The sequence below is a fragment of the Micromonospora sp. RHAY321 genome, assembly GCF_023896955.1.
Classification (GTDB): domain Bacteria; phylum Actinomycetota; class Actinomycetes; order Mycobacteriales; family Micromonosporaceae; genus Micromonospora.
The window spans coordinates 1-57,671 of the sequence record NZ_JAMHIW010000007.1 but is presented as its reverse complement, the minus strand read 5'-3'; the positions used below and the strand labels follow the sequence as shown (position 1 = coordinate 57,671).

Below are 57,671 nucleotides of genomic sequence, written 5' to 3'. Positions count from 1 at the left end.
CGGTCTGCTCCACGGTCCCGGCCGACGACGTACCCCGATCCGCGTTGCTGATCGGCGCCGCGCCCGGCGGCGGCCGGCCGCTGGGCGACGACGCGCTGCTGCTGCGTGACCCCGACGGCGGGCTGCACCTGGTCTGGCATCAGCGGCGCTACCTGATCCGCGATCCCAGTCGGGTGCTGGCGGCGCTGGCCACCACCCGGGCCCGGGCGGTGCCGGTGGCACCCGCCCTGCTCAACTCGCTGCCCGCGGGCGTCGACCTGGCCCCGCTCGCCCTGCCCGGCCTGGGCCGGCCCGCCACGCGGGTGCCGGGCGCCACGATCGGGCAGGTCTACCTGGTGCGCAACTCCGGCGGTGGCCGGCAGTACGCGGTGGCGCTCGACGAGGGGCTGGCCGGGATCACCGAGTTGCAGGCCGGGCTGTTGCTGGCCAGCACCGGTCAGGGTGAGCCGGAGGCGATGACGCTGGGCCGCTTCGCCGCGCTGCCCACGGTGCCCGACCTGACCCCCAGTGGTCCGACCGCCCCGCCGCCGGTCCCGCCCCGGCTCGCGGCCGGCGACGACGGGGCGCTCTGTGCCCGGGTCGGCGACGACGGCGGCGCCGGCGAGGTGCGGTGGGGCGTACGGCTGCCGGACCTGGCCGCCGTGCCGCGCACGCCGCCGGCCGGCGGCGCCGTGCTGGCCGACCATGTGATGGTGGAGCCGGGTCGCGGCGCGGTGGTCGAGGCCGCCGCGGCGCCCGGCGCGTCCGGCGGTGCGATCTCCGTGATCACCGACCTGGGCCGGCGGTACGTGGTGGCCGACCGCGACGTGCTCGCGATGCTCGGCTACCGCGACGTGCGCCCACAGCGGCTGCCAGCCGGCCTGGTCAGCCTGGTGCCGGCCGGTGCGACCCTGGACCCGGCCGCCGCGCGGGCCGTCGCCGCCCCCGCCTGAGGGCGGCCGCCGGGTCGGGTCTCAGGCGGCCAGGCGACGCAGGATGGTGACCGCGAAGTCCGCGTCGTCGCGCCACGGGCGCAGGTCCCAGGTGGCGAAGCGGTGCTCCAGGCGTAGCCCGGCGGCGACGGCGTCGGCGTCGAACGCGGTCAGCGGGTAACCGCGGTCTGTGCCGAAGCCCACCGCCAGCACACCGTCGGGACGCAGGTGCCCGGCGACTCGGCGCAGCACCTCCGGCTCGGTGCCGGCGGCGACGAAGGCGAGCACGTTGCCGGCCAGCACCGCGGCGTCGAACGGTTCGGTCTCACCGGCTGCGGGCAGGTCCAGCTCGGCCAGGTCGGCGACCAGCCAGCGCGGGCCGGGATGGTCGGCGCTGGCGGCGGCCACCAACGCCGGGTCGGCGTCGACCCCGACCACGGTGTGCCCACGCTGGGCCAACGCGGCACCGACCCGGCCGGTGCCGCTGCCGGCGTCGAGGATCCGCGAGCCGGGCGGGACCAGGGCGTCCACCAGCCGGGCCTCGCCGGCGAGGTCGGCGCCCTCGGCCGCGAGCTTCCGGAACCGGTCGATGTACCACTGCGAGTGCTCCGGACCGGTGTCGGTCGCCCAGCGGGTCGGGTTGGCCATGGGGCCACCGTAACCGGGCCGGCGCGGGCGCCGCGGGCGACCCGGGGAGCGGGATCAGGGCACGCGGGCCACGGTGACGAACTCGTTGTAGGTGAAAAGCCGCCCCAGAGACCGGGGGAACGGGAACGAGAACTGCCGGGTGACGGTCAGGCCCAGCTCCCGGCAGGTTTGCGCCGCCTCGGCGAAGCCGACGAAGCGGACATGCGAGGCGTCGCTGGCGTACCCGCGTTCCTGCGGGGTGATGAACACGGCGGTGCCGCCGGAGCGCACGTACGGCAGGTAGGAGGCGACGACCTCCCGTGCCTGGTCGGCGGGCAGGTGCTCCAGCAGGTGCGCCGCGAGCAACGAGTCGAACGCGCCGGGGCGTGCGTGCGGGCTGTGGGGAAACTCCTCCACGGTGTACGCCTCGAAGCCGGCGGCCCGGGTGTGCTCCACCGAGGTGCGGTTGTGGTCGACCCCGACGCCGTTGCCGTCCAGGTTGGCCAGGTTACGGCCGAGACCGGAGCCGACGTCGAGGGTGCGCCCCAACCGCAGCCGGCGCAGGTTCCACCGGTAGGGCGCCTGCACGTCGAGCAGCCGCTTCCAGCGGGCGCCGCCCAGTCGCCGCAGCCGCTCGGTGTAGTCCTCGCCGGCGGTGTCTCTCGGCGGGGTCGGCCGGCTGTTCCTCATCGCGGGCCCCTTCGACTGGGTGGATGCGGACCCGTCGATGGTACGGACGCCGGACGCGGAGAGCGGCGTCCTCGGCTGGGATTTCCACCAACCGAGGACGCCGGCCGACTCAGCCCTTCTCGGCGCCGCTCGTCAGCCCTTCGGTGAGCAGCCGCTCGCTGGCGAAGAAGAGGATCACGATGGGCAGCGTGAGGACGACCGACCCGGCCATCAGCACCGTCTTGGGCACCTCCACCCCGTCGGCGAGCAGGGACAGCCCCAGCGACACCGTCCACCGGTCGGGCTTGTCGACCAGGAACAGCAGGGCGAAGAGGAACTCGTTCCAGGCGATCATGAAATCGTAGAGCGCCACGGCCATGATCGACGGCATGGCGAGGGGCAGGCTGACCCGGCGGATGATGCCGAGCCGACCGGCGCCGTCGATGGCTGCGGACTCCTCCAGGCTGACCGGGATCGTCTCGAAGTAGTTCTTCAGCATGTAGACCGAGACCGGCAGTGTCTGCGAGATGTAGACGAGCACCAGGCCGAACAGTGAGCCGCGCAGCCCGGCCCGGGTGAAGACCACGAACAGCGGGATCGCGATGACGATCGACGGGAACAGGTAGACGGCCAGGAACAGGAAGTCGACCTGCCGGCGGCCGAAGAACCGCAGCCGGGCCACCGCGTACGCGCCGGGGATCGCCACCACCAGGGTGAGCAGGGTCGCCGCGACGGCGACCAGGCCGCTGTTGCGGATGAAGGTGAGGAAACCCTGACCGCCGTCGTCGGTGGCCTTGAGCACCTCGGCGTACGTGGACACGGTCAGCTCGCCGAAGCCGACGACCAGCGAGCCCGGGTCGAGCAGCAGCCGCTCGATGGGTCGCACCGAGAGCATCAGCATGTAGTAGAAGGGGAAGACGGTGACCACCAGGAACACGGCGATCACCAGACGGCGCAGCCAGCGCAGGCTCACCGTCTCGACGACGTCCCGGTCCATCAGCCGGCCCTCCGTCCGAAGAAGCGCAGATAGATCAGCACGAACACGATGAGCACCACGGCCAGCACGACCGCCTGCGCGGCGGCCGCGCCGATGTCGGTGCGGGCGGTGAGGAACTCGTACACCCGCACGCTGACCACCTCGGTGCCGGCGGCGCCGCCGGTGAGCAGGTAGACGTCGTCGAACTTGTTGAACGTCATGATGAAGCGCAGCACGCCCAGCAGGGCGATCACCGGCAGCAACTGCGGTAGCAGGATGTGCCGGAACCGCTGGGTGGGGGTGGCGCCGTCGACCCGGGCGGCCTCCTCCAGCTCGCCGGGCACCGCCTGGAGCCGGGCCAGCAGGAACAGGAACGCGAACGGGAAGTACCGCCACGCCTCGAACACGATCACCGTGGCCAGAGCGGTGGACTCCTGGGACAGGAACGGCACGGGCGCGTCCCAGCCGAGCAGCCGCTGGCCCCAGTCGTTGACGATGCCGAGCTGCGGGTCGAGCATCACCTGCCAGACGAAGGTCACCGCGACCACCGGTGCCACGTACGGCAGGAGCATGGACGCCCGGACCAGGGTGCGGCCGCGGAACGGCCGGCGGACCACCAGGGCGGCGACCAGCCCCAGCAGGATCGACCCGACGGTGCCGCCGAGGCTGTAGACCAGGGTGGTCCACAGCGTGTCGGCGAAGCCCGGGGTGTGCAGCACCCGGTCGACGTTGTCCATGGTGAACTCGCCGAACAGGCCGGTCTTGCGCAGGGTGGCGAGCCGGACCCGCTGGAAGGCGAGCACCACGGTCCAGACGATCGGGATGCCGATGACCGCGATGGTGACGAGCAGGGTCGGTGCGACCAGCGCCAGCCCGGCGCGGGATTCGCGGCGGCGCAGGGTCAGTGGTCGGCGGCGGACCGGCGCGGGCCGCTCCCGGGTGGGGGAGCGGCCGGTGCCGGGTGCCGTGGTGGTCAATTCACCCCTGCCTTGATCGCCTCGACGTCCTTCTTGGCCCGGCCGGCGGCCGCCGCCGCGTCGGACTTGCCGGCGAGGACGTCGTTCAACGCCTTGGGCACGGGCAACTCGCCGAGCATGGCGCCGACCAGCTTTCCCTGCCCCTGCGTCAGCCCCCAGCGCTGGAAGGTGTCCGGGCTGCGGCGCAGCGTGGCCAGCACCTCGTCGCCGTACACCTCGGCCAGTGGCTTCTTGGCGTCCACGCCGGCCTGGCTGGTGTTCCAGCCGGTGAGGTACGCCTCGGGCTCGGCCTGGGTCCCCTTGCGCACCGGGAAGCGGCCCTCGGGGGACATGCCGAACCAGCGCGGGTAGCCGTCGCCGAGCATGAACTCCACGAAGGACTTCGCCGGATCGGTCGCGGCGCCGTCCAGCACCGCCCACGAGCTGATCTCGCCGTACTGGGCCGGCTCGGTGCCGTTCGGGCCCTTGATCGCGGTGACGAACCCGCTGTTCTTCGCGAGGAACATCGGGTCGGCCTGGCACTGCGGGCAGGTCGGCTTGGCGTCGTTGCGCAGCCCGGCCAGCTCGTCGAGGATGAACGGCGACCAGACCACCATGGCCGCCTTGCCGGCGAAGTAGGTGGCGCGGGTGGTGTCGACGTCCTGGGCGCCCTTCACGGAGCTGTTGCGGATCAGGTCGCCGTAGAAGCGGAACGCCTCGACGCACTGCGGCGAGTCCAGGGTGACCGCGCCGCCGTCGTCGGTGAGCTGGCAGCCGTTGGCGAGCGCCAGGTGCTCGAAGGTCTGCTGGGTGAACACGTCGCTGGGGGAGGTCGCCGCGGCGATCCCGGCGACGCCGCCGGTGTTCAGCCTGGCCGCGGCGGCGGTGATCCGTTCGTACGTGTCGGGGGTGGGCAGGCCGGCGGCGGCGAACAGGTCCTTGCGGTAGACGAGCAGTTGCCCCCACCCGTCGCTGGGCACGGAGAGCTGCTTGCCATCGTCGGAGGTGAGCTCCAGCGCGCGGGGGGAGAAGGTCTGCCGGCCGAGCTTGTCGACGATCTCGGTGTTGGCCGAGGCGTGCAGCAGCTCGTTGCCGGCGAGCGTACGGATGCCGGCCAGGGAGACCGAGCCGACCACGTCGGGCAGGTCGCCGGCGGCGGCGTTGGCGGAGATCAGTGACGGGAACTGGTCCTCGTTGACGGTGACCAGGTCGACCTGGATCCCGGTTTTCGCGGTGAAGTCGGCGATGATGGCCTTGGTGGCGGTGACCCGGTCGGCCACGTCTTCCAGGCTCCACACGGTGATCTTGTTGTTGCTGCTGTCGGATTCGTCGTCGCCGCAGGCCAGCAGGGTGGACGCGGTAAGTGCCATGATCAGGGTGGTGGCGAGTATCCGCCTCGGAGGTGCTGACATCGGTGGCACTCCTCTCGAAGGGTACATCACGGATTCAACACCTTCGATTGATCAATGACAAGACATATGCCGATTTTTTGCCTATCCTGGAGCCCAGTGCTACCGGGGTGTGACTCATGGGCAATTGGGTTGTCTCTCTCGCCGGGCCTCGACGGATCAGCCTCGAGCCCTGCCCGCCAGATCCGCTCGGTCCCGGCCAGGTTCGAATCCGCACCTGCTACTCCGGCATCTCGGCCGGCACCGAGTTGACCCTCTACCGGGGCAGCAATCCACGACTCAGCAAGGACTGGGACGACGCGGCCCGGATGTTCGTGCCCCGCCGGACCCCGGTGCCCTACCCGCTGATCGGCTTCGGCTACGAGGAGGTCGGCGAGGTCGTCGAGGTGGCCCCGGAGGTCACCGACCGGCAGCCGGGGCAGATGGTGTGGGGCATCTGGGGGCACCGCGCCGAGGCCGTGCTGGCCGCCCAGGCGGTCCGCCCGCTGGCCGCCGGCCTGGACCCGCTCGCCGCGGTCTTCGCCCGGCCCGGCGCCATCGCGCTGACCGCCGTCCTCGCCGGCGACCTGCACCTCGGCGACTGGGTCGGCGTCTTCGGGCAGGGCGTCATCGGGCTGCTCGCCACCCGGCTCGCGGTGCTCTCCGGCGCCCGGGTCGTGGCGGTCGACCCGGTGCCCGACCGGTTGGAGCACGCGGCCCGCTACGGCGCACGGTCCGTAGTGGACGCCCGCGCCGAGTCCGCCGCCGCCGTCCTTCGCCAGGCCACCGGGGGCCGGGGCGCGGATGTCTGCCTGGAGCTGTCCGGGGCGTACCCGGCGCTGCACGAGGCCATCCGGTCCACCGCACACGCCGGCCGGGTCGTGGCCGCCGGCTTCTACCAGGGCCAGGCCGACGGGCTCGGCCTCGGTGAAGAGTTCCACCACAACCGCATCCAGCTGGTGGCCGCCCAGATCTCCGGGCCCACCCCCGCGCCGAGCATGGCCGGCCGGTGGACCGGAGACCGGGTCGCGCAGACCTTCATGGAGCTGGTGGCTGAGCGCAGCGTCGACCCGTTGCCGCTGGTCAGCCACATCGTCGACGCCAGCGACGTCGCCGACGCCCTCGCGCTGCTCGACCGCGGCGCCGGTGACGTCCTCCAAGTGGTGTTGAGGTTCTAGATGACCACCATCGCGCTGGCCTGCCAGGAACAGCTCCTGCCGGGCACCGACCTGATCCAGAAGTACGCTCTCGCCACCGCCCTCGGCTACCAGGGCATCGAGCTGCGCGGGCGCGGTGACCTCGCGTTCGCCCGCCGGCTGCCCGAACTGCGCCGGGCCCGCGCCGCCGGGGTGGTGATGCCCACCGTCTGCGTCGAGATGGACCACTTCATCGGCGACTTCGACCCCGGCCGGTCCGCCGACGCCGTCCGCAACCTGCGCTCCCAGCTGTCGGTGATCGCCGAGCTGGGCGGCGTCGGGGCGATGACCCCGGCGGCCTGGGGGATGTTCTCCCGGCGGCTGCCGCCGTTCGAACCGCCGCGGCAGCCGACCGGCGACCGGCGGGTGCTCCTCGACGCCCTCGGCGAGCTGGGCGAGCACGCCAGGGCCGAGGGGGTCACCCTCTTCCTGGAACCCCTCAACCGGTACGAGGACCACATGGTCAACCGGCTCGACGAGGCGGTCGCGCTCTGCGCGGCCGTCGGGCTGCCGTCGGTCCGCGTCGTCGCCGACACGTTCCACATGAACATCGAAGAGGACGACATGCACCGGGCGCTGCGTGCCGCCGCGCCCTACCTCGGGCACGTGCAGGTCAGCGACTCGAACCGGTACCAGCCGGGCGCCGGGCACCTGGACTGGCCGGCGCTGGTGCGGACCCTGCTGGAGCTGGACTACCGGGGCTGGCTGGCGCTGGAGTGCCGGCTGCGCGGCGACCCGGTCCGCGCGCTTCAGCAGGCCGCCACGGTGCTGCGGCACGCGCTGCCCCGGCGGGCCGCGGCATGACCGCCGCCCCGGCCCGGACCGGCGGGCCGGCCGACCTCGCCGGGCTGCGCCGGCTCGCGGTCGCCACGCTCGACGCCAACTGGGAACACGACCACACCGTGCCGTCCCGCACGCTCTACCCACACCAGTGGAGCTGGGACTCCGCGTTCATCGCGGTCGGGCTCGCCCAGGCCCGTCCCGAGCGGGCCTGGCGCGAGCTGGCCAGCCTGTTCCGGGCGCAGTGGGCCGACGGTCGGGTGCCGCACATCGTGTTCAACCCGGCGATACGGGTCGGCGCGTACTTCCCGGGGCCGGAACTGTGGTGCTCGGCGAGCGCCGAGGGCGCGCCGGCCGTCGACACCTCCGGCCTGGTCCAGCCGCCGGTGCACGCGCTCGCCGCGTGGCTGGCGTACCGGCGGGCACCCGACCCGACCGGCCTGGCCGCGCTGCGCCGGCTCTATCCCGCACTGGTCGCCCAGCAGCGCTACCTCGCCGACCGGCGCGACCTGACCGGCGACGGGCTGGTCTGCATCGTGCACCCGTGGGAGTCCGGTCTGGACAACAGCCCGGCCTGGGACGAGCCGATGGCCGTGGTCCCGGCCGAGGCGGCGGTGATGCGCGCGTACCGCCGGCACGACACCGCGCACGCCGACGCCGCGCACCGCCCGACGGACCTGGACTACGCGCGCTACCTGGCGATCGTCGCCGCCTACCGGGAGCGCGCCTACTCCGACCGGGACCTGGCCGACGGGCATCCGTTCCTGGTGGAGTGCCCGTTGTTCAACGCGGCGTTCGGGGCCGCCGAACACGCGCTGGCCCGGATCGCCGGGCTGGTCGGCGCCGACCCGGGGCCGCACCGCGCCCGCGCGGCACGGATCACCGAGGCCGTGGTGCGCCGCCTGTACGACCCGACCACCGGCACGTTCGCTCCCCGTGACCTGCGCGCCGACCGGCTGATCCCGGCCCGTACGGTGCTCGGGCTGGCGCCGCTGATCCTGCCCGACCTGCCGGCCCGGCAGGTCGACGCGCTGGTCGTCGAGGCCCGCTCGGCGCGCTTCGGGGTGGCCCGCCGGATGGTGCGGCCGCTGCCCAGCCACGACCGGACCGCGCCGGATTTCGAGCCGCTGCGCTACTGGCGCGGGCCGAGCTGGCTCAACGTCGGTTGGTTGGTGCGGCGCGGGCTGCTCGCGCACGGGCACTCCGACCTGGCCGCCGGCCTGCGTCGGTCGATGATCGGGCTGGTGGCCGGGGCCGGCTGCCACGAGTACTTCCACCCGGACACCGGTGCCGGGCTCGGCTCGCCGGCGTTCGGCTGGACCGCCGCGCTGCTGCTCGACCTGCTGGCCGAGGAGCCGCCCGACACGGACTGAGCGACAGGGCTCCGGCGCAGCCGGTGGTAGCGTGCCCGTCCCACGGTCGGGAGGGGTGGCGTGTCCGAGATCGACAAGGTGGCCTGGATCCTCATCGAGGACGGGCTGGTGCTGAGCACCCGGTCCCGGGGCAAGGACGTGTGGTACCTGCCGGGAGGCAAGCGGGAGCCGGGGGAGACCGACCTGGACACCCTGCGCCGGGAGGTCGAGGAGGAGTTGAGCGTCGCCGTCGACGTGCGCGGAGCGGCGCATTTGGGCACGTTCACCGCACCGGCGCACGGCCACACGGCCGGCACTACCGTTCGGATGACCTGTTACCAGGCGGGATACTCCGGGCGGCTCCGGCCGGCAAACGAGATCGCCGAGACGGCCTGGTTCGCGTACGCCGACAGGCACCGCACCTCCGCGGTCGACCACCTCGTCTTCGACCATCTGCGGGCGGCGGGCCTGCTGCGCTGACCCGCGTCGCCGTTTGTGGCGACCGCGCCCGGGTAAGCGCGGGTCCCGTGGTGGACAGGAGGGCGGCGTGCGGTTCCCCCGCTTCATCGACGCGGTGTCCCGGCGTTCCGGGCTGCCGACCGAGCAGGCCGCCGTGGTGGCGCGTGCCGTGCTGCAGACGATGGCCGAACGGGTGACCGGCTGTCCGACGGCCGACCTCGCCGGCCACCTCCCCGACGACCTGAGCGGTTATGTGGGTGGACCGGATCGCGCCGCGGCCGGGCCGCCGCCGGCCGCCGGGCCGGCCGAGTTCCTGCGCCTGGTGGGGGAGCGGGCTGGGGTCGACGAGGTGACTGCCCGGGCCGGCACCGCCGCGGTCTTCGCGACCCTGCGCGAGGCGGTCACGGTGCGGGAGTTCCGGGAGATGGTGGCGGGGTTGCCCCGGGATCCGGACGGTGGGGTCGCGCCCGTTCCCCCGTCTGTCACGGACTGAACAGTTCGGCGTCGCTATTCGGACAAGGTGCTATCGAAAGGGAAATTCCTCGGCGCAAACTAAATGCGACCGGAAGAATGGTTGTCAGTAGTTGCATTAGGCGAAAAATACCCGTCGCGCCAGGGGGATGATCGGACGATGTTCGCCGTCCCTTGTCGGAGCCTTTGATCGCCCCTTCGGGTCGACTCTAGTCGATGATCTATCGCAGCAGGCATCGAGCCATATGCTCCTTCCATTGTGAAGTCCTGGGGGGGATGATGATCATGGCTGTCGATTGCTGCGCGTCCGTCTGTTGTGGAGCGGTGTGCGCGTCCTGAGATGGGAAACTCGACGCTGATCCACCGCTTCGGCGATGCCGCCGCCGCTCACCCCGACCAACCCGCCGTGCTCGGCGACACCGGCCCGCTCGACTACGCCGGGCTCGCCGCCCTGGCCGGTGGGCACGCCGAGCTGCTGGCCTCCGCCGGCGTACGGCCCGGTGACCGGGTCGGTCTGCTGACCGCGCACGGCGCCGGCACCATCGCCGCCATCCTCGGCACACTCGCCTCCGGCGCCGCCTACGTGCCACTCGACCCCGGCTTCCCGGAGCAGCGGCTGCGACACCTGCTCGACGGCGCCGACGTCACCGTCCTGCTCTGCGGTGGCGAGCACACCGAGCTGGCCCGGCGCCTCGCCGCCGACCGGCCCGGCCTGCGAGTCATCCCGGCCGTCGACGTACGACCCGCGCCGCTGCGACCGGTGCCGGTGGACGCGGACGCGCTCGCGTACGTGCTGTTCACCTCCGGCTCCACCGGGCGACCCAAGGCGGTCGGGCAGAGCCACCGCAACCTGACGCACGTGGTGGACAACCAGATCGCCACCCTCGACCTGCGTCCGGAGGACCGGCTCAGCCTGCTCGCCTCGTTCAGCTTCGACGCGGCCATCCCCGACCTGTACCCGGCGCTGCTCACCGGCGCCGCCGTCGTCCCGGTCGACCTGCGCCGCCACGGGCTGGCGTACGCCGCCGAGCAGTTGGCCCGCAACGGCGTCACCATCTACCACTCCACCCCTACCGTCTACCGCTACCTGCTGGACACCCCCGGCGTCGAGCGGCTGGACCGCGTCCGGGTGGTTCTCCTCGGCGGCGAGCAGGCCGGCTACGCCGATGCCGCCCGCGCCCGGGGGCGCTTCGCGCCGGGGTGTGTCCTGGTCAACGGCTACGGGGCCACCGAGATGACCTTCGCCGCCCGGTACGCGCTGCCCCTGGCCGACGTCGACCCCGCCGCCACCGGCCCGCTGCCGATCGGCACCGCCCTGCCCGGGTACACGCTGCGGCTGGCACCGGACGGGGAGATCGTCGTGCGTGGCCGGCACCTCGCCCCCGGCTACCTCGACCAGGACAGCGACCGGTTCGGCCACGACCCCGACGGGGTGCCCGTGTACCGCACCGGCGACCTGGGCGAGCTGCTGCCCACCGGCGAGCTGCGCTGCCTCGGCCGGCTCGACCGACAGGTCAAGGTGCGCGGGTTCCGGGTCGAGCTGACCGAGATCGAGGCCGTGCTCGCCACCGAGCCGGGCATCGCCGAGGTACGCGCCATCGCCCGTGACGGCGAACTGCTCGCGTACGTCCGGCCGGCCGGGGCGCCGGTGGACCCGGCCGCGTTGCGGGCCGCCCTGGCCCGGCAACTGCCCGAGTACGCGCTGCCCCGCGCCGTGGTGCCGGTCGCCGAGTTCCCCCTGACCGTCAGCGGGAAGGTCGACGAGCGGGCGCTGCCGGACCCGGCGCGGGCCGTGCCGCCCGGCGACCGGCCGGCCACGCCCACCGAGCGGGTCGTGCACGACATCTGGTGCGCCGTGCTGGGCCGGGACGCGGTCGGCCGTACCGACAGCTTCTTCGACGTCGGCGGGCAGTCCCTGCTACTCGGTCAGGTGCAGCAGCGGCTGGCCGAACGGTTCGGTGTGTCGGTGCCGCTGCTGCGGCTCTTCGACCACCCGACGGTCGCCGCCCAGGCCCGGCTGGTCGACCCGCCGGCACCGGCGACGCCTCCGACCCCGCCGGTGGTCACCCCGGCCCCGACGCTGCCCGCCGCGCCACCGACTGCCACCTCCGCCACACCGGTCGGCACCCGCGAGTACACCGGCGACGAGATCGCCGTGGTCGGTCTCGCCGGCCGGTTCCCCGGCGCGCCGGACGTGGCCACCTACTGGTGGAACCTGTGCGCGGGGATGGACGCCATCCACGACCACACCGACGAGGAGTTGGCGGCGCTGGGCGTCGGCCCGGGGCTGCGCGCCGACCCCCGGCACGTCAAGGCGACCGGCCGGCTCGACGGCGTCGCCGACTTCGACGCGGAGTTCTTCGCCTTCGGTGACCGGGAGGCCGCCCGTACCGACCCGCAGCACCGGCTGTTCCTGGAGACCGCGTGGGAGGCGCTGGAGGACGCCGGGCACGACCCGGCCCGGTTCCCCGGCCTGGTGGGCGTGTACGGCGCCACCTCCGTCAACCGGTACTTCCTGTTCCACCTCATGGACAATCCGGCCGTGGTCGGCGACGTCGACCCGGACGACTGGGAGGCCCGACTGGTCGGCCGGCAGCTCACCGACCACCTGCCCGGCCAGGTCGCGTACCGGCTGGGTCTCACCGGGCCGGCGGTGGCGGTGCAGAGCGCCTGCTCCAGCTCGCTGGTCGCGGTGTGCCTCGCCGCGCAGAGCCTGGCCGACTACCAGTGCGACATCGCCCTGGCCGGTGGGGTGAGCGTGACCTGGCCCCGGCACCGGCACACCCCCGGCGGCCTGGCCTCACCCGACGGCCGCTGCCGGGCCTTCGACGAGGCCGCCCAGGGCGCCGGCTTCGGCTCCGGCGTCGGAGTGGTGGCACTGCGCCGGCTCGCCGACGCGCAGGCCGACGGCGACCGGGTCCTCGCGATCCTGCCCGGTTGGGCGGTCACCAACGACGGTGCCGACCGCGCCGGGTACGCCGTCCCCGGGCCGGCCGGTCAGGCCGCCGCGGTGGCCGGCGCGCTCGCCGCCGCCGAGGTCGCCCCCGGCGAGGTGCGCTTCATCGAGGCGCACGGCAGCGGCACCCCGCTCGGCGACGCCATCGAGGTGGCCGCGCTGCACGAGGTCTACCAGGGCGCGGCGCCCGCCGAGAGCTGCGCGCTCGGCTCGGTGAAGACCAGCATCGGTCACCTCGACGCCGCCGCCGGCATCGCCGGGCTCATCAAGGCGGTGCTCGCCGTGCAGCACGGCGTCATCCCGCCGAACCTGCACTTCACCCGCCCACACCCGGAGATCGACCTGGCCGCCGGCCCGTTCTACGTACCGACCAAGGTGCGGGACTGGCCGGACGCGCCGCGCCGGGTGGCCGGGGTCAGCTCGTTCGGGCTGGGCGGCACCAACGCGCACATCGTGGTGGAGCAACCGCCACCGGCCGAGCCGGTCGACCCCGGGCCGGCCGGCGCGCAGCTGCTGCCGGTCTCGGCGCGTACCCCGGTGGCGTTGCGGGCGGCCCTGACCCGGCTGCGGCGGCACCTGGCCGGCACCGGCCCGGCGCTGGCCGAGGTCGCCGCGACGCTGGCCCTGGGCCGCCGCGAGTTCGGCTGCCGGGCCGCCGTGATCGCCACCGACGCCACCGGGGCCGTCGCCGCACTGGACGAGCTGCTGGCCACCGACTCCCGGGTGGCCGGTCCGGCTGGAGCGCTGCGCGAGCTGGCCGCCGACTGGGTGGCCGGCCGCGACCTGGACTGGACGACGCTGCACCCGGCCGGCGACATCCGGCGAACCTCGCTGCCCACCTACCCCTTCCAGCGGCAGCGGTACTGGATCGACCCCCCTCAGAAAGGTGTGCGGTGAACTGGTTCCTCTCCGCCGGCAGCCGCGATCCGGCACCGGTGACCCTGTTCTGCCTGCCCTACGCCGGCGCCGGCGCCAGCGCGTTCCGCCACTTCCCGGGGCGCTTCGGCCCGCACATCCAGGTGCTGCCGGTGCAGCTGCCCGGTCGGGAGAACCGGATCAGCGAGGACCCTCGCTTCCGGGTGCTCGACGTGGCGACCGCCATCGCCGAACGGGCTGACGGCCCGTACGCCCTCTACGGCCACTCGATGGGCGGCCGGCTCGGTTTCGAGGTGGTCCGCGAGCTGCGCCGCGCCGGGCTGCCGCTGCCCCTGCGGCTCTACGTCGGCGGCGCCCGCGCCCCGCACGTCACCGAGCCCAGCGCCTTCGACGGGCTGTCCCGGGTAAACGACGACGAACTGCTGCGCCGCCTGCGGGCGGGCGGCGGGCTGCCCGCCGGGGTGCTGGAGCATCCCGAGCTGGTGGAGCTGCTGCTGCCGCTGCTGCGGGCCGACTTCGAGCGGGTGGACGGCTACCGGTTCCGGCCGGAGGATCCGCTGCCGGTGCCGATCGTGGCGTTCAGTGGCCGTACCGACCGGGCGGTGACCCGGGAGCAGAGCGCCGCCTGGCGGGAGCACACCAGCGCCGGTTTCACCCTGCACGAGCTGGACGGTGGGCACTTCTTCCTGCACGACGCGCTACCCGAGCTGGCCGCCGCGATCCGCGCCGACCTGACCGGCGCGCTCACCGCCGAGCCGGCCGCCCACCGGCACCCGCCCGCCGCGTCGGCCCACGGGCACCGGGTGCCGCTGGGCGACACCGGCTGGTCGGTGTGGCGGGACGCCATCCTGCGCAGCACCGGCTTCCCGGCCGACGGGCTGATGACGCTCTCCGCCCCACAGGCCGCCGCGGCCGCCGACGAACTGCTCGCCACCGGCGCCGGCGCCGAACTGTTCGACAAGGAGTTCGCCGAGGCGGTGACCACCGCCAGCCGGCGGATCACCGAGCTGGCCGCCGACCCGCTGCTGCGCGAGGCCGTCACCTGGCAGAACCGGGGCGCGTTGATCGCCCTCGACGGGCTGGCCTGTACCGGCCCGGACGCTCCTCGCAACGTCCGCAGGCGCGACCGGGAACGCGCCCTGCTGAGGTACTGGCAGCGCTACTGCGGCAAGAACGAGACCGTCGGCTTCTTCGGCCCCAGCTGCTGGGTCACCCTCGACCCGGAACTGCCGGTCGCCGCCCAGGTCCGCCCCGGCGCGGCGCTGACCCGCCGCCGCTGGGTGTGGTTCGAGTCGTGGGCGCTGACCGCGTACGCGCAACGGATCGGCGCGGACCTCGCGGTGCGCCAGTGGTGGGCACCCCGGCTGGCGCCGCAGCTGAGCCTCACCGGCCGGGAGGTGCGCCGGCCGGGCCGGCCGCCCGTGCCGTTGTCCCCGGTCGAGGCGGCGCTGCTCGCCGCCGCCGACGGTCACCGCCCGGCGCGCGACCTGGTCACCGACCCGGCCATCGGGCTGCGCCGGCCGGAGGACGGGTACGCGCTGCTCGACCGGCTGGTGGAGCGGGAGCTGGCCACCTGGGACGCCGCGCTGCCGGTGAGCCCCGCCGCCGAGCAGGTGCTGCGGCAGCGGATCACGCAGATCGGCGACGCCCCGGCCAGGGCAGCCGCCCAGGCCGGCTTCGACCGGCTCTGCGCCGCCCGGGACGCGGTGGCTGCCGCGGCCGGCGACCCGGACCGGCTGCGCGTCGCGCTGGACGCACTCGACGAGACGTTCACCGACCTCACCGGGCAGCCGGCGCAGCGCCGGGCCGGGCAGATGTACGCCGGCCGGACGCTCTGCTACGAGGACACCAGCCGGGACCTGGATGTCGTCTTCGGCAAGCCGCTGCTGGACGGTGTCGCCGCGCCGCTGGCCGTGCTGCTGCGGGCCGCCCGCTGGCTGGCCGGTGCGCTCGACGAGGCGTACGGGGCGGTGTTCCGGGACCTCTACGAGGAGCTGCGCGCCGAGGCCGGCGACGCCCCGGTGGCCCTGTCCGACCTGTGGTTCCTGATGCAGGGCCTCTTCTGGGGCAGCGGGCCGCGCCCGGTCGACGCGGTGGCCGCCGACTTCGCCGCCCGCTGGTCCGGGCTGTTCGGGCTGGCCGACCTGCCCGCGGGCAGCACCGACGTGCGGCTGGACGTGGCCGACCTCGCGGCCCGGGTCGAAGAGGTCTTCCCGACCGTCGGGCCGGGCTGGTCCAACGCCCGGCTGCACAGCCCCGACCTGCAGATCTGCGCGGCCGACGCGGACGCGCTGGCCCGCGGCGACTACACCGTCGTGCTGGGCGAGCTGCACGCCGCATGGTCGTCGTTCGACTGCCAGGCGTTCACCCCCTCGCATCCGGACGTCGAGCGGCTGCGCGACGCGCTGGCGGCCGACCTGGGCCCGCACCGCATCCGGCTGCTGTTTCCCACCGACTGGCCGCGGCGCACCAGCAGGGTCGCCGAGGCGCTGATCGGCCCGACCGACCGGCAGTTGGCCTTCGCGCCCGCGCCGAACGCCGAGCCGGAGCGGGTGCTGCCCACCGTGGCGTTGACCGTGCTGGACGAGGACGGCCGGCTGGTGGTCGCCGCCGCCGACGGGCAGCGCTGGTCGCTGACCGAGGTCTGCGCGGGCCTGCTCAGCGCGCACGCCGTGGACGGGTTCAAGCTGGTCGCGGCCGCGCCGTACACCCCTCGGATCACGCTGGACCGGTTGGTGGTGGCCCGGCAGACCTGGCGGACCACCGTCGGTGCCAGTGGCCTCTGCACGGCGACGGGGGAGAAGGCACGCTTCCTGGCCGTCCGGGATTGGCGGCGCCGGTTGGGCCTGCCGGAGCAGGTGTACGTCAAGCTCGGCACCGAGACCAAACCGTGCTTCGTCGACCTGAGCAGCCCCGCCTTCGCCAACATGTTCTGCGCGATGGTCCGGGCGGCGCGCCGTGACGGTGGCGACGACACGACGCTGGTGGTCAGCGAGATGCTGCCCACCGCCCAGGACGCCTGGGTGCCCGACGCGGCCGGTCAGCGCTACTTCAGCGAGCTGCGGCTGCACATCGTGGACGAGTCGGAGCCCGCCCGATGAGCCACCTGCTGCCCCTGGGCGACACCGGTTGGTCGGTGTGGCGCGACGTGGTGCTGCGCACCGCCGGTTTCCCGGCCGACGGGCTGCACGCCTTCACCGCGCCGGACGCCGCTGCCACGGCAGACGCGCTGCTGGCCGGCGACACCACCGTCGAGCTGTTCGACAAGGCGTTCGCCGAGGCGCTCGCCGACACCTCGGCCACCGCCAACCGGATCGCCGCCGACCCGCTGCTGCGCGAGGCGGTCACCTGGCAGAACCCGGAGATGCTGATCGCCCTGGGCGGGCTGTTGCGCACCGACCCGGCGGTGCGCAACGTCCGGCGGCGCAAGCGCGAGCTGAGCCTGCTGCGCTACTGGCAGCGATACTGCGGCAAGGCCGAGACGATCGGGTTCTTCGGCCCGGTCTGCTGGGGCACCCTCGACCCCACCGACCCGGCGACCCGCCTGTGGCCGGGGCCGGAACTGGTGTCCCGACGTGAGGTCCACTTCGAGGCGTGGGCGCTGATCGCGTACGCCGACCGGCTCGCCGACGACCTGGCCGTCCGCCGCTGGTGGCCGCCGGCGCTGCCGCCGCACCTGAGCGTGGTGGGCCGATGGCTGCACCGGCCGCTGCACCCGCCGGTGGAGCTGTCCGCCCTCGACGCGCGGCTGCTGGCCTCCTGCGACGGGCGTACCCCGGCCGTGCGGCTGGTCGAGCGGGTCCGCGCCGACGACGACGGGCTGCGAACCGACGCCGACGGATTCCTGCTGCTCGACCGGCTGGTCGATCGCGACCTGTTGACCTGGGACGCCGGCCTGCCGATCAGCCCCCGCGCCGAGCAGGTGCTGCGGGAACGGCTGGCCGCGATCGGCGACCCCGCGCTGCGCGCGGAGGTGACCGCCGGGTTCGAACGGCTCTGCGCGGCCTGCGACGAGGTCGCCGCGAGCGCCGGAGACCCCGACCGGCTCGGCGTCGCGCTGGCCGCCCTGAACACCGAGTTCACCGCCGTGACCGGGCGCCCCGCGACCCGGCGGGCCGGTCAGATGTACGTCGGCCGCACGATCGCCTACGAGGAGAGCGCCCGGGACCTCGCCGTCGCCGTGGGCGCCGACGTGCTCGACGCGCTCGCCGCGCCGCTGGCCGTGGTGCTCCGGGCGGCCCGCTGGCTGACCGCCGAGATCGGCGCCGCGTGTGAGCGCGTCCTCGCCGAGCTGTACGAGGAGCTGCGTACCGACGGGCCGGTGCGGCTGGCCGACGTCTGGTCGCTGGCCCAGGGGCTGCTGCTCGCCCCGGACGGGCCACTGGCCGCCGCCGGGGCCGCCTTCACCGCCCGCTGGGCCGAACTGTTCGGCCTGGCGGCACTGCCACCCGGGCAGCCCGAGCTGCGGCTGCGCAGCGAGGACCTGGCCGAACGGGTGCGCCGGCTCTTCCCGGCGGAGTCGCCCGGCTGGCCGTCGGCCCGCATCCACAGCCCCGACGTGCAGGTCAGCGCCGTCGACCTGGCCGCGCTGAACCGGGGCGAGTTCCTGCTGGTGCTCGGCGAGCTGCACCCGGCGTACGCCACCTTCGACAGCGCCGTCTTCGTGCCGTTCCACCCCGACCCGGTGGCGTTGCGCGCCGGCCTGGACGCCGACCTCGGTCCCGCCCGTCTCCGGGTGCTCTACCCGGACGGCTTTCCCCGGGTCACCACCCGCACCACCTACGGCCTGACCGGCCCCGCCGACCGGCAGCTCGGTATCGACACCGCCCGGGGCGGCGAGGTCGACCGGCTGGTCCCGGCGACCGGGGTACGGGTCGTGCCCGACGGCGACCGTTTGGCGGCGGTGCTGCCCGACGGCAGCCGCTGGCCGCTCATGGAGGTCTTCGCCAACCTGCTCGGCTCGCTGCTGCTGGACGCCTTCAAGCTGCTCGACCCGGCGCCGCACACGCCGAGGATCACCATCGACCGGTTGGTCGTGGCCCGACGCACCTGGCGGACCACGGTCGGCCAGAGCGGCCTGGCCGGGGTGAGCGGGGAGGCGGAGCGGTTCCTCGCGGTGCGCCGGTGGCGAGCCCGGCTCGGCCTGCCCGAGCGGGCGTTCGTGAAGGTCGGCACCGAGGTCAAGCCCTGCTACGTCGACCTGACCGGCCCGCTCTACGCCCAGTCGCTGTGCGCGATGGTCGACGCCGCCGCCCGCAGCGGGCCCGACGTGACGCTCGTGGTCAGCGAGCTGCTGCCGGCACCGACCGACAGCTGGGTGACCGACGCGTCGGGCCGCGCCTACGTCAGCGAGCTGCGCCTGCAGATCACCGATCCGAGCAGCTACCCCGGGGGGAACGGGTGACCGACATCCTGTCCATCAGCGCCGTGCGGGGCGAGCCTCTGCCCTGGCCGGACGCGACGATCGCCGAGCTGGTGGTGGCGCAGGCCGCCCGCACCCCGGACGCGGTGGCGGTGCGCCAGTGGGACCGCCGGCTCAGCTACGCCGAGCTGCTGTCCCTGGCCGCCGGCGTGGCCGCCGCGCTGCGCGCCCGGGGCGTCGGCCGGCAGACCCGGGTGGGGGTGTGTGGCGCCCGCCGGCCCGAGCTGGTCGCCACCGTGCTGGGGGTGTTGCTGGCCGGCGGCTGCTACGTGCCGCTGGAGCCGGGCGGCCCGCGTCGGCGGTTGCGCGGGATCGCCGCCGACGCGGGCGTGTCCCTGGTGGTCGGCGACGCCGCCGAGGCGGAGTTCGGCGACGCGCCCGGCGTGGAGGCGGTCGGGCTGCCCGGCCCGGGCATCCCCGCGCCCTGCCCGGCCCGCCCGGGTGACCCGGCGTACGTGCTGTTCACGTCGGGTTCGACCGGCCGGCCCAAGGGGGTGTTGACCAGCCACCGCAACGTGGTCGAGTTCGTGACCGGCGTGGTCGCGCTCACCGGCGCCGACGCCGGCGTACGCACTCTCGGCATCGCCTCGCTGGGCTTCGACGCGGCCACCATGGACCTGTTCGTGCCGCTGCTGCTGGGCGGCTCCGTGCAGTTGCTCCCCGCCGAGGACCGCTCCGACCCGGTCCGGCTTGCCCGGTTCATCGCCGAGCACGAGGTCAACTGGGGTTTCATCACGCCGACCGTGCTGTCCATGTTGGACCCCGCGGAGCTGCCCGGTTGGCGCACGGTGCTGTGCGGTGGCGAGGTGGTGCCGGCCCCGCTCGCCACCCGGTGGGCACCCGGCCGGCGTTTCCTCAACGGCTACGGCCCGACCGAGACGACGGTGCTGGCGGTCAGCGGCCCGTTGAGCGCCACCGAGACCGATCCGCTGCCGATCGGCCGGCCACTGCCCAACCACCGGGCGTACGTGGTGGACGCCGAGCTGGACCCGGTGCCACCGGGCGAGACCGGTGAGCTGCTGGTCGGCGGGCCGGGGCTGGCCGACGGCTACCTGGGCCGGCCGGCGCTGACGGCCGAGCGGTTCGTTCCGGACCCGTTCTCCGGGCTGCCGGGCGAGCGGTTGTACCGCACCGGCGACCTGGTGCGCCACGACCCGGACGGCCGGATCGTCTACCTCGGCCGGGCCGACCGGCAGGTCAAGATCCGTGGGCAGCGCATCGAGCTGGGCGAGGTGGAGGCGGTGCTGGCCGACCTGCCCGGGGTGACCGGGGTCGCGGTCGAGGCGGTGCCCGGCCCGGCCGGCGTCGAGCTGGTCGCGTTCCTCAGCCCCGCGGACGCGCCCGACGACGCCCGGCTGCGCGCGTACGCCGGCAGTCGGCTGACCGCGGCGATGCTGCCGGCCCGGGTGCTGCGCTGCGCCGCGCTGCCGGTCAGCCCGGTCAGCGGCAAGCTGGACCGGCCGGCGCTGCGCGCGTTGGCCGCCGCCCGCCCCACCGCCGACGCTGCCACCGCAGGCGGGTCGGCCGTGCCGGACGGGTCCGTGGCGGCGGCGGTGGCCGGCATCTGGAGCCGGCTGCTCGGCACGGCACCCGAGCCCGAGACCGACTTCCTCGCCGCCGGGGGCAACTCCATCGCGGCGATGCGCCTGGTCGCGGCACTCCGCGCCGAGCTGGGCCGACAGGTCGACACCCGCGAGGTGTTCACCCAGCGCACCTTCGGCCGGCTGGCCGAGCGGGTCGCCGCCGCTCCGGCCGGCGCCGACGGATTGAGCACCGGCAACCCACCCACCCTCTCCCCGCCGCAGCGCCGACTCTGGTTCGTCGACCAGCTCGCGCCGTCGAGCGCGCCGTACAACATCGCCGTGGCGCACCGCCTGCACGGCCCGCTCGACACGGCCGCGCTCGGCGCGGCGCTGCGGGCCGTCGCCGAGCGGCACGACGTGCTGCGCTGGCGGATCCCGCAGACCGCCGGGGTGCCGTACGCGGTCTGCGCCGAGCCGACCGACGTGGCGGTGCCGGTGGTGGACCTGACCGGCGCCGCCGAGCCGGAGGCGGAGCTGGCCCGGATGCTCGCCGCCGGCGCCGCGCACCCCTTCGACCTGGCCACCGGGCCGCCCTGGCAGGTGACCGTCTACCGGCTCGGTCCGGCCGAGCACGTGCTGGCCGCGACCTGGCACCACGCCGTCTTCGACGGCTGGTCCGAGCGGGTCTGCTACGACGACCTGGCCGCCGGTTACGCCCGGGCGGTGGCCGGGCAGCCGCCGCTGCTGCCCGAGCTGCCCGCCCGCTACGCCGACTACGCGGTGTGGCGTGCCGAACGGGACCGGCTGCGGGGTGCGACCGACCTGGCCTGGTGGACCGCGCACCTGGACGGCGTACCGACCGTGCTGGACCTGCCCAGGGACCGGCCCCGGCCGGCCGTGCAGACCTATGCCGGGGCGGAGGCGGCCATCCGGCTGCCCGCCGACACCGACCGCGCGGTACGCGAGCTGGCCGAGCGGCGCGGCACCACCGTCGCCGCGGTGCTGCTGGCCGCCTTCGGTGAGCTGATCGCGCGGCTCACCGGCGGCGACGACCACGTGCTCGGCGCGATCGTCGCCGACCGTCGGCTGGCCGCCTTCGACGACGTGATCGGCTTCTTCATCGACACGGTTCCGGTGCGGGTCCGCACGGGCGGTGCGAGCTTCGCCGAGCTGGTCGACCGGTGCACCGGGGAGCTGCATGAGGCTACCGCCCACCCCGGGGCGCCGCTGGAACGCGTCGTCGAGGCGCTGGGCGTCGGCCGGGACACCGCCCGCGCGCCGCTGGTGCAGGTGCTGTTCAACGTGCTCAACTTCGCGCCACCCCGGCTGACCCTGACCGGTCTGACGGCCGAGCCGGTGCCGGTGCCCAAGCCGGGCTCACCGTTCGACATCACCGTCTACGTGGTGCAGCCCGACGGGCGTACCGGCGTGGAGGTGGTCTACAACCCGGACCTGTTCGACGCCGGACGCATCGACGACCTGCTCGCCGACCTGGCCGAGCTGGTGGGCGCGCTGGCCGCCGCACCGGACGCGCCGGCCCGCGAGGTGGCCGCCGCGCTGCCCCGCCCGACCGTGCGGGTGCCGCAGCTCGGCGCGATGACGGTCGCCGGTGGCGACGCCGCCGGCCCTCCGGCGGGGTTGATGCCCGCCGGCCCGGACGGGCTCACCGAGACCGAGGAGCTGATCGCCGGGATCTGGCGGGAGGTGCTGGAGCGCGACCGGGTCGGGGTGACCGACAACTTCTTCGACATCGGCGGGCACTCCCTCGCGCTCGCCGCCGTGCACGCCCGGCTGACCGCCGCGACCGGCCGGTCCATCAAGATGCTCGACCTGTTCCGCCACCCGACCGTCCGGGCGCTCGCCGCCAGCCTCGACGGCGCGGCCGACCGGCCGGAGCTGGCCCGGGCCGCCCTGCGCGCCGCCGCCCGCCGCAGCCGTACCCGCCGTATCCCTCCCCGCCGCCCCGGCGGCACCGCGTGACGAAGGACAGCCTGATGAGCAATCCGACCACAGTCGACCTACCCGACGACGTCTCCGAGCTGCCCCACGAGGGCATCGAACCGATCGCGATCGTCGGTCTGGCCGCGCGCCTGCCCGGCGCGGCAGACGTGCACGAGTTCTGGCGCAACCTCGTCGACGGGGTGGAGTCGGTCACCGAGCTGACCCGGGAGGAACAGCTGGCCCGGGGCGCGAGGCTCGATGAGGTCGACGACCCGGGCTGGGTCAACCGCGCCCCGCTGGTCGACGGCTACGACGAGTTCGACGCCACCCTGTTCGGGATGACCGCCCGGGAGGCCGAGCTGACCGATCCGCAGCACCGGCTGTTCCTGGAGTCCTGCCACGCGGCGCTGGAGGACGCCGGCTACGACCCGGCCCGCTACGACGGAGCCATCGGCGTGTACGCGGGCACCGGCGGCAACACGTACCTGCACCGCAACGTGCTGCGCAACCGGCGGGTCGGCGGCAACCCGCACGGCGCGGTCTCCATCGCCACCGGCAACTCGCCGAACTACGTGGCCACGAACGTGTCGTACCGGCTGGACCTGCGCGGGCCGAGCATGACCGTGCACACCGCCTGTTCCACCTCGCTGGTGGCGTTCCACCTGGCCTGCGAGGCGCTGCGCAACGGCGAGTGCGACATGGCTCTCGCCGGTGGTGTGAACGTCGAGCTGCCGCACGTCGGCTACCTCGGCATGGACGGCTTCACCTCACCCGACGGCCGGTGCCGCCCGTTCGACGCCGACGCCAACGGCACGGTGTGGGGCAGCGGCGTCGGGGTGACCCTGCTCAAGCGGCTCTCCGACGCGATCGCCGACGGGGACGCCATCCGCGCCGTGGTGCTCGGCAACGCCATCAACAACGACGGCGCGGGCAAGGTGGGTTTCACCGCGCCGAGCGTCGACGGGCAGGTGGCCGCGATCGCCCAGGCCGTCGCGATGGCCGACGTCGACCCGCGCACCATCAGCTACGTCGAGGCGCACGGCACCGGCACGGCGATGGGCGACCCGATCGAGGTGGCCGCGCTGTCCGCCGTGTACACGCGGGACACCGACGATCGGGGCTGGTGCGGCATCGGCTCGGTGAAGTCGAACATCGGCCACCTCAGCCAGCCGTCCGGCATCGTCAGCGTGATCAAGACGGTGCTGGCGATGGAGCACGGGCTGATCCCGCCGACGATCAACTTCGAGACGCCGAATCCGGCCGTCGAGTTCGCCGACACCCCGTTCTACGTGGCGAACACCCTCACCAAGTGGGACACCGACGGGGGGCCGCGCCGGGCCGGGGTCAGCTCGTTCGGCATCGGCGGCACCAACGCCCACGTGGTGCTGGAGGAGGCGCCGGCGGCGTACCGCACCGAGAGGCGGGTGCGGCCGGCGCACCTGCTCCAGCTCAGCGCGGCCACCCCGAGCGCCCTGGACGCCGCGGTGCAGCGCCTCGCCGCCCACCTGGACGGCACGGCTGACGCCGGGCCCGCGTACCTCGCCGACGTCGCGCACACCCTGCTCGTCGGCCGTCGCGCCCACCCGCACCGCCGCGCCGTGGTGGCCACCGACATCCCGGAGGCCGTCACGGCCCTGCGCGCCCCGGTGCGCGGACCACGCGGACCGCAACCACTGACCACCAGTCCCGCCCCGACAGTGGCGTTCCTCTTCTCCGGCCAGGGCGCCCAGTACGCCGGGATGGGCGCACAGCTCTACGCCGAGCAGCCCCGTTTCGCGGCGGCCGTCGACGAGTGCGCCGAGCTGCTCCGCCCCCACCTGGGCCTGGACCTGCGCGACCTGATCCTCGGCCGGGACCCGGCGGCGGGGGAGAAGCTCACCGAGACCCGCTACACCCAGCCGGCGCTGTTCACCGTCGAGTACGCCCTCGCCGTGCTCTGGCAGGCCACCGGAGTCCACCCGGCCGCGATGATCGGCCACTCCATCGGCGAGTACGTCGCGGCCACCGTGGCCGGTGTGCTGACCCTGCCGGACGCGCTGCGGGTGGTCGCCGCCCGGGGCCGGCTGATGCAGTCGCTGCCCGCCGGTTCGATGCTCGCCGTCGCGTTGGACGAGGCGGTCGTCACCGAGTTGCTGCCCGAGGGGCTCTCCGTGGCCACGGTCAACGGCCCGGGCACCTGCGTGGTGGCCGGCGAGACGGCGGCCGTCGAGGCGTTCGCCGCGACGTTGAAGGGCAAGTCGAAGGTCCTGCGCACCTCCCACGCGTTCCACTCGCCGATGATGGAGCCGATCCTCGCCGAGTTCACGGCGCTGATGGGCACGGTGCCGCTGCATCCGCCGAGGGTGCCGTTCCTGTCCAATGTCACCGGCACCTGGATCACCGCCGAGCAGGCCACCGATCCGGCGTACTGGGCGGGGCACCTGCGCCGGCCGGTCCGCTTCGGCGACTGCGTGGCGACCCTGCTCGCCACGGGCACGTGGCAGCTCGTCGAGTGCGGCCCCGGGCGACAACTGGCCAACCTGGCCCGGATGCAGGTCGCGAAGGGTACGCCGGAGCAGCGCCCGCTCACCCCGCTGGGCAGCCTGCCCGCCGCCGGGGCGAGCAGCGGAGACCTGGCTACCCTGCTCGGCACCGCCGGCGCGCTGTGGTGCGCCGGCATGCCGGTGCGCGTCGACGCCGACCCGACCGCCCGGCGGGTGCCGCTGCCCACCTACCCGTTCGAACGCCGCCGGTACTGGATCGACCCGGACCCGGTGCAGCCGGCCACCACCGCCGAGGTGGAGACCGGGCCGCGACCGCTGTCCGAGTGGTTCGCGGTGCCGGTCTGGCGGCAGGCCGCGTCGCTGCCGCCGGCCGGGCCGCTGGGTCGTTGCCTGGTGCTGACCGCGGGTCCGCGCGGCGACGCGCTGGTCGCCGGCCTGCGGGCCGCCGGCGCCGAGCCGGTGCCGGTACGCCCCGGCGACTCCTTCGCCGCCGCCGACGGTGGCTACCGCCTGCGCCCCGGCGTACGCGCCGACCACGACGCGCTGGTCGCCGCGCTCACCGCCGACGGTGCGCCGCCGACCCGGCTCGTGCACGCGTTCACCCTGGACGGCGCGCCCACCGGCACCGACATCGCAGCCACCTGGGCCGCGCAGGAGCTGGGCTTCTTCAGCGCCCTGCACCTGGTGCAGGCGTTCGCCGGCGCGGGGCTGACCGGGGAGGAGAGCGACCTCGCCCTGGATCTGGTGACCGCCGGCACCGGCGACGTACGCGGCGACGACCTGCGCCGCCCGGAGCACGCCACCCTCGCCGGGTTGGCCCGGGTGCTCCCCGCCGAGCTGCCCGGGCTCGGCGTCCGGCTGGTCGACGCGGACCCGACCGGCGACGACACCGGGGCGCTGGTCGCCGAGCTGCGCCGCCCCCGGGAGCCCGAGGTGGCCCTGCGTGGCGGCCGCCGCTGGGTGGCCGACGTCGAGCAGGTGACGATCGACGCCGAGGGGGAGCCGGGCGCGTTGCGCGACGGCGGCCGGTACGTGATCACCGGCGGTCTCGGCGGCATCGGCATCACCCTGGCCGAGGACTTCGCCACCCGGGCCCGGGCGAAGCTGGTGCTGCTGGCCCGGTCCGGGCTGCCGGAGCGCGACCGGTGGGACGACCACCTCGCCGTGCACGGCGACGACCGGGCCGGTCGGGCCATCGCGGCGATCCGGCGGATGGAGGCGGCCGGGGCTGAGGTGCTGGTGCTCGCCGCCGACGTCACCGACCCGGCCGACCTGCGCCGGGTCCGCGACGCCGCGACGGCGGCGTACGGCGGCGTCGACGGCATCGTGCACGCGGCCGGCCTGCCGGGCGGGGGGATGGCCGAGGTCAAGGAGCGGGCCGAGGCCGAGCGGGTGCTCGCCCCGAAGCTCGCCGGCACGCTCGCCCTGGCCCAGGTCTTCGGTGACCTGCCGCTGGACTTCGTGGTGCTCTGCTCGTCCATCACGGCGGTGGTCGGCGGCTTCGGGCAGGTCGACTACTGCGCGGCCAACGCGTTCCTGGACGCGCACGCCCGCTCCGGCGCGGGTTGGCGCGCCCCGGTGCTGTCGCAGAACTGGGGCGGCTGGGCCGAGGTGGGCATGGCGGTGGAGACGACGGCGCCAGCCGGGTTCCGGGCCGCCGGCCGCGACACGGTGACCAGCGGGCTCGACCACCCGGTCCTCACCACGAAGGTCACCGGGCCGGCGGAGACGGTGCTGCACGGGCTGGTGTCCGCCAGCACGCACTGGCTGCTCGACGAGCACCGGATCGGCGGAGTGCCGGTGGTGCCGGGCACCGCCCACCTGGAGACGGTGCGGGCCGCGGTGGCCGCCGCACTGCCCGCCCCGGGGCCGGGCGCGGCCGTCGAGCTGCGTGACGTGGTGTTCCTGGAGCCGTTCGCGGTGCCCGACGGCACCGTCGCCCAGTACCGGGTGGAGCTGACGCCGGCCGAGGACGGCGGCACCGACTTCGCCGTGCGGAGCCTCGCCGGCGGCCGGCTGCGTACCCATGTGCGCGGCGCGGCCGGCTGGACCGCCGAACCGGCCCCGCCGGCCCGACCGGTCGCCCCGGCCGGGCGACGGGTGGACGACGACGCGTCGTTCGGCCGGGGCCGGACCAGCATCCTCTCCTTCGGCCCGCGCTGGGCCGCGCTGGGCGAGCACCACCTGGCCGACGGCCTCGAACTCGCGGTGGTCGAGGCGCCCGCCGCGGCCGTCGGTGACCTGCCCGCCTGGGGCCTGCACCCCGCACTGCTGGACGTGGCGACCGCGTTCGGCCGGGGCCAGGGCAGTGGCACCTACCTGCCGCTGTCGTACGGCCGGATCGTGGTGCGCGGGCCGCTGCCGGCCCGGTTCACCAGTGAGCTGCGGCACCGGGCCGGCGGCACGGACGAGGTGGTCACCGCCGACCTGTCGCTGCGCGACCCGGACGGCCGGGAGCTCGTCGCGATCAGCGAGTTCGTGCTGCGCCGGGTCGACCAGGGTGCCGTCACCGGCGGCCTCACCGAAGCGTCCACCGCGGAGGCCGCACCGCCGGCCACCACCGAGGACATCCGGCCGGTGGACGGTGCGGAGGCGTTCCGCCGCAGTCTCACCGCCGGCCTCGGCGCCCAGGTGGTCATCGCGACCCGCACGGTCGACGACATCCGGCGCCGGGCCGGCCGGGTCACCACCGACAACCTCACCGGGGACGACGTGGTCTCCGGTCCCGCCCCTTCCGCCGGGGTCGGCGGCGCCGCACCGGGCACCGAGCTGGAGATGACCATCGCCCGGGTCTGGCAGGACGGGCTCGGGGTGGCCGAGGTCGGCGTGGACGACGACTTCTTCGCCCTGGGCGGCAACTCCCTGGTCGCGGTGCAGCTGATCGCGGCGATGCGCAGGGCGACCGGCGTGAAGCTGCCGATGCGCAGCCTCTTCGAGACCCCCACCGTGGCCGGGCTGGCCGCCCGGATCGAGGACATGCGCGCCACCACCACCGACGAGCCGGCCAGCCCGGCACCGATCCCCGCCATTCCGCGACTGCCCCGCGCGTGACGAGAAAGCAGGAGTAGAGAGCCATGAGCGACACGATCGCCACGCTGCCCGTCGTCGTCGAATCCGACGGCCGGGCGCTGACCGAGCTGATCACCGAACGCCGCGCCGAGCTGCGCGCGACCCTCGCGGAGCAGGGCGGGCTGCTGTTCCGGGGCTTCGACGTGGGCGGAGTCGACGGCTTCGACCAGGTGGTCCGGGCGTTGTCCGGTGAACCGCTGACCTACACGGAGCGGTCCTCACCGCGGCACGCCATCAAGGGCCGGGTGTACACCTCGACCGACTACCCGCCGGACGAGGAGATCTTCCTGCACAACGAGAACTCGTACCAGGCGCGCTGGCCGTTGACGCTGTTCTTCTACTGCATCACCGCGCCGCAGACGCTGGGCGCCACCCCGCTCGCCGACATCCGCCGGGTCTACCAGGAGATCGACCCGGCCGTACGGGAGGAGTTCGTCCGCCGCCGCTGGATGCTGATGCGCAACTTCCACGAGGACTTCGGCGCGAGCTGGCAGCACGTGTTCGGCACCGACGAACGGGCCGAGGTCGAGGCGTACGCGACGGCCAACCGGATCAGTCTGGAGTGGGTGGGCCGCGACGGTCTGCGCACCCGGGCGGTCCGCGACGCCGTCCACAACCGCCCCGGCTCGGACGTTCCCCGCTGGTTCAACCACGCCACCTTCTTCCACGTGAGCAGCCTGGCCAAGGACCTCCAGGAGGGGCTGCTGGCCATGTTCGGCGCCGACGGACTGCCGTCGAACACCTACTACGGAGACGGCGGCGAGATTCCCGCCGACGTCATGGACCACCTGCGCGCCGCCTACCGGGCCGCCAGCGTCCGCTTCGACTACCAGCGTGACGACGTGCTGGTGGTGGACAACATGACCGCAGCGCACGGCCGCGAGCCGTTCACCGGCCCCCGCAAGATCGCCGTCGCGATGGCCGAACCGCACACCCCCGACACCGATGGAGCACAGTGATGGCCGAACCCCGATTCCTGGTCGTCCGCAACGACGAGGAGCAGTACTCGATCTGGTCGGCCGACCGGGACCTCCCGGCGGGGTGGCACGACGCCGCGTTCGCCGGCACCCGCGCCGAGTGCCTGGAGCACATCGACACCGTCTGGACCGACATGCGTCCCCGCTCGGTACGCGAGGCGAGCAAGTGAGCGCGAGGAGTGCAGCGAAGCGGAGCCCCGCAGTCGCGAACGGAAGGCAGCAACGATGACCAGAGAGTGGACCTTCCCGGCCTCCTTCGCCCAGGAGCGGGTGTGGACGGCCAACCAGCTCGACCCCGGCTCACCGGTCTACAACGTCTCCGCGCCGTGGCGGTTCCCGGCGGGCGTCACCGCGGCCCAGGCCGTCGAGGTGCTCGGTCAGGTGGTCGCCCGGCACGAGTCGCTCCGCACCCACCTGCGGATGGTCGACGGCGCGCTGGTGCAGGTGGTCCGGGCCGCCGAGCCGCTGGAGGTGCCCGTGCTGGACCTGACCGGGCTACCCGACGACGAGCAGGTGCGCCGCCACGCCGAGACGATGGCCGAGCTGGCCCGGACCCCGATCCCGCTGGACGCCCCACCTCTGTGGCGGGCACGGCTGGTCCGCTTCTCCGCCGACCAGCTCCGGTTGCAGTTCGTGGTGCACCACGCGGTCTTCGACAGCCACTCCGCGGTGCTCCTCGACGCCGAACTGGCCGCGTTCACCCGGGCCGCGCTGACCGGCGCGCCCGCCGACGTGCCCGAGCTGCCCATCCAGTACGCCGACTTCGCCGTCTGGCAGCGCGACCAACTCGCCGGTGAGGAGTTGGACCGGCAGCTCGCCTTCTGGCGCGACCACCTGGCCGGCGCGCCGGCGGTGACCGGCCTGCCACTGGACCGGCCGCGCCCCGCCCAGCTCGGCTTCGCCGGCGACGAGGTGCGCTTCGACCTTCCCGACGGGCTGCTGGACCGGGTCGGGCAGCTCGCGGCGGGCACTTCCGCCACCCCGTACATGGTGCTGCTGGCCGCCTTCGCCGCCCTGCTGTCCCGGATCTCCGGTGACCCCGAGGTGGTCGTGGGCGTCTCCACCGCCGGTCGGGACACCGCCGAGCTGACCCCGCTGATCGGCATGTTCGTCAACCCGGTCGCGCTGCGGTGCGACCTGACCGGCGACCCGAGCGTGACCGAGCTGCTCGGCCGGGTGCGTACCGGCCTGGTGGACGCGATGGAGCACGGGCAGACCCCGTTCCAACGGATCGTCGAGGCGGTCGCCCCGCAGCGTGACCCGTCGGTGCAACCGGTGTTCCAGACCGCGCTGAACCTCATCCCGGACTCCGGTCTGGACCCGGTGCCGCTGGGCACCACCAAGGACGACCTCGCCTTCGACATCACCGGCGGCACCAGCCGGCTGGTCTACCGCACCGACCTGTTCGACCGGGCCAGCGCCGAGACGGTCGTCGCCCGCTACCTGCGGCTGCTCACCGCCGCCGTCGCCGATCCGGCGACGCGGCTGTCCGCGTTGCCACTGCTGGACGATGCCGAACGCGACCTGCTGCTCACCTGGACCGGCACCGGCGACGAGGTGGCCCCGAGCACCGTGGTCGCCGAGGTCGAACGGCAGGCCGCCGCCACACCGGCCGCGATCGCCCTGATCTGCGACGGGGTGGAGCTGAGCTACGCCGAGCTGGCCGCCCGGGCCAACCGGCTGGCCCGGCTGCTGGTCGACCGTGGTGCCGGCCCGGAGACCCGGGTCGCGCTGCTGCTGGCCCGCTCGGCGGAGCTGCTGGTGGCGATGCTCGCGGTGCTCAAGGCCGGCGCGGCGTACCTGCCGGTGGACACCGGCTACCCGGCGAACCGGATCGGCTACCTGCTGACCGACGCGGAGCCGACGCTGGTGCTGGCCACCGCGCAGACGGCCGCGCTGGCTCCGGCCGGCGCGCTGCTGCTGGAGCCGACGACCGCCGCCGACCTGGACGACACCGACCTCACCGACGACGACCGCCGGGCGCCGCTGCGCCCGCAGCACCCGGCGTACGTGCTCTACACCTCCGGCTCCACGGGCCGGCCGAAGGGCGTGGTGGTCGAGCACCGCGCGGTCGCGGCCTACCTGGCCTGGGCACGAGAGACATACCCGGGTCTGGCCGGCACGGCGCTGCTGCATTCGCCGGTCTCGTTCGACCTGACGGTGACCGGGCTGCTCGGCCCGCTCACCGCCGGCGGCACGGTCCGGCTCGCCGGCATCGACACGCCGGGCGCCCGGGCCGGCGGACCGCCGACCTTCCTGAAGGTAACCCCCAGCCACCTGCCGCTGCTCGACGGCGCGCTGTCGCCCACCACCGACCTGGTGATCGGCGGGGAGGCACTGACCGGCGAGCAGTTGGCCGGCTGGCGGGCGGCGCACCCCGACGTGGCGGTCATCAACGAGTACGGCCCGACCGAGGCGACCGTCGGCTGTGTCGCGGCCCGGATCCCGCCCGGGCAACCGGTGCACGCCGGGCCGGTGCCGATCGGCCAGCCCACCTGGAGCACCCGGGTCCACCTGCTCGACGCCGCACTGAACCCGGTGCCGCCGGGCGTGGTCGGCGAGCTGTACGTCGCCGGCGCGCAACTGGCCCGGGGCTACCTGCGGCGCCCGGCGCTCACCGCCGAGCGCTTCCTGCCCTGCCCGTACGGGCCGCCGGGGGAGCGGATGTACCGCACCGGTGACCTGGCCCGCTGGCGGCCCGACGGCACGCTGGACTACCTGGGCCGCCGGGACGACCAGGTCAAGATCCGCGGGATGCGGATCGAGCTGGGCGAGATCGAGTCGGTGCTACGCGCCCGCCCGGACGTGGACGCGGCGGCGGTCGTGGTCCGCAGCGACAGCGGCGAACCGACGCTGGTCGGCTACCTGGTCGGCACGGTCGACGAGACGGCACTCGCCGCCGAGCTGGCCCTCGACCTGCCCGCGCACCTGGTGCCGGGCGCGTTCGTCCGGTTGGACGCGCTGCCGCTGACCCCGAACGGCAAGCTGGACACCGCCGCGTTGCCGGCGCCGGCCGCCGCCACCTCCGACGGTTTCCTCGCCCCGCGCACCGACGCCGAGGCGTTGGTCGCCGAGGTCTACGCCGAGATCCTCCAACTGGAGAAGGTCGGCGCGCTCGACGACTTCTTCGCCCTGGGAGGCAACTCGCTGCGCGGCATGCGCGCGATGGCCCGCATCCGCGCCGAGGTGGACGTGGAGCTGCCGATGCGGGCGCTGTTCAGCAGCCCGGTGGTGGCCGACCTGGCCGCCCAGATCGAACAGCGGATCGCCGCCGAACTCGACGAACTCTCCGAAACCGAGGTCGCCGCGTTGCTCGCGGCGGAGAAGGACATTTCCTCATGACCGACGTGAAGGACGCGGCCCGCGACGCCGCCCGACAGGCGCTGATCGCCCAACGGCTGCGCCGCCGGTCGGGCGGCACACCCGCCTCCCGGATCACCCCGCGCCCGCCGGACGCGCAGGTGCCGCTGTCGTACGCCCAGGAGCGGGTCTGGTTCATGGACCAGCTCGCTCCGGGCGAGGCGGCGTACCACATCGCGGTGCCGCTGCGGGTGCGTGGCCCGCTCGATGTCGCGGCGCTGCGCCGCGCGCTGGCCGACCTGACCCGGCGGCACGAGTCGCTGCGCACCCGGTTCCCGGCCGACTCCGACGGGCGGCCCACGGTGGTGCTCGACGACGCGGTCGAGGTGCCGTTGACCGTGGTCGAGGCCGCCGACGAGGCCGCCGCGCAGGCGCTGGTCGACCAGGCCGCGGCGGAGCCGTTCGACCTGGCCGGCGGGCCGCTGCTGCGTGCCCTGCTGATCCGGCTGGCGCCGACCGAGCACGTGCTCTTCCTCGGTCAGCACCACATCGTCGGTGACGGCTGGTCGGTGGACGTGCTGCTGCGCGACCTGATCACCCGCTACCGCGACGGTGAGCTGCCCGCCCTGCCGGTGCAGTACGGCGACTTCGCCGTCTGGGAGGCGCGGGAGCTGGCCGGCCCGGTCGCCCGCCGGCACCTGGACTGGTGGAAGGAGCGGCTGGCCGGGATCACCCCGCTGGAGCTGCCCCTGGACCTGCCGCGCCCGGCCACCCAGACCTACCGGGGTGACTTCGTCGAGTTCACCGTGGACCGGGCCGCCACCGAGGGGCTGCTGGCCCTGACCCGCTCCTACGGCGGCACGCTGTTCATGACGCTGCTCGCCGCGTACCAGGTGTTCCTGGCCCGGCACGCCGGGCAGGACGACTTCGCGGTCGGCGCGTCGGTCGCCGGCCGGTCGGCACCGGAGCTGGAGAACGTGGTCGGCATGTTCGTCAACATGCTGCCGATGCGCGCCGAGCTGGCCGGTGACCCGACCTTCGGTGAGCTGCTGGAGCGGACCCGGCGTGCGGTGCTGGACGGGTTGGAGCACGCCGAGGTGCCCTTCGCCCGGGTGGTGCACGAGCTGGGGTTGCCCCGCGACGTCAGCCGCTCACCGGTGTTCCAGGCGATGTTCGTGTTGCAGAACTACGAGATGGGCCGGTTCGACGGGGTCGCCGAGGACGCCGGGGTCGGCTTCGAGTGGCATCCGATGGAGCTGCGCGCCACCCGCTTCGACTTCGAGCTGCACGCCGTCGAGACCGGTGACGGGCTCTGGGGCAAGCTGGTCTTCAACACCGACCTGTTCACCCGGGCCACCGTCGAGCGGATGGCGCACCGGCTGACCACCCTGCTGCGCGCCGTGATGGCCGCCCCGGACCAGCCGCTCTCCGCGCTGGACCTGCTGGCCCCCGCCGAGCGGGAACTGCTCGCCGGCTGGAACGACACCGACGGTGACTTCCCCCGGCAGCAGATGCTGTACGCACCGATCGAGGAGCGGGCCGCCCGTACGCCGGACGCGGTCGCGCTGCGCTTCGCCGGCCGGTCGACGACGTACGCCGAGCTGAACGCGGCGGCGAACCGGGTCGCACACCGGCTGCGGGCCTCCGGAGTGGGCCCCGAGACCCTGGTCGGGGTCTGCGCGGAACGTTCCGTCGAGCTGGTCGCCGGCCTGCTCGGCGTGCTCAAGGCCGGCGGCGCGTACCTGCCGCTGGACCCGGAGTACCCGGCGGACCGGCTGGCGTTCATGGTGACCGACGCCGCCGCGCCGGTGGTGCTCGTGCAGGAGCACCTGCGGGACGTGCTGCCGGCGACCGACGCCACCGTGCTCGCCCTCGACGACGAGGCGGTCTGGGCCGGTCAGCCGGCGACCGACCCGACGCCGACGGCCGGCCCGACCAACCTCGCGTACGTCATCTACACCTCCGGCTCCACCGGCCGTCCCAAGGGTGTGCCGAACACCCACCGGGGCATCGTCAACCGCCTGGACTGGATGCAGCGCACCTACCGGCTCGGCGCCGACGACGCGGTGTTGCAGAAGACCCCCGCCAGCTTCGACGTGTCGGTGTGGGAGTTCTTCTGGCCGCTGCGCGAGGGCGCCCGGCTGGTGCTGGCCGAGCCGGGCGGCCACAAGGACGCCGGCTACCTGCGCGACCTGCTGGTCTCCGAGCGGGTCACCACCGCCCACTTCGTACCGTCGATGCTCACCGTCTTCCTCGCCGAGGACGGCGTCGAGGCGGCCACCGCGCTGCGCCGGGTGATCTGCTCGGGCGAGGAGCTGCCGCTCGCCGCGGCCCGGGACTTCACGGCCCGGCTGCCCGCCAGCGGTCTGCACAACCTGTACGGCCCGACCGAGGCGGCCATCGACGTCAGCGCGTGGGAGTGTGACCCGGCGCTGCTGGGCGAGCTGACCAGCGTGCCGATCGGTGCACCGATCAGCAACCTGCGGCTGCACGTGCTGGACCCCCGGGGCAACCCGTGCCCGGTCGGCGTCGCCGGTGAGCTGCACATCGGCGGGGTCGGGCTGGCCCGGGGCTACCACCGCCGGCCGGCACTGACCGCCGAGCGGTTCGTGCCGGACCCGTTCGCCGCCGAGCCGGGCGCCCGGCTCTACCGCACCGGCGACCTGGCCCGCTGGCGCGTGGCACCCGGCGACCCGGCCCGTGGGGTGCTGGAGTTCCTCGGGCGCATCGACCACCAGGTCAAGCTGCGAGGGCTGCGCATCGAGCTGGGCGAGATCGAGAGTGCGCTGCGCGCCCAACCCGGGGTGACCGAGGCGGTGGTGCTGGTCCGCGAGGACACCCCCGGCGACAAGCGGCTCACCGGATACCTGGTGGGCGCGGCCGACCACGACGTGGTCAAGGCGGCGTTGAAGGAGACCCTGCCCGAGTACATGGTGCCGGCCGCGTTCGTGACCCTGGACGCGCTTCCGCTGACCCCGAACGGCAAGCTGGACCGCAGAGCGCTGCCCGCGCCGGTCGTCACCCGCGCCGCGTCGGTGGCTCTGGTCGAGCCGCGCGACGACACCGAGCGGATGCTCGCCGGCATCTGGTCCGACGTGCTCGGGGTGGACACCCTCGGCATCGACGACGACTTCTTCGACCTGGGTGGGCACTCGATGCTCGCCACCCAGGTCGTGGCGCGGATCCGCAAGGCCGAGCACGGCGGGCGGCCGGTCGGCGTCATGGACCTGTTCCAGCAGCGGACCATCCGCGACCTGGCCACGTTCATGTCCGGCGGCGGCGAGGGCGATGGGCCGCGCCGGTTGCTCTACGAGCTGACCAAGCCGATCCCGGCGGCACAGCGGGTCATCACGTACGTCTGCGTGCCGTACGGCGGCGGCAGCGCGATCGTCTACCAGCCCCTCGCGGACGCGTTGCCGGCCGGACACGCGCTCTGGTCCCTCGCGATCCCGGGGCACGACGTGGGCCTCACCGAGGACGCGCTGCCCTTCGACGAGCTGACCACCCGGGTCGCCGAGGAGATCCTGGAACGCGTCGAGGGTCCGCTCGCCCTGTACGGGCACTGCGGGGTCGGCAGCGCGATCGTCGCCGAGGTGGCCCGGAAGGTGGAGGCCGCCGGCCGGGATCTGACGGCGCTCTACATCGGCGCGATGTTCCCGTTCGCCCGTCCGAAGGGGCTGTTCGCGGCGGTCCGTACCCGCCTGGAGAAGCTGCGCAGCAACCGGCACTACGCGAGCTGGCTCAAGTCGATGGGCGTCGACACCGACGAACTCGACCCGGAGCAGGCCGATCGGATCATCAGCAACATGCGCGCCGACTCCCGGGCCTCGGAGGAGTACTTCACCGACCTGCTCGACCGGCGCGCGGTGAAGCTGCGCGCTCCGATCATCTCCGTGGTCGGCTCGGAGGACCCGGTCACCGACTACCACACCGAGCGGTACGCCGAGTGGCAGTTCCTCAGCGACCGGCTGGCGCTGGTCGTCCTCGACCAGGCCGGGCACTTCTTCCTCAAGTACCGGGCGCAGGAGCTGGCCGAGATCGTCACCCGCGTGCACCCGGCGCTCCTCGCCGGCGACGTCGGGACGCTGACCCCGCGGGCACGCGGCGAGGAAGCCGGCTGGGCGGTGGCCGACACCCGCGGCGTGGACGCCGTCGTCGGCCCGGAGCAACCGGTGGTCCGCCCGAGCATGGCCCGCTTCGTGGCGGTCACCGCCGGGCAGTTGGTCTCCACCACCGGCTCGGCGCTGACCGCGTTCGCCCTGCCGATCTGGCTGTTCACCCGCACCGGCTCGGTCGCCAACCTGGGCCTGCTGTGGGCCCTGGCGCTGGTCTGCGGGGTGCTGATGCTGCCGGTCGCGGGCGCGATCACCGACCGCGTCAGCCGACGCAAGATCATGATGATCGCCAGTTGCAGCGCCGGCTCGATCCAGCTGATCCTCGCCGCGCTGCTGTGGACCGACAACCTGTCGCTCTGGCACATCTACGCCCTGGTGGCGTTGAGCCAGGTCGCCGGGTCGTTCCAGCGCATCGCGTTCCAGTCGGCGGTGCCGCAGCTCGTGCCCAAGCGCTACCTGGGGCACGCGATGGGCATCACGCAGCTCTCCAACGGTTTCGCCATGCTGCTGATGCCGGTCTTCGCCGCGGGTCTGCTCGCCGCCATCGACCTCAAGGGCATCCTGCTGCTCGACGTGGTCAGCTACCTGGTCGCCGTGGTGACCCTGTCGCTGGTCCGCTTCCCCGACCTGCTCGGCTGGCGGCCCAAGGAACGGCTGCTGGTGGCGATCGCCAACGGCCTGCGCTACTCGTGGCGGCACCGTGGCTTCCGGTTGATGCTGGGCTACTTCGCGCTGGGCAACATCTTCCTGGCCCCCGCGCTGGTGCTCACCACCCCGCTGGTGCTCTCCTTCGGCAGCGCCACGCAGGTCGCCCAGGTCGCTCTCGCCGAGGCGGTCGGGGCGGTCGCCGGTGGCGTACTCATGGCGCTGTGGGGCGGCCCCCGGCACCGCCGCATGATCGGCGTGCTGATCGGCAACCTCGGCACGGCGGTCGGCTGTGTCCTGGTCGGCCTGGACGCGTCGGTCGCGATGATCTGCGTCGGGGCCTTCTGGCTGGCCATGTCGATGACCACCGCGCAGTCCATCTACGCCACGATCGTCCAGGTCAAGGTGCCGCAGCGCTTCCACGGCCGGGTGTTCAGCCTCAACCAGACCATCTCCTGGTCGACGCTGCCGATCGGCTTCGCGCTGCTCGCGCCGGGGGCCACCGCGCTGTTCGAGCCGCTGCTCGCCCCCGGTGGAGGGCTTGCCGGGTCGGTGGGCGCGGTGATCGGCACCGGCCCGGGTCGGGGCATCGGCTTCGCGTACGTCTGCTTCGGTGCGGCGCTGATCCTCATCACCCTGGGCGGCTTCGCGATCCGGCTGCTGCGCCGCTTCGACCTGGAGGTGCCCGACTCGCTGCCCGACGACCTGATCGGCGCGCAGGAGCGGGAACGGCGGTTGGCCGCCCGCGCCGCGCAGCGCGAGGAGGAGCGGGTGCCCGTGGGGGTGTGAGCATGGTGGGTCGCCGCGGTGTCTCCTCGGCGCCGCGGCGGCCGTCCCAAGCCCGCCGTCCGGACAGCGTCACTCGTACTCGCGCGCGACGAGGAGCATCTCGGCGAGAAGCCTCCAGCTCAGCGTGATCGGGACCTCCTCCCCGTTGTTCCGGGCCCAGGACTCGATGCTTCGGGAGAAGTCGCCCCACGCCTCGAGGAACGTCTCCAGGTTGCGGTTCTCCCAATTCTCGGGGTGGTCGGCGACGTCGGCCGCGAGGGCGTACGCGAAGTGCGCGAAATCCACGTGGTCCGCCACTCCTGCGGCCAGTGCGTCAAGATCGTGTTCCACGATCAGACAATCGTGAGCGACGAGGCCAACACGTCGATGGGCGCGACCGGCACGATGCTCCGCACCGCGTCGGCAAACTCCGGGTCGAGCGTGATGAGGGCATCGGCCTGGAGCGTGGTCAGGGCGACGTACTCGGCGTCGAGCGTGTCCGGCCACCCGAGCTGATCGGCGATCTTCCACGCGACGCTCTGCAGGACGCGGTCTCCGAGCAGTCGGATGCGCAGCGCACGCACATAGGTGAGGTGGCGCTCGGCGTCCCTCCTGGACAGCGTCCCTCGACGTACCGATTGGTAGAGGAGCGACAGCACCTGTGAGCGGAGCAGGCTCGGGGCCACGAGCTGATGCTCATCGGGAATCGCGACCTCGTCGTGCGCCAGACGTAGCGCCACGGCTGGAGTGATCACGTACCTGGCCATCAGGAGCTCCTCCGTCAGGTGTTGGCAGGGCCGGGCCCACCGTACCGAAACGGCGTTCGCCGGCCAGGCGGTGAGCGGGTTGGCAGCTGCGCCGGCGGCGTTGGTAGGTCGCCCGTGACGAGCCGTCCGCGCGCGCCCGTTGACAGCATCGCTCGCGTCTCAATACGCTTAACAATATGGTTAAGTGAAGGGGGGCTTCCGATGGCTGGAACCGATCAGCTCAGCGCGGTGTTCTCGGCGCTGTCCGACCCGACTCGGCGGGCGATCATCGCCGAGCTGGCCGAACGCGACGCCACGGTCACCGAACTCACCGCTCCTCTGTCCATCTCGATGCCAGCGGTGTCACGGCACCTGAAGGTGCTCGAGCGCGCCGCGCTCATCTCGCGGTCGCGGTCGGGCAAGTGGCGCGCGAGCCACCTCGAATCTGCCCCGCTACGCGAGGCGGCCGACTGGATCGACCGCTACCGGCGGTTCTGGGACTCGTCCCTCACCCGCCTCGATGCCCACCTCGCCGCAGTGCAGGCCGCCGGACGGGCAACGGACCGGATGGTCGACGACCCCAGGGAGCTCGAATGAAGACGGAAACTCCGCAGCTCGTCATCTCGCGCGTGTTCGACGCGCCGCGGGAGCTCGTCTATCGGGCCTTCACCGATCCCGATCACCTCGCGGCGTGGTGGGGCCCGGTCGGCAACTCACTGCCACGCGACGAGATCGAGTTCGACGTGCGCCCCGGCGGCTATCAACGGTGGACGGAGGTCAATGCATCCGACCCCGGCCTTCGCGTGCACATCCACGTCGTCCTCACAGACGTCGCCGACGGCGAACTGCTCGACGGCGTCATGCACGTCAGTGGCCGGCTGCAGGAGGGCATCGAGCCGTTCGAGACGAGGCTGCGGGTCGAGTTCCACGACGAGGCTGACGGACGGACGCGACTGGAGATCCGCCAGTGGCTCCCCGAGCATCTGGAGCAGCCCAGCGAGGAGGGTTGGTGCCAGGCGTTCACCAAGCTGGACACCACGCTGAGGAATGTCCAGATTGTTGCAACTGATCATCGAGAGGTAGGGACATGGCAAAGCTGATCTACGTGACGAACGTGTCGCTTGACGGCTACATCGAGGACGAACACGGCGCGTTCGACTGGTTCCCAATCGGCGACGAGGTATTCGCCTTCCACACCGACCTCCTGCGGTCCGTGGGCACGCTTCTCTACGGGCGGCGTCTGTACGAGGCGATGTCCCTCTGGGAGACCGACGCCGCTCTGGCCGCGCAGTCCGACCTCACGGCCGACTTCGCGAGCGCCTGGCAGGCGGCGAGCAAAGTCGTGTATTCCACGACCCTCGCCGCGGTGTCAACTGCCGACACCCGACTCGAACGCCGTTTCGACCCCGCCGCAGTACGAGAACTGAAGGCCACGGCCAGCAGCGATCTCACCGTGGGAGGTGCCAACCTCGCGACGCAGGCTTTCAAGGCCGGGCTGGTCGACGAGTGCCAGCTGATCATCCTGCCCGTTGTCGTCGGCGGCGGCAAGCCAGGGCTGCCGACCGGCATACGCGCCGACCTCGAGCTCCTCGATGAGCGCCGATTCCGAAACGGCGTCGTACACCTCCGCTACCGCCCTCGTCAAGGTCAAGTATGAGGAAGTTCAGTGCGACAGGTGCTGTCGGCGCACGTGCGCGCCGTACCTGCTAGGTGAACCCTGTCCGGCCGGACGGCCGGATAACCGGACGCGTCGCCGTGGTGCGTCCGCTAACGTCCCGCCTCATGGCAAGCACCAACCTACGCACCGAACGCCTCGAGCTTCGCCCGGTGCGTGACGAGGACGTCGACCGGATCCTGGAGTACCGCAACCTGCCGGAGGTCACTCGCTGGCTACTGCGCACCGAGGTCGACCCTGCGTCCTTCCGGGCGGCGTGGCGGCGCGCGGCGGAAGACCCCGACGACCACAGCGTGGCGGTGGCCGTGGACGGCGTGGTGATCGGGACTGTCTCGCTTGACGTGGTCGACGGTATGGGTCAGCCCGGCATGCCGCCGTGCACGGAGGCCCAACTCGGTTACATCTTCGACCCGGCGTACGGGGGCCATGGTTACGCAACTGAGGCTGTCACCGCGATGGTGGCGCACGCGTTCGACCGGCTGGGCGTCCGAAGGATCACCGCCGGCTGCTTCGCGGACAACCTCGCCTCGGTGCGGATCCTCGAAAAGGTCGGCATGCGTCGTGAGCAGCACGGCGTCGGCGACTCCTGGCACGCCGAGCTGGGCTGGGTGGACGGCTACACGTACGCCCTGCTCGCCGAGACATGGCGCCACGGGACGGCACCGTAGGGACGGCGACGGTGATGGAGGCTGCTACGGACCGCCGCAACAGTATTAGAGGGCCGGCCCGCCGTATGGGTCGTGGCTGATCTGCTGGATGCCGCCCTGCGGGGGCCCGCTGTACGGACCGGGGAACCCGTCGGCCGGCGGCCTCGTGTGCAGCACCGCGGTCGGTGCGTCGCTCATGCCCGCTCCGGCCGGCGCCGTCAGTTGAGTCGTCGCGTGCGGAGCCGGCTTGTCCGGTGTGTTCCGGCGGCGGTTCGCCATCAGGGCCAGTGCGCCCAGGCCGGTGGCGACCAGCAGGCCGCCCAGGATGTACGGCAGTGAACCGCTGCCCTCGTCGCTGACAGCTTCGAGGGCGAGGGGTGCCCCCGTCGCGGCTACGCTGGTCTCCGGCGCGGAAGCCTCGTCCGCTGCCGCCGTTGCGGCGGGAGACTGCGGGGTCGTCGCGGGCGCGGCCACGGCGGTCAAGGTCAGCCGGACGCTCGCGGTGCCACCGGCGGAGCCCTGTACGGTCGTGCGGGTGGTGCGATAGCCGTCCAGGGCCGCGACGACCGTGATCGGGCCCTCGGCGATCGTCTTGCCGGCGCCCGACTTGATCGAGAACCGGCCGCTCCGGTCGCTCGTCGTACGGTATTCGTGCCCGGCGCTGTCCCGGACGGTCAGGGCCACGCCGCCGACCGCCTTGCCGCTGGAGTCGCGGACCTGGCCGGACACCCCGGCGACCACGGACGACGGCTTGTCCGCACCGGGTTGCGGCGCGCCCGCGCCGGGTTGCGACGTGCCCGCGCCGTGAACGTAGACCATCTTGTAGTCGAAGCTGTTCTGCCCGTCGAGCCGCACGGCGACCGAGATGTTGCGACCGGAGATCTCGCCCGCGCTCACCTGGGGCGCGACGAGGGTGGCCTGGAAGTCCTGGCTCTGGCCGGGTTTGAGGTTCGGCGCCGCCCGGCAGCCGGTGGTGCATTGCAGGCCGCCACTGACCACCACGATGGCCGTTTCGGCCCCGCTCCCGTTGTTCGTGACGCGGAACTGAACGCGAACCTTGTCGCCGGGCTTCACGTTCTCCGCCGACACGCTCAGGATGCTGATGGGTGCCGGTGCGCCCGCCACGGGTGTCGCGGACACCGCGAGCGTCCCCCCGGTCAAGGCGATCAATGCGGCGGCCCGGGCCCATCGAGCACGTAAGCGCGTCGTCACTTCCTACCATCCTCTCCGCGGGCAGGCGACATCGGCCGATGGCGTCGCGGGACACTATGCCCTGCCGGGGATGGGTGCGCGACTCGCGGGCTGGGTGTCCCTTTCGCTGGGGCGAGTTTGTCGTATCCCTGTGCTCCAATCCCGTCATGCATGTCGTCGTCTGCGGCGCACTCGTGGAGAACGGCGAGGTCCTGCTGGTACACCGCAGCCCGACCCGCCGCGCATACCCGGATCTCTGGGATCTGCCCGGGGGGCACGTCGAGGCGGGTGAGTCGGAACTACAGGCCCTCGCGCGTGAGATGCACGAGGAGCTCGGTGTTCGCATTGTGGCGCAGTCCGCTTCACGGTTGGGCGACTGGCATGCCGGCAGTGGTGACGACGCCGTTCACGTGGGCGTCTGGCGAATTGGAGACTGGGCCGGCTCTCCCACCAACCGTGCACCTGAGGAACATGACGACATCGCCTGGGTCGGGATCGGCGAGTTGGGCGGCCTTCCCCTGCTGTTCGCCGACTTGGCGGCATTGCTTCCCGCCTGAGCCTGACCGGCTGCCTCGTCACGACGAAGCACGGGCAGCGGCATCCCCGAGCGGTCCGCAGATCCATCGCTGCTCACACCAGCAGCTCGGTTGGGTTGGTCCGGTAGGTGGCGAGGAGCCGCAGCTTCGCCGGCGAGCACGGCCAGGCGATCCCGCACGCCTGGCAGCGCCAGGTGGGCCGCGAGGGCAGATGGTTCCTGTGCCGGTTCACACCGTCACCCGCCCGCTTGTGGCCGGACGGCGATGGCAGGGGAGGTCCGGTCGTGCGGGCGTGGCCTCCAGCCAGCGCAGGCCCGCGGGCATCAGGTACAGCTCGCGCCGGGCCACCGCGTCGCCACTCGGGCCGAGTTCGTAACCCTCGATCCAGAGCCAGTCGTGGTATGTGTGGCGGTCGGCCAGGACACGGATCACGCGGACGCTGACCGGTCGCGTGAACTGCGGACTGGCCTCGCGGGTCAGCAACAGCACGTCGCCGGATCGGATGGGCCGGCTGGTCATCGTGCGTGCAGTTTCCGGCGGTGTCGCTTCGGTGTCTCCGGCACGGCTGTCCCTCGCATCGGTCGAGTGGAAGGAGGCCCGGCCTCGGTGCTCGCCGTCGGGTCGGCCGGGCCCCCGCTACGAACGCGCACGCCGGGCTGTCGCCTCCACCGCTCGCGCCGTCTACCCAGCACCCTGCCGAGGGTTGCCTGACAATCACACAGCGTTAGATGATTTCTTCGGTACGTTCCATTGACTCCCGAAGGGACGCGGGCATGAACCATGCATTTGTCGCGGCGCTCGCCGAGGCGTGCGAGACGGCCGAGAGTCTGGCCGATCGCATCGGTCTTCACCCGAAGACGGTCGCCCGGTGGGCAAACCCGGGGCGTGTCCCGCAGAGCCGGCATCGTGCCGAAGTAGCAAAGATCCTCAGGAAGGACGTTGTCGAGCTTTGGCCGGACGTGCTCAACCGACGGGAGCCGGTGTGGTTCCGACCATGGGTCGACATCGAGCGCGAAGCGGTCGCGCTGCGGGCGTTCCAGCTTGCCTGGGTGCCGGGCCTCCTTCAGACCGAGGCGTACGCCCGCGCAACGCTCGCCTGGGAGGCGCTGACCCTGACGGAAATAGACGAACTCGCGTCCGCACGGGTGGACCGGCAAGTGATCCTGACCCGTGATCGAGGGCCGTTGTTCGTCGCGGTGCTGGACGAGGGAATCATCCGTCGTGCGGTCGCCGGTGGCCGGGCGCTCATGGCTGCGCAGCTAGCTCACCTGGTGAGCTGTGCCGAACTGCCGAGCGTTCAGCTCCACATCGTGCCCGCCGATGCTGCGGCTTACCCCGGGCTGAATGGGCCGTTCACGCTCGCCGATTTGCCTGATGGGACGCGAGTGGCTCATGTGGACAGCCAAGCGCAAGCGCAGATCGTCGATCAGGCGTCGGAAATTGCTACCCTCGAGCGACGGTGGGAACGCATACGGGGCGAAGCCCTTCCTCGGGGGCGGTCCCTGGACCTCCTGAAAGAAGCGGCAGCATCATGGACATGACCGGCGCGCGATGGCGCAAGAGCACGAAGAGCGGCAGCAACGGCGGCGACTGCGTCGAGGTCGCCGACAATCTCCCCGGCGTTGTCCTGGTCCGCGACACGAAGAACCGCGACGGCGGCACCCTGGCGTTCGGCCCGACGGCGTGGCAGGCGTTCATCGCCCACGTCGCCGAGCGGCCGTAACCGCAGCAAGGCGTACCCGAAGCACCGTCTCTCCGGGCGGCACCTTCCACCGCGACGCGACGCTTGTTCAGGTGTCGCAGCAGAGCTACGAGCAGAACGGTGCCGACGTGCGGTTGCGCAGCGGCTCAGGCGGCAGCGGACAGTAGACGGCCGCCCGCCGGACCGGGTGGCCCGGCGGGCGGCCGGCGCCGTGGCGGTGTCACTCGCAGAACACCTGCACCTTGGTGTCGGGGTCGTCGACGTCGACGGTGACGTCGTCGAGCTGCTCGATGAGTTCCTCGATGTGCTGCGGCTTGAGCTGGGTCAGGTCGATGGGGACACCTGACTTGTTCAGCTTGGCGTTGACCTCGGTGAGCGCCTGGGGAGGGATGAGGCTCGTGAGCCGGACTCCGGCGCGCAGCAGCTGTAGCGGGACCCGGACGTTGACCCGGCTCGGCCCGTTGAAGTCGTCCTCCGAGTGCACCACGACGCGCAGGTACTTCGGTCGGGTTTTCGCGCGGGGCGCGGCTCCCGGGGGCGACTCGGGCTGTTCCCGTTCGACGGCGTTGATCAGCCGTTCGGCCTCGTCCGCGGTGATCTTGCCCTCGCCCAGCATCTCCAGGATCTGGCGGCGTTGCTCGTTCACTGGTCGCCCCTCTTCCTTCTCACTCATCTGACGCTGACCAGCACGGCCGTTCGGCCCTGCTCGATCTCGAACCGGCTGCCGGGCAGCGCCCACAGCACTTGCGCGGTGCCGCGCAGCGCGCCCACCGGGCTGACCCGGAAGACCAGGCAGGCGACCAGTCCGGCCAGCCCGGCCACCAGCAGCAGCGGAGACAGCAGCAACGCGACCGGCACGACCGGGACGTACAGCCGCAACCAGCGGCCGTCGCGACGGCGTTGGTGGTACGTCACCAGCTGCGGGATCATCGGGACCGCTCCAGCTCGGTCAGAGCCTCCTGGACGTTGATCTCCCCGCGCCGCAGGCGGTCGACGACGTCGGCGCCGGTGGGCGCCGGGTCGGTGTCGACGAAGTCGAGGTGCTGGGCGATCCGGTTCAGCCGGGACTTGATCGTCGGATAGCTCACCCCGAAGATCCGCTCCATCTCCTTGATCGAGCCGTGCGACCGGACGAACGCGGCAACGAACACCTGGTCGTCGACGCTGAGCTGGGCCAGCTGCGGCGGCTCGAACTGGCCCTCGACCGCGATGCCGCTGCCGGAGAGACGGACCCGCTCGACCACGAACGGCTGCCCCTGCGTCAGGTCGGTCAGTTCCTGCCAGTCCACCCTCGGCTCCCTCGCTTCGACAACGCCCGTGCCGCTCATTTGTACCTTGATATTTTCAAGGACACAATGCCGAAAGGTCAGCTTTTTTTATCCGACCATCAAGTATCTGGATTCTCGACCCCAGACGCGCGGTGGCGTCGGAGCACCAGGAGCGGACGACGGACGCTGCACAGATGGGAACGGGTGGAGACCGACGATCAGGCGGCGGGTGGGACCACGGCCTGGATGAGATGCGGACCCGGTTCGGAGAGGGCGTTGGAGAACTGCTCCGCGAGTTCCTCGGCGGTGGTGGCGCGGGTGGCGGGCACCCCGAAGGACTCCGCCAGTCGCACGAAGTCGATCGCGGGGTCGGCCAGGTCGAACAGGGGATTGCTGTCCGGGTCGCCGGCACCCGGTCGGCGGCTGTAGTACTTCCATTCCTGACGCAGGATGGCGTACGAGCGGTTGTCGAGGATCACCGTGGTGACGTTCAACTTCTCCCGTGCCTGAGTCCAGAGCGCCGCGACCGTGTACATGGCGCAGCCGTCGGAGATCAGAGCCACCACGGGGCGGTCGGGTGCGGCGACGGCGGCGCCGACGGCCAATGGCATGCCGTCGCCCATGGCGCCACCGGTCTGCATGAGCACGTCGTGCCGGGGCGCACCGGAGGTGGCGTCCGCGAGCGCGACGCCCGAGCTGACGCTCTCGTCGATGACGATCGCCCGCTCGGGTAGCAACGCCGCGACGACGTCGCACCAGCTCTGCAGGGTGAGGGGACCGGTGGGCAGTGCCGGGCGCCGCGGCTCGACGACGTCGGCCGCCACGTCGGGGGCCACCAGGTCGGCGAGTTGCGTGAGCGCGGCGACGGCATCCTGGCCCACCTCGGCGAGCACGTGCGTCGCGGCGTCCTCCGGAACGAGACAGCTGGGCTTGTCGGAGTAGGCGAAGAAGGAGACCGGTGCCTTCGCACCCGCGGTGATCACGTGGCGTACCCCGGCGAGCTGTTCGAGCGCCTGGTCCGGGTAGAAGCCGAGCCGGGGGAACGTGGGCAGACCCGCCCCGTGTTCGACCCGGTTGGAGTAGAGCTCCTGCAGGACGCGGACGCCGGTGGCGGCGGCGATGCGGCTGGCCGCGCAGAGCCCGGCCTCGCGCAGTGCCGGACCTCCGATCACCAGGGCGACGGGATCGCCGCTGCGGATCACCTCCGCGACCTGTGTGAGCACGTCCTGAGCCACCGGGGGCGCCGGCTTGGAGGTCATCGGCTCGGCCACCACACCGCCGTCGGACCACGAGACATCCGCCGGCACGATCACGGTCGCGATCTGTCCGGGTGACTCCACGGCACCGGCCAGGGCCGCGGCGGCGTCCGTCCCCGCGCCGGCGGCGTTCTCCGGGCGGCGGACGGGGCCGCGCAGCCAGCCGCCCAGGGCCGCGATGTCGGAGGCCAGCGCCGGGTCGAAGGCGTTGTGGTAGGTCGGGTGGTCACCGACGAGGTTCACCACCGGTGAGTTGGCGCGTCGGCTGTTGTGCAGGTTCGTCAGGCCGTACGCGAGCCCCGGACCGAGGTGCAGCAGTGTCGCCGCCGGTTTGCCGGCGATGCGGGCGTAGCCGTCGGCCGCGCCGGTCACCACACCCTCGAAGAGGGCCAGCACCCCGCGTAACTGCGGAACCGCATCCAGCGCCCCGACCAGGTGCAGCTCGGTGGTGCCGGGGTTGGTGAAGACGACCTCCACGCCGCCGTCCGCCAACGTCCGCATCAGTGCTTCCGCGCCGTTCACCCCGCACCGCCTCCTATGAGAGCCACGGAGCCAGCGTAAGCGACAAAGTCTCCTAAAACGGCATATCAGTACGTGAAGTGCGTGCTCACCGGTCCACGGCGTCGGCCTCGGGCAACTCGTCCGGTTCGGCGACCCAGGCGGAGAAGACCGGCACCCCGTGCCACGGCCCGGTCCCGCCGTCGGAGCGCTTGTCGGTGGCGACCGCCACCACCGCGTACGGGTGGCCGAAGCGCAGCTCGGCGGTGCGGGCGACGCCCTCCGGCGGCAGGCTGGTCAGCCCGAACATGCCGGTCACCGCCGCCGCCTCGAAGCCGTACCGGCCGTACCGGGCCATCGCCACCTGCCGCGCCTCGAAGTCCCGCACCGGCAGCGCCAGCGTCCTCGCCAGCGTCGCCGACGCGGCCGGGAAGCCCAGTGCCGGAGCCGTCAGGTCGTGCTCGCTGCGGGCCGACCAACAGGGGAGGACCGCGCGGTGCCGCTCCTCGCGACCGTCGCGGGCACTGGTCCGTACCCGCTCCTCGTGCAGCGTCCACAGGGGAGTGTCGCCGAGCGGCAGATCGAACAGTGAGCGGCGACCGGCAGGTTCACCGCCGTCGGCGGCGTCGGCGCTCATCCGGTACGCGGCCGCCAGCACATCAGCGGGCGGCACCTGCGGCGCGGCGGCCACCGAGACGACCATCAGCCCCGCACCGTTGGCCGCCTGGGCCGGCGCGGCGTGCACGATCACGTCACCGGCCCGCTCGGTCGTCGCGATGGCGCTCCGGTGGCCGTGGCCCGGGCTGCGCAGCACCCGGCGCAGCCGGCTCGCCCAGGCGCTGCCCGTTCCGAGTGCGCCGGCGTCGGCCACCTCGAACGGGTCGGCCCACGAGATCCTCGTCGCCAGCGCGCTGGCCAGGGCCAGCACCACGTCCGGCCCGACCCGCAGTGGGAACCTCTCGATCAGGCCATGGGTGTGCTCGCGCGCCCAGGCGTCCAGTCCGGCCTGGTCGGGTAGCGGGCCGACGTCGGTCGTCGCGGGGAGGGCGTCCCGCCAGCCGGTCGACCCGTTGGCGCGCTGATCCGGCCGGTGCCACAGTGCGGTCGCGGACGCGACCAGCGGGTGGGGCGCGTCCAGCAGCGCGCGGGCGACCTCGGCCGCGCTGGTCAGGTCGGTGCCGAGAGCCTCCGCCAGCCCGTCGGCCGCCGGGCGGTCCGCGCCGCCGGTCGCGGTCGTGGCGGTGACCGCGAGCAGCAGCCAGGCACCGAGAGGGGAGGCGACGTGGTGCCGGTCGCCGATCGTGGCGTGCAGCCGCGCGGCGTACCCGGAGAGCGGCCCGTGCAGGTCGGTCGTCATGCCCCCACTCTGCCCGCCCCCGTCCGGTACGGCATCCTCGCGGCTCACGACCACAGTTCGAACGGTTCGTCGATCTCCTCACCGGCCAGGAACGGTGTGATCAGCCGGGGGAGCTGACCAGGGTAGAACCGTTCCCGGCTGTCCACCACCTCCGGCAGCGGCCACCAGCGGAAGCCGAAGTAGTCGTCCACCTCGTAGTCGAGCCGCTGCGCCTCGTCCACGTCCGGCCCGGGGCCGGCCAGCCGCACCGCGACGACCACCTCGTCCTGGACGTGGCGCAGCTGACGGTGCAGGAAACTCGCCCGTCGTCGCCAGGTCGGTGCGCCCACCTGGTCCGGGCTCACCGCGATGCCGGTCTCCTCGCGCAGTTCGCGCACCGCCGTGTCGCGGTAGGTCTCCCCGGGATCCATGCCCCCGCCGGGCAGCTCCCACCAGGTGCCCAGGCGGGGGTGGTCCGGGTCTCGGGTGTGGAACAGCAGCACCCGGTCGGCGGAGTCGCGGACCACGACCCGCACCGCGCTCCGCTCAAGGATCGGCAGGTCACGCGGCAGCTCAACCATCGGTACGCCCAGTGCCCGCGACCTCGGTGCGACCCAGCCGTACGGAGGTGCCACCGCGCAGCGAGTTGGGTATCTCGGCGATCGCGTCCACCCGCTCGATCAGTGCCCGGAGCAGCTCTGGCGGGGCGTCGCCCTCGACCCGTACGTCGTAGCGGACCTCCGTGGACACGGCCGGCTCGCCGGTGAAGTCGCCCCGCACCGTCACCTCGACGCGGTGCAGGTCGAGGCCGGCAGCCCGCGCCTCCCGGAACAGGTCGTTGGAGACGCAGCCGGCGACCGCGAGGTAGAGCAGCTGGCCGCCGTTGAAACCGAGCCCGCCGCCGCCGGCGTCCGCCGGCCGGTCCACCACCAGGGTGTACGCCCCGGCGGACCCGAGCGCCGTAACCGCCCCGGGCAGGCTCCTCGTCCGTACCTCAATGGTCACTGCGGCGCACCTCCGTGTCGTCCCGCTGCCGGGCACCAGTCTGCCGCAGCGCCGTCCGCTCCGGCGCCCGGCGCGGCGCCCGGTAGGCTGCCCGCCGTGGCTGGTCTGTTGAGGAATGTGGCGGCGCGCATCTCCCGGGTGGGCGCGGTGATCCCGTCGCCCCGGCGCACCGGGCCGGCCCCGGCTCAGGTGGCCCGCCGACGCCAGGTGAGCGCGTTGCAGCGACGGGAGCTGACCTACGCCCCGGAGCGGGACGGGCAGGCCGACCCCGGCGAGATCGTGTGGACGTGGGTGCCGTACGAGGACGACCCGCGGCAGGGCAAGGACCGCCCGGTGCTGGTCGTCGGCCGGCACAGCAGGACGCTGTTCGGGCTGATGCTGTCGAGCCAGAGCGAGCGGCACGGCCAGCGCCACTGGTTCGCGCTCGGGCCCGGCGACTGGGACCGGGACAACCGGCCGAGCTGGGTTCGACTCGACCGGGTGCTCACCATGCGCGAGGACAGCATCCGCCGCGAGGGCGCCGTGCTGGACCGGGCCCGGTTCGACCGGGTCGGGCAGGCCCTGCGCGCCGGCTACGGCTGGCGCTGACCGTACCCACGTCGGAGCCGGTGGTGGGACGGCCCGTCAGGCCGGCTCGCGGCTGGGACCCACCCCGGCGCCCCGCGCGTCCGGCGGCGGGTACGGCTGCTCGGCGAGCAGCCGGGCCAGGTGGGCGCTGTTGAGCGCCAACGCCTTCGTGGTGCGGCCGGTCGTGTCGGGCTTGGGGCCGGCGTCGCGGTAGTCCGTCTTGTGCAGCGCCTCGCCGACCCAGTAGGTGGCGCCGGCGGCCGGGCAGGTGAACCCGACCTCGTTGAGTGCCTGCTGCACCTGGCCGATGCTGTGGTGGGCGCCGTCCTCGTTGCCGACGACGGCGACGCCGCCCACCTTGCCGTAGGTGAGCAGACGGCCCTGGTCGTCGGTCTCGGAGAGTTCGGCGTCGAGGCGTTCGAGAACCATCTTGCAGACGCTGGACGGCTGACCGAGCCAGATCGGCGTGGCGATGATGAGGATCTGGGCTGGCAGCAGCTTGGCCCGGATGCCCGGCCATCCGTCGCCGCCGCCCTCGTCGGTCGACACCCCGAACCGCACGTTGTGGTCGACCACGCGGATGATCTCGCCGTCCACGCCCTGCTCGGAAAGCTCGGCGAGCACCTCCCGCGCGAGCTTGTCGGAGCTGGACGGTGCCGGTGACGGCTTGAGGGTGCAGTTGAGCACCAGGGCGCGGATCTTCGCCACGTCGGTTCCTCTCGGCCGCCGGTTCGGGACGTTCGCCACGTCGTACCCCGCGCCGACCCCGATGACACGGCGGTCGGTTGTCTTCTCCGGAAGAGTGTTGACGCAGCCTCCTTGAGCTGTATATTCAACCCATCGGTTTATAAGCCAGTTGGTAGAGAGCGACACCATGACAACAGATCCGGTCAGCACCGTGTTCGCTGCCCTGGCCGACCCGACGCGTCGGGCCATCCTGGCCCGGCTGGCGGCCGGCGAGGCGACGGTCAACGAGTTGGCGGAGCCGTTCCCGATCAGCGTGCAGGCGATCTCCAAGCACCTCAACGTGCTGGAGCGCGCCGGGTTGATCGTGCGGACCCGCGAGGCGCAGTGGCGTCGCTGCCGGCTCGACCCAGCGCCGTTGCGCACGCTCGCCGACTGGGTCGAGCAGTACCGCCGGCTCTGGGACGACCGCTACGACACGTTGGACGACTACCTACGCGACCTGAAGGAGAACAGCCATGAGTGACCTCGCCATCGACCTCCCGTCCGACCGGGAGATCACCCTCACCCGTTCCTTCGACGCCCCGCGCGAGCTGGTCTTCGCCGCGCACACCCAGGCCGAGCACCTGAAGCGGTGGTGGGCGCGCGGCAACCCGGTGGACGTCGAGATCGACTTCCGGGAGGGCGGCAGCTACCGCTGCGTCGAGCACGCCGACGACGGCAACGACTACGCCTTCCGGGGCGAGTACCGGGAGATCGTCGCGCCGGAGCGGATCGTGCAGACCTTCGAGTTCGAGGGCATGCCCGGCCAGGTGGCGGTGGAGACGCTGGTCTTCACCGAGCACGAAGGCCGCACCACGCTCACCAGCACCACCCGGTTCGACACCACCGCCCAGCGCGACGGCATGGTCGAGTCCGGCATGGCGCAGGGCGCCGCCGAGTCGTACGCCGCGCTCGACCGGCACCTCGCCACCCTGCGCTGACCGGCCACCGCCAGGTTAATTCGGTGGGCCGGGCTACCCACCCGGTGGCATGGTGTCGCGCATGATCGAGGACGCGTCCCGGCAGGTTGCCACCTGGGTCCAGGCGGACTTCGGCATCGAGCTGACCACCATGGACGAGGTCACCCACGGCGCCGACCAGCACGCCCGGCTCTGGCGGGCCGGGACCGCCGACGGCAGCCGGTACGCGGTGAAGGTGAGCGGTGGCGGCACGCCCGCTGGCCTGGTCGTGGCGGCGCACCTCGCCGAGCAGAAGGTGCCGGGCATCCCCGCGCCACTGCGTACGCACGACGGGCGGCTGTGCGGTGACCGCGAGGGCCGTCGCCTCTCGGTGGTGCCGTGGGTCTCCCACCGGCGGGCGCTCGACGGCCCGATGACCGGGGCGCACTGGCGCGCGTACGGCGAACTGCTGGCCGCGGTGCACGCGGTGCCGGTGACCGACGAGCTGGCGCGGCGGCTGCCGGCCGGCGGCGCGACGTACCCGACGATCGTGGCCGCGACCCGCGCGATGGCCGAGCGGCTGCGCGACCCGGACCCGGCCGACCCCGCCGGCCCGCTTCTCACCGAACTGGCGGCCGTATGGGCCGCGGCGGCGCAGCGGGTGTCCACACTGGTCGAGGGGGTCGAGCGCCGCTCCGGCGCGCGGCCGGGTCCGGTGGTGGTGTGTCACGGCGACCCACACCTGGGAAATCTGCTGCTCGGCCCCGGCGGGCAGGTCTGGCTGATCGACTGGGACGACGCGGTGCTCGCCCCGCCCGAGTGTGACCTGATGTTCGTCATCGGCGGGGTGCTCGCCTTCGCACCGATCACCGCGGAGCAGCAGGCGGCCGCCCTCGCCGGCTACGGACGGGCGGACGTCGACCGGGCCCGCCTGGCCTGGTTCCTCGCGGTCCGCGCGCTGGACGATCTCACCGACTGGACCCGGCAGGCGTTGGACACCGAAGCCAGCGCGGCCGACCGGATCAGGGCGGCGGAGATCGTACGGGGACTCGTGTCGCCGGTCGGCCTGGTCACCCTCGCCGACGCGGCGCTGCGTGGCCTCGACCCGCGGGGGTGAGCACGGCCCGGGCGGTGGCGGAGCCCGGACCGCTCAGCACTCGGCCAGGCGCACGCTGTCGACGAGCTGCCGGGGCGAGCGGCTGCCGCCGAGGCTCTTCGCCTGGTACATGGCCGCGTCGGCGCGGCTGAGCGCGTCGGTGAGCTGGGCCGGGCCGGCGACCGGGGCGAGCCCGACGGAGGCGGTCACCTGGACGCTGCCGGAGCCCAGGCGGATCGGGGCGGCGACGGTCTCGCTGAGCCGCCGGGTGGCGTGCTCGATCCAGCGCCGGTCGACGGTCGGGCTCGCGAGCAGCCCGGCGAACTCGTCCCCGCCGAGACGCGCGACGAGGTTGTCCCCGGCGAACCCGGCCAGCCGTTCGGCCACGCAGATCAGCACCTGGTCACCGGCGGCGTGCCCGTACCGGTCGTTGATCTGCTTGAAGTCGTCCAGGTCGAGCACGATGGCGATCAACGGCTGCCCGACCGCGTCGGTGAGCAGGGTGGCGGCGAGCCGGTAGAAGGCGCGCCGGTTGGGCAGCCCGGTGAGCGGGTCGTGGCTGGCGGCGTGCCGCTCGGCGGCGAGCTCGGCCTGGAGGTGCCCGATCTCGGCCTCGGCGCGCAGCGCCCGTCGGCGGAGTTGCCAGGAGGAGAGCAGCGCGCCCGCGGCGCAGATGCCAGAGGCGACAGTCATCGGATCCGGCACGAGCCCTCCCATCGCCGCGACCGCCTCCAGCCTTCGGCCAACGCGGCGCGCGTGCCGCGTCAGGCCCGGTTCTTCCTCGTGGTTGCCCCAGACGGGGGTAACTCAACGTGAACGGATGGGCACCGTTCACGTGCGTTATCATGCTCGCCGTCCGGTGCAGATGCAATAGCAGATGCACGTGCAGCACGGTCCAATGTCGATACCGCACCCCTCGCCGTCACCGCTCCTCCCCACGGGCATCGGCGGGCTCGTGAGCAGAAAGACGCCCTCATGCAGCAGCCACCGAATGGCGTTCCGATCCATCAGTTGCCCCCGCTGAGCTGGCAGAAGAGTCGCCGCAGCAACCCCAGCGGGAACTGTGTCGAGCTCGCCGAACTGCCCGGTGGAGCCGGCATCGCGCTCCGCAACTCGCGACATCCGGAGGGGCCGGCGCTGATCTACACGGTGGATGAGATCGCGGCCTTCGTGCTGGGCGCCCGGGACGGCGACTTCGACCACCTGATCAACTGAACGTTGCCGATGGACCATCCCGGCGACGGGACTGATTCACCGCTCCGGAGGAGTACACCTCACTGTCGGTCCATGGCATGCTTACACGTCGGTCGGGCCGGGTGCCCGACCACCGTGGTCGGTATCCGGAGGTCCGCACGTGACGATGGTCCCCGCCGAGGGCGGCCCGACAAGCGGGCCGACCGTTCTGCGCATGCTGCTCGGTGCCCAGCTGCGCAGGCTGCGGGAGTCCAGCGGGGTGACGCGGGAGGGCGCCGGCTGGGAGATCCGGGCTTCCGAATCCAAGATCAGTCGGATGGAGCTGGGTCGGGTCGGGTTCAAGGAACGCGACGTGTCGGACCTGCTCACCCTCTACGGCGTCACCGACGAGCAGGAGCGGGACGCGCTGCTCAAACTGGCCCGGGACGCCAACAGCCCCGGCTGGTGGCACCGCTACGGTGACGTCCTGCCCACCTGGTTCCAGTCCTACCTGGGTCTGGAGGCGGCGGCCGCGTTGATCCGCAGCTACGAGGTGCAGTTCGTGCCCGGCCTCTTGCAGACCCGGGAGTACGCCCGGGCGGTCGTGTTGCTCGGGCACGGCACAGCCGATCCGGCCGAGATCGACCGGCGGGTCGCCCTGCGGATGCAACGCCAGCAACTGCTCCGCCGCGAGCACCCGCCGCAGCTCTGGGCCGTGGTGGACGAGGCCGCGCTGCGCCGCCCGATCGGTGGCCCCGAGGTCATGCGCGGCCAGTTGACCGCCCTCATCGAGGCGACCAAGTCACCCACCATCCGGCTCCAGGTCATCCCGTTCGCCGCCGGTGGCCACGCCGCCGCCGGGGGAGCCTTCACCATCCTGCGCTTCGGCGACCAGGAGCTGCCCGACATCGTCTACATCGAACAGCTCACCAGCGCCATCTACCTCGACAAGCGCGACGACCTGGACTACTACGCCGTCGCCATGGAGCGGCTCTGCGTCGAGGCCGAGCCGCCGGAGCGTACGGCGGACATCCTCGGACGGCTGCTGGAGGACCTCTACCCGGCCTGACCAGCGACCGCGGGCCGAGTTGACCGGCTTCTTCACCCATCTCGACGTGGTCGAGGTGAGCATGTACGGCGCGGTGGCGAGCCTGCCCTGATCCGTCGGCACGACGGTTCGCCGGTCTCCGCGGGATCAACACGTGGTATTGACCGACGCCGACCGGTCCGGCTAGTCTCTGAATCGATACAGACTGGATCGATACAGAGGGGCGCCGGTGAAGCCAACCCTGCAAGCCGTGGCGGACGCCGTCGGCGTCTCCCGCAGCACCGTGTCCAACGCCTACAGCCGCCCCGACCAGCTCTCCTCCGCGCTGCGCGAGCGGATCCTGGACGCCGCCCGGCAGCTCGGCTACCCGGGCCCCAACCCCACGGCCCGCTCGCTGCGCCGTGGCTTCGTCGGCTCGATCGGGGTGCTGTTCACCTCCCAACTGTCGTACGCCTTCACCGACCCGTTCGCGGTCCGCTTCCTCGCCGGCGTCGGCGCGGCGGCCGAGCGGCACGGCACCAGCATGCTGCTGGTGCCGCTGCCACCGGCGCAGACCGACGCCCGGCGGGCCGTGGAGAACGCCGCCGTCGACGGGTTCTGCGTCTACTGCGTCGCCGACGAGGAATGGGCGTTGGACGTGATCCGGCAACGGGGTCTGCCGTTCGTCAGCACCGCCGCCCGAGACGACGCCGGCCCCGACGAACGGTTCGTCGGCATCGACGAGCGGGCCGCCGCGCGTGGCGTCGCCGCGCACGTGGCGGGCCTGGGTCACCGCCGGGTGGCCCTGCTCGCCGACTCCGTGCTGCTCGACGCGCCGGCCGGCCCGCTCACCCTGTCCGGGGTGCACGAGGTTGGGCACCCGACGACGCGGGGTCGGCTCACCGGGTTCGCCGACGCGTTCGCCGAGGTCGGCGTCGAGTGGGCCGAGCTGACCCTGCTCAACGCCCGGAGCAACAGCCGCGAGGCGGCGGCCGCCGCCGTCGCCGGGCTGTTCGACCGGCCCACACCACCGACCGCCGTGCTGGCCGGCTCCGACGTGCTCGCCCTCGGCGTGCTCGACGCGCTGGCCGAGCGGCCGGCCGGCCGGCGCCCGCCGGTCTCGGTGACCGGCTTCGACGACGTTCCCGAGGCCGCCGCCGCCGGCCTCACCACCGTCCGGCAACCGGCCGAGGAGAAGGGCCGGATCGCCGCCGAGCTGCTGCTCGACCCGCCCGTGGACGCCGCAGCCGGTCATGTGCTGCTGCCCACCGCACTCGTCGTCCGGGCCTCCACCGGACCTGTCCCGAGGAGTTGACCATGGAACACTCGACCGGATACTTCGCCGCCCTCGACGCGGTGAACCGACACGTCAATTCGGCCCGCCCGGACGCCCCGGTCCAGGTCGAACGCGTTCGCCCGGCGTTGCTCGCCCCGACCCGACAGGCCACCGCCGTCGCCCTGCGCCGGCTCGCCGACCGGATCCAGCCGCGACCGCTGCCCACCGTGACCCGCTGCTCGTAGCCTGATCCGGCCAGCGCCACCGGTCATTTCGGTACGCACGGGAGGAGTCGGTCGGGATCAGGCACGCTGGGTGGTCGAGCGGGACACAGCCAGGCAGACTGGTGTGGCCATGTCACCGTTCACGCCCACCCTCCGCCTCCACGACCGCTATTTGCTGCACGAGCGGATCGGCCTCGGCGGCATGTCCGAGGTCTGGCGGGCCGACGACGAGGTGCTCGGCCGACCGGTCGCGGTCAAGGTGCTCGCCGGGCAGCTCGCCGCCGACCCGCAGTTGCGGGCCACCATCCAACGGGAGGCCCGCGCGGCCGCCCGGCTGACCCACCCGCACGTGACCCAGGTGTACGACTACGCCGAGGCGACCCTGGCCGGCGGTGTGGTGGTGCCGTACCTGGTCATGGAACTGGTCGACGGGCACAACCTCGCCGACCGGCTCCGGACCGGGCCACTGCCCTGGCCGGAGGCGATCCGGGTGGCCGGGCAGATCGCGGCGGCGCTGGCCGCCGCGCACCGCATCGGCGTGGTGCACCGTGACATCAAGCCGGGCAACATCATGCTCACCGACACCGGCGCCAAGGTGCTCGACTTCGGCATCGCCGCCCTCGGTGGGCCGCACCACCCACTCGGCGGCCAGGCCGGCGAGCCCCTGATGGGCACGCCGGCCTACTTCGCCCCGGAGCGGCTGGCCGCCGGCCCGCCGGACCCGGCCAGCGACGTCTACGCCCTCGGTGCCCTGCTCTACCGCACCCTCACCGGGGAGGCGCCGCTGCCCGTGCAGAGCTGGGAGGACGCGCTGGAGGTGCACCGGCGGGGCACTCCGGTGCCGCCGCTGCGGGTGTCCGGCCTGCCGACCGACATCGCCGAGCTGACCGTCGCCTGCCTGGCCGCCGACCCGGCCCGCCGCCCGACCGCCGCGCAGCTGGCGATCCGGTTCGGTGCCGGCCA

Annotated in this window: 50 protein-coding genes (1 of these 50 running past the window's edge); 31 read left to right on the top strand and 19 right to left on the bottom strand. The window is 73.2% G+C overall.

All coding sequences use genetic code 11. The features are described 5' to 3' along the window. Positions 1-932 carry the 3' portion of a type VII secretion protein EccB gene (gene eccB, locus M8C17_RS17375; RefSeq protein WP_252417537.1) on the top strand. The gene continues 445 nt to the left of window position 1, outside the view, so only the last 932 of its 1,377 coding nucleotides appear in the window; its start codon lies off the left edge, out of view; its stop codon occupies positions 930-932. 21 nt (positions 933-953) lie between these two features. Here the strand turns inward: eccB and M8C17_RS17370 are convergent, their stop codons facing one another. The 5 genes from M8C17_RS17370 to M8C17_RS17350 form a co-directional block, all read right to left on the bottom strand. After that, entirely contained in the window at positions 954-1,559 is a 606-nt protein-coding gene (locus tag M8C17_RS17370) for a bifunctional 2-polyprenyl-6-hydroxyphenol methylase/3-demethylubiquinol 3-O-methyltransferase UbiG (protein WP_252417536.1), read from the bottom strand. Between the two features lie 54 nt (positions 1,560-1,613). Beyond that, positions 1,614-2,228 (bottom strand): methyltransferase domain-containing protein, encoded by a 615-nt coding sequence (locus M8C17_RS17365; RefSeq protein ID WP_252417535.1) that lies wholly within the window; start codon positions 2,226-2,228, stop codon positions 1,614-1,616. Positions 2,229-2,337: 109 nt separating this feature from the next. Continuing rightward, positions 2,338-3,204: a carbohydrate ABC transporter permease gene (locus M8C17_RS17360; RefSeq protein ID WP_252417534.1), complete on the bottom strand. Its 867-nt coding sequence runs from the start codon at positions 3,202-3,204 to the stop codon at positions 2,338-2,340. Then, positions 3,204-4,160: a carbohydrate ABC transporter permease gene (locus tag M8C17_RS17355; RefSeq protein WP_252417533.1), complete on the bottom strand. Its 957-nt coding sequence runs from the start codon at positions 4,158-4,160 to the stop codon at positions 3,204-3,206. The genes M8C17_RS17360 and M8C17_RS17355 overlap by 1 nt, the downstream gene beginning before the upstream one ends. Continuing rightward, entirely contained in the window at positions 4,157-5,551 is a 1,395-nt protein-coding gene (locus tag M8C17_RS17350) for an ABC transporter substrate-binding protein (RefSeq protein ID WP_252417532.1), read from the bottom strand. The genes M8C17_RS17355 and M8C17_RS17350 overlap by 4 nt, the downstream gene beginning before the upstream one ends. 116 nt (positions 5,552-5,667) lie before the next feature. Here M8C17_RS17350 and M8C17_RS17345 point away from each other — a divergent pair, with 116 nt between their 5' ends. The 14 genes from M8C17_RS17345 (at position 5,668) to M8C17_RS17280 (ending at position 37,881) form a co-directional block, all read left to right on the top strand. After that, entirely contained in the window at positions 5,668-6,705 is a 1,038-nt protein-coding gene (locus M8C17_RS17345; RefSeq protein WP_252417531.1) for a zinc-binding alcohol dehydrogenase, read from the top strand. Next, the gene (locus M8C17_RS17340; protein WP_252417530.1) at positions 6,706-7,527 is read left to right on the top strand and encodes a sugar phosphate isomerase/epimerase family protein; all 822 of its coding nucleotides are present in this window, start codon (positions 6,706-6,708) and stop codon (positions 7,525-7,527) included. It begins immediately after the preceding gene. Then, positions 7,524-8,876, top strand: a complete 1,353-nt coding sequence (locus M8C17_RS17335; RefSeq protein ID WP_252417529.1) for a hypothetical protein — start codon at positions 7,524-7,526, stop codon at positions 8,874-8,876. The genes M8C17_RS17340 and M8C17_RS17335 overlap by 4 nt, the downstream gene beginning before the upstream one ends. Positions 8,877-8,936: 60 nt before the next feature. Beyond that, the gene (locus tag M8C17_RS17330; protein ID WP_252417528.1) at positions 8,937-9,335 is read left to right on the top strand and encodes an NUDIX domain-containing protein; all 399 of its coding nucleotides are present in this window, start codon (positions 8,937-8,939) and stop codon (positions 9,333-9,335) included. A 67-nt stretch (positions 9,336-9,402) separates the two neighbouring features. Then, the gene (locus M8C17_RS17325) at positions 9,403-9,807 is read left to right on the top strand and encodes a DUF2267 domain-containing protein (RefSeq protein ID WP_252417527.1); all 405 of its coding nucleotides are present in this window, start codon (positions 9,403-9,405) and stop codon (positions 9,805-9,807) included. A gap of 318 nt (positions 9,808-10,125) precedes the next feature. Further along, complete coding sequence (locus tag M8C17_RS17320) at positions 10,126-13,638, top strand: AMP-binding protein (protein ID WP_252417526.1); 3,513 nt, start codon at positions 10,126-10,128, stop codon at positions 13,636-13,638. Further along, positions 13,635-16,718, top strand: a complete 3,084-nt coding sequence (locus M8C17_RS17315; protein WP_252417525.1) for a thioesterase domain-containing protein — start codon at positions 13,635-13,637, stop codon at positions 16,716-16,718. The genes M8C17_RS17320 and M8C17_RS17315 overlap by 4 nt, the downstream gene beginning before the upstream one ends. Continuing rightward, positions 16,715-19,021 (top strand): lantibiotic dehydratase, encoded by a 2,307-nt coding sequence (locus tag M8C17_RS17310; RefSeq protein WP_252417524.1) that lies wholly within the window; start codon positions 16,715-16,717, stop codon positions 19,019-19,021. The genes M8C17_RS17315 and M8C17_RS17310 overlap by 4 nt, the downstream gene beginning before the upstream one ends. Continuing rightward, positions 19,018-22,542 carry an amino acid adenylation domain-containing protein gene (locus M8C17_RS17305; RefSeq protein ID WP_252417523.1) on the top strand — a complete coding sequence of 1,175 codons (3,525 nt, stop codon included), beginning with the start codon at positions 19,018-19,020 and terminating at the stop codon, positions 22,540-22,542. The genes M8C17_RS17310 and M8C17_RS17305 overlap by 4 nt, the downstream gene beginning before the upstream one ends. A 14-nt stretch (positions 22,543-22,556) precedes the next feature. Then, positions 22,557-28,037, top strand: coding sequence for a type I polyketide synthase (locus tag M8C17_RS17300; RefSeq protein WP_252417522.1), 5,481 nt, complete (start codon positions 22,557-22,559; stop codon positions 28,035-28,037). Positions 28,038-28,060: 23 nt separating this feature from the next. Continuing rightward, positions 28,061-29,014 carry a TauD/TfdA family dioxygenase gene (locus M8C17_RS17295; protein WP_252417521.1) on the top strand — a complete coding sequence of 318 codons (954 nt, stop codon included), beginning with the start codon at positions 28,061-28,063 and terminating at the stop codon, positions 29,012-29,014. Then, entirely contained in the window at positions 29,014-29,202 is a 189-nt protein-coding gene (locus tag M8C17_RS17290; protein WP_252417520.1) for an MbtH family protein, read from the top strand. Before M8C17_RS17295 ends, M8C17_RS17290 begins: the two co-directional genes overlap by 1 nt. A gap of 55 nt (positions 29,203-29,257) precedes the next feature. Next, positions 29,258-32,374, top strand: coding sequence for an amino acid adenylation domain-containing protein (locus M8C17_RS17285; RefSeq protein ID WP_252417519.1), 3,117 nt, complete (start codon positions 29,258-29,260; stop codon positions 32,372-32,374). Then, positions 32,371-37,881 carry a non-ribosomal peptide synthetase/MFS transporter gene (locus M8C17_RS17280; protein ID WP_252417518.1) on the top strand — a complete coding sequence of 1,837 codons (5,511 nt, stop codon included), beginning with the start codon at positions 32,371-32,373 and terminating at the stop codon, positions 37,879-37,881. The genes M8C17_RS17285 and M8C17_RS17280 overlap by 4 nt, the downstream gene beginning before the upstream one ends. A gap of 69 nt (positions 37,882-37,950) precedes the next feature. Here the strand turns inward: M8C17_RS17280 and M8C17_RS17275 are convergent, their stop codons facing one another. Both M8C17_RS17275 and M8C17_RS17270 read right to left on the bottom strand, forming a co-directional pair. After that, positions 37,951-38,211, bottom strand: coding sequence for a hypothetical protein (locus tag M8C17_RS17275; RefSeq protein ID WP_252417517.1), 261 nt, complete (start codon positions 38,209-38,211; stop codon positions 37,951-37,953). Positions 38,212-38,213: 2 nt separating this feature from the next. Beyond that, on the bottom strand, positions 38,214-38,627 hold the full coding sequence (locus tag M8C17_RS17270) for a type II toxin-antitoxin system VapC family toxin (RefSeq protein ID WP_252417516.1): 414 nt from the start codon (positions 38,625-38,627) through the stop codon (positions 38,214-38,216). A 228-nt stretch (positions 38,628-38,855) separates the two neighbouring features. On the opposite strand from M8C17_RS17270, the gene M8C17_RS17265 reads away from it, so the two are divergent. The 4 genes from M8C17_RS17265 (at position 38,856) to M8C17_RS17250 (ending at position 40,949) form a co-directional block, all read left to right on the top strand. Next, entirely contained in the window at positions 38,856-39,203 is a 348-nt protein-coding gene (locus tag M8C17_RS17265) for an ArsR/SmtB family transcription factor (RefSeq protein ID WP_374558582.1), read from the top strand. Next, a complete protein-coding gene (locus tag M8C17_RS17260; RefSeq protein WP_252417514.1) occupies positions 39,200-39,706 on the top strand; it encodes an SRPBCC domain-containing protein in 507 nt (168 codons plus the stop codon). Before M8C17_RS17265 ends, M8C17_RS17260 begins: the two co-directional genes overlap by 4 nt. Continuing rightward, positions 39,694-40,263 carry a dihydrofolate reductase family protein gene (locus M8C17_RS17255; RefSeq protein ID WP_252417513.1) on the top strand — a complete coding sequence of 190 codons (570 nt, stop codon included), beginning with the start codon at positions 39,694-39,696 and terminating at the stop codon, positions 40,261-40,263. Before M8C17_RS17260 ends, M8C17_RS17255 begins: the two co-directional genes overlap by 13 nt. Positions 40,264-40,388: 125 nt before the next feature. Then, positions 40,389-40,949 carry a GNAT family N-acetyltransferase gene (locus M8C17_RS17250; protein WP_252417512.1) on the top strand — a complete coding sequence of 187 codons (561 nt, stop codon included), beginning with the start codon at positions 40,389-40,391 and terminating at the stop codon, positions 40,947-40,949. A gap of 45 nt (positions 40,950-40,994) precedes the next feature. Here the strand turns inward: M8C17_RS17250 and M8C17_RS17245 are convergent, their stop codons facing one another. Further along, a complete protein-coding gene (locus tag M8C17_RS17245; protein ID WP_252417511.1) occupies positions 40,995-42,068 on the bottom strand; it encodes a carboxypeptidase-like regulatory domain-containing protein in 1,074 nt (357 codons plus the stop codon). A gap of 218 nt (positions 42,069-42,286) precedes the next feature. Here M8C17_RS17245 and M8C17_RS17240 point away from each other — a divergent pair, with 218 nt between their 5' ends. Beyond that, positions 42,287-42,676 carry an NUDIX domain-containing protein gene (locus M8C17_RS17240; RefSeq protein ID WP_252417510.1) on the top strand — a complete coding sequence of 130 codons (390 nt, stop codon included), beginning with the start codon at positions 42,287-42,289 and terminating at the stop codon, positions 42,674-42,676. Between the two features lie 73 nt (positions 42,677-42,749). On the opposite strand, the gene M8C17_RS17235 is transcribed toward M8C17_RS17240, so the two are convergent. Next, positions 42,750-42,887 carry a hypothetical protein gene (locus tag M8C17_RS17235; RefSeq protein WP_252417509.1) on the bottom strand — a complete coding sequence of 46 codons (138 nt, stop codon included), beginning with the start codon at positions 42,885-42,887 and terminating at the stop codon, positions 42,750-42,752. After that, entirely contained in the window at positions 42,884-43,174 is a 291-nt protein-coding gene (locus tag M8C17_RS17230) for a hypothetical protein (protein ID WP_252417508.1), read from the bottom strand. The genes M8C17_RS17235 and M8C17_RS17230 overlap by 4 nt, the downstream gene beginning before the upstream one ends. A 254-nt stretch (positions 43,175-43,428) precedes the next feature. On the opposite strand from M8C17_RS17230, the gene M8C17_RS17225 reads away from it, so the two are divergent. Beyond that, positions 43,429-44,196 (top strand): DUF5753 domain-containing protein, encoded by a 768-nt coding sequence (locus tag M8C17_RS17225; RefSeq protein ID WP_252417507.1) that lies wholly within the window; start codon positions 43,429-43,431, stop codon positions 44,194-44,196. Continuing rightward, positions 44,187-44,378, top strand: coding sequence for a DUF397 domain-containing protein (locus M8C17_RS17220; RefSeq protein WP_252417506.1), 192 nt, complete (start codon positions 44,187-44,189; stop codon positions 44,376-44,378). Before M8C17_RS17225 ends, M8C17_RS17220 begins: the two co-directional genes overlap by 10 nt. Positions 44,379-44,577: 199 nt before the next feature. Here the strand turns inward: M8C17_RS17220 and M8C17_RS17215 are convergent, their stop codons facing one another. The 7 genes from M8C17_RS17215 to M8C17_RS17185 all read right to left on the bottom strand — a co-directional run bounded on the left by M8C17_RS17215 (position 44,578) and on the right by M8C17_RS17185 (position 49,720). Next, positions 44,578-45,003 carry a hypothetical protein gene (locus M8C17_RS17215; protein WP_252417505.1) on the bottom strand — a complete coding sequence of 142 codons (426 nt, stop codon included), beginning with the start codon at positions 45,001-45,003 and terminating at the stop codon, positions 44,578-44,580. A gap of 23 nt (positions 45,004-45,026) precedes the next feature. Next, entirely contained in the window at positions 45,027-45,287 is a 261-nt protein-coding gene (locus M8C17_RS17210) for a hypothetical protein (protein ID WP_252417504.1), read from the bottom strand. Continuing rightward, a complete protein-coding gene (locus M8C17_RS17205) occupies positions 45,284-45,646 on the bottom strand; it encodes a DUF2089 domain-containing protein (protein ID WP_252417503.1) in 363 nt (120 codons plus the stop codon). The genes M8C17_RS17210 and M8C17_RS17205 overlap by 4 nt, the downstream gene beginning before the upstream one ends. A 197-nt stretch (positions 45,647-45,843) precedes the next feature. Beyond that, positions 45,844-47,403, bottom strand: coding sequence for an acetolactate synthase large subunit (locus M8C17_RS17200; protein ID WP_252417502.1), 1,560 nt, complete (start codon positions 47,401-47,403; stop codon positions 45,844-45,846). An 85-nt stretch (positions 47,404-47,488) separates the two neighbouring features. Further along, the gene (locus M8C17_RS17195; RefSeq protein WP_252417501.1) at positions 47,489-48,736 is read right to left on the bottom strand and encodes a hypothetical protein; all 1,248 of its coding nucleotides are present in this window, start codon (positions 48,734-48,736) and stop codon (positions 47,489-47,491) included. Between the two features lie 44 nt (positions 48,737-48,780). Further along, a complete protein-coding gene (locus tag M8C17_RS17190; protein WP_252417500.1) occupies positions 48,781-49,296 on the bottom strand; it encodes an NUDIX hydrolase in 516 nt (171 codons plus the stop codon). Next, positions 49,289-49,720: an OsmC family protein gene (locus M8C17_RS17185; protein ID WP_252417499.1), complete on the bottom strand. Its 432-nt coding sequence runs from the start codon at positions 49,718-49,720 to the stop codon at positions 49,289-49,291. The genes M8C17_RS17190 and M8C17_RS17185 overlap by 8 nt, the downstream gene beginning before the upstream one ends. A gap of 96 nt (positions 49,721-49,816) precedes the next feature. Here M8C17_RS17185 and M8C17_RS17180 point away from each other — a divergent pair, with 96 nt between their 5' ends. After that, on the top strand, positions 49,817-50,308 hold the full coding sequence (locus M8C17_RS17180) for a type II toxin-antitoxin system PemK/MazF family toxin (RefSeq protein ID WP_252417498.1): 492 nt from the start codon (positions 49,817-49,819) through the stop codon (positions 50,306-50,308). A 36-nt stretch (positions 50,309-50,344) separates the two neighbouring features. On the opposite strand, the gene M8C17_RS17175 is transcribed toward M8C17_RS17180, so the two are convergent. Further along, positions 50,345-50,995: an NAD(P)H-dependent oxidoreductase gene (locus M8C17_RS17175; protein ID WP_252417497.1), complete on the bottom strand. Its 651-nt coding sequence runs from the start codon at positions 50,993-50,995 to the stop codon at positions 50,345-50,347. A 166-nt stretch (positions 50,996-51,161) separates the two neighbouring features. Between M8C17_RS17175 and M8C17_RS17170 the strand changes: the two genes are divergently transcribed. From M8C17_RS17170 to M8C17_RS17160, 3 genes are all read left to right on the top strand, one after another. After that, positions 51,162-51,497 (top strand): helix-turn-helix transcriptional regulator, encoded by a 336-nt coding sequence (locus M8C17_RS17170; protein ID WP_252417496.1) that lies wholly within the window; start codon positions 51,162-51,164, stop codon positions 51,495-51,497. Continuing rightward, on the top strand, positions 51,490-51,954 hold the full coding sequence (locus M8C17_RS17165; RefSeq protein WP_252417495.1) for an SRPBCC family protein: 465 nt from the start codon (positions 51,490-51,492) through the stop codon (positions 51,952-51,954). Before M8C17_RS17170 ends, M8C17_RS17165 begins: the two co-directional genes overlap by 8 nt. A gap of 61 nt (positions 51,955-52,015) precedes the next feature. Continuing rightward, the gene (locus tag M8C17_RS17160; RefSeq protein ID WP_252417494.1) at positions 52,016-53,029 is read left to right on the top strand and encodes a phosphotransferase enzyme family protein; all 1,014 of its coding nucleotides are present in this window, start codon (positions 52,016-52,018) and stop codon (positions 53,027-53,029) included. 33 nt (positions 53,030-53,062) lie between these two features. Here M8C17_RS17160 and M8C17_RS17155 read toward each other — a convergent pair whose 3' ends face one another. Then, positions 53,063-53,713 (bottom strand): GGDEF domain-containing protein, encoded by a 651-nt coding sequence (locus M8C17_RS17155; RefSeq protein WP_252417493.1) that lies wholly within the window; start codon positions 53,711-53,713, stop codon positions 53,063-53,065. 270 nt (positions 53,714-53,983) lie between these two features. Here M8C17_RS17155 and M8C17_RS17150 point away from each other — a divergent pair, with 270 nt between their 5' ends. From M8C17_RS17150 to M8C17_RS17130, 5 genes are all read left to right on the top strand, one after another. Continuing rightward, a complete protein-coding gene (locus tag M8C17_RS17150) occupies positions 53,984-54,223 on the top strand; it encodes a DUF397 domain-containing protein (RefSeq protein ID WP_089021327.1) in 240 nt (79 codons plus the stop codon). Positions 54,224-54,368: 145 nt separating this feature from the next. Further along, complete coding sequence (locus tag M8C17_RS17145) at positions 54,369-55,250, top strand: helix-turn-helix transcriptional regulator (protein WP_256482893.1); 882 nt, start codon at positions 54,369-54,371, stop codon at positions 55,248-55,250. A 208-nt stretch (positions 55,251-55,458) separates the two neighbouring features. Further along, positions 55,459-56,523 (top strand): LacI family DNA-binding transcriptional regulator, encoded by a 1,065-nt coding sequence (locus tag M8C17_RS17140; protein ID WP_252417491.1) that lies wholly within the window; start codon positions 55,459-55,461, stop codon positions 56,521-56,523. 2 nt (positions 56,524-56,525) lie between these two features. Next, positions 56,526-56,729, top strand: coding sequence for a hypothetical protein (locus tag M8C17_RS17135; RefSeq protein ID WP_252417490.1), 204 nt, complete (start codon positions 56,526-56,528; stop codon positions 56,727-56,729). Positions 56,730-56,838: 109 nt separating this feature from the next. After that, on the top strand, positions 56,839-57,671 hold an 833-nt coding region (locus tag M8C17_RS17130; protein ID WP_252417489.1), incomplete at its 3' end, for a serine/threonine-protein kinase.

Excerpts from the sequence above, each read along its gene's own strand:
- M8C17_RS17170 (WP_252417496.1), top strand. The coding sequence starts at position 51,162 with ATGACAACAGATCCGGTCAGCACCGTGTTCGCTGCCCTGGCCGACCCG.
- M8C17_RS17165 (WP_252417495.1), top strand. The coding sequence starts at position 51,490 with ATGAGTGACCTCGCCATCGACCTCCCGTCCGACCGGGAGATCACCCTC.
- M8C17_RS17160 (WP_252417494.1), top strand. The coding sequence starts at position 52,016 with ATGATCGAGGACGCGTCCCGGCAGGTTGCCACCTGGGTCCAGGCGGAC.
- M8C17_RS17255 (WP_252417513.1), top strand. The coding sequence starts at position 39,694 with ATGGCAAAGCTGATCTACGTGACGAACGTGTCGCTTGACGGCTACATC.
- M8C17_RS17135 (WP_252417490.1), top strand. The coding sequence starts at position 56,526 with ATGGAACACTCGACCGGATACTTCGCCGCCCTCGACGCGGTGAACCGA.
- M8C17_RS17280 (WP_252417518.1), top strand. The coding sequence starts at position 32,371 with ATGACCGACGTGAAGGACGCGGCCCGCGACGCCGCCCGACAGGCGCTG.
- M8C17_RS17350 (WP_252417532.1), bottom strand. The coding sequence starts at position 5,551 with ATGTCAGCACCTCCGAGGCGGATACTCGCCACCACCCTGATCATGGCA.
- M8C17_RS17345 (WP_252417531.1), top strand. The coding sequence starts at position 5,668 with ATGGGCAATTGGGTTGTCTCTCTCGCCGGGCCTCGACGGATCAGCCTC.
- M8C17_RS17240 (WP_252417510.1), top strand. The coding sequence starts at position 42,287 with ATGCATGTCGTCGTCTGCGGCGCACTCGTGGAGAACGGCGAGGTCCTG.
- M8C17_RS17295 (WP_252417521.1), top strand. The coding sequence starts at position 28,061 with ATGAGCGACACGATCGCCACGCTGCCCGTCGTCGTCGAATCCGACGGC.
- M8C17_RS17270 (WP_252417516.1), bottom strand. The coding sequence starts at position 38,627 with ATGGCCAGGTACGTGATCACTCCAGCCGTGGCGCTACGTCTGGCGCAC.
- M8C17_RS17145 (WP_256482893.1), top strand. The coding sequence starts at position 54,369 with ATGGTCCCCGCCGAGGGCGGCCCGACAAGCGGGCCGACCGTTCTGCGC.
- M8C17_RS17290 (WP_252417520.1), top strand. The coding sequence starts at position 29,014 with ATGGCCGAACCCCGATTCCTGGTCGTCCGCAACGACGAGGAGCAGTAC.
- M8C17_RS17335 (WP_252417529.1), top strand. The coding sequence starts at position 7,524 with ATGACCGCCGCCCCGGCCCGGACCGGCGGGCCGGCCGACCTCGCCGGG.
- M8C17_RS17230 (WP_252417508.1), bottom strand. The coding sequence starts at position 43,174 with ATGACCAGCCGGCCCATCCGATCCGGCGACGTGCTGTTGCTGACCCGC.
- M8C17_RS17195 (WP_252417501.1), bottom strand. The coding sequence starts at position 48,736 with ATGACGACCGACCTGCACGGGCCGCTCTCCGGGTACGCCGCGCGGCTG.
- M8C17_RS17190 (WP_252417500.1), bottom strand. The coding sequence starts at position 49,296 with ATGGTTGAGCTGCCGCGTGACCTGCCGATCCTTGAGCGGAGCGCGGTG.
- M8C17_RS17340 (WP_252417530.1), top strand. The coding sequence starts at position 6,706 with ATGACCACCATCGCGCTGGCCTGCCAGGAACAGCTCCTGCCGGGCACC.
- M8C17_RS17220 (WP_252417506.1), top strand. The coding sequence starts at position 44,187 with ATGGACATGACCGGCGCGCGATGGCGCAAGAGCACGAAGAGCGGCAGC.
- M8C17_RS17365 (WP_252417535.1), bottom strand. The coding sequence starts at position 2,228 with ATGAGGAACAGCCGGCCGACCCCGCCGAGAGACACCGCCGGCGAGGAC.
- M8C17_RS17310 (WP_252417524.1), top strand. The coding sequence starts at position 16,715 with ATGAGCCACCTGCTGCCCCTGGGCGACACCGGTTGGTCGGTGTGGCGC.
- M8C17_RS17320 (WP_252417526.1), top strand. The coding sequence starts at position 10,126 with ATGGGAAACTCGACGCTGATCCACCGCTTCGGCGATGCCGCCGCCGCT.
- M8C17_RS17360 (WP_252417534.1), bottom strand. The coding sequence starts at position 3,204 with ATGGACCGGGACGTCGTCGAGACGGTGAGCCTGCGCTGGCTGCGCCGT.
- M8C17_RS17150 (WP_089021327.1), top strand. The coding sequence starts at position 53,984 with ATGCAGCAGCCACCGAATGGCGTTCCGATCCATCAGTTGCCCCCGCTG.
- M8C17_RS17370 (WP_252417536.1), bottom strand. The coding sequence starts at position 1,559 with ATGGCCAACCCGACCCGCTGGGCGACCGACACCGGTCCGGAGCACTCG.
- M8C17_RS17300 (WP_252417522.1), top strand. The coding sequence starts at position 22,557 with ATGAGCAATCCGACCACAGTCGACCTACCCGACGACGTCTCCGAGCTG.
- M8C17_RS17210 (WP_252417504.1), bottom strand. The coding sequence starts at position 45,287 with ATGATCCCGCAGCTGGTGACGTACCACCAACGCCGTCGCGACGGCCGC.
- M8C17_RS17250 (WP_252417512.1), top strand. The coding sequence starts at position 40,389 with ATGGCAAGCACCAACCTACGCACCGAACGCCTCGAGCTTCGCCCGGTG.
- M8C17_RS17285 (WP_252417519.1), top strand. The coding sequence starts at position 29,258 with ATGACCAGAGAGTGGACCTTCCCGGCCTCCTTCGCCCAGGAGCGGGTG.
- M8C17_RS17225 (WP_252417507.1), top strand. The coding sequence starts at position 43,429 with ATGAACCATGCATTTGTCGCGGCGCTCGCCGAGGCGTGCGAGACGGCC.
- M8C17_RS17260 (WP_252417514.1), top strand. The coding sequence starts at position 39,200 with ATGAAGACGGAAACTCCGCAGCTCGTCATCTCGCGCGTGTTCGACGCG.